General features: G+C 42.0%; 64 protein-coding genes (1 of these 64 running past the window's edge). 40 read left to right on the top strand and 24 right to left on the bottom strand.

All coding sequences use genetic code 11. The annotated features are described in order from the left end of the window. Positions 1–59 carry the start of a TerC family protein gene (locus AC6CIB_RS06095; protein WP_498278792.1) on the bottom strand. It extends 667 nt beyond the left edge of the window, so 59 of the gene's 726 nt are visible here — the first part of the coding sequence; the start codon lies at positions 57–59; its stop codon lies off the left edge, out of view. A gap of 366 nt (positions 60–425) precedes the next feature. Between AC6CIB_RS06095 and AC6CIB_RS06090 the strand changes: the two genes are divergently transcribed. From AC6CIB_RS06090 to AC6CIB_RS06080, 3 genes are read left to right on the top strand one after another with little or no spacing between them, the layout of a single operon-like run. Then, positions 426–1,433, top strand: a complete 1,008-nt coding sequence (locus tag AC6CIB_RS06090; protein WP_498280477.1) for a tripartite tricarboxylate transporter substrate binding protein — start codon at positions 426–428, stop codon at positions 1,431–1,433. A 56-nt stretch (positions 1,434–1,489) separates the two neighbouring features. Next, on the top strand, positions 1,490–1,948 hold the full coding sequence (locus tag AC6CIB_RS06085) for a tripartite tricarboxylate transporter TctB family protein (protein ID WP_498278790.1): 459 nt from the start codon (positions 1,490–1,492) through the stop codon (positions 1,946–1,948). Between the two features lie 12 nt (positions 1,949–1,960). Then, the gene (locus AC6CIB_RS06080; protein WP_498278788.1) at positions 1,961–3,475 is read left to right on the top strand and encodes a tripartite tricarboxylate transporter permease; all 1,515 of its coding nucleotides are present in this window, start codon (positions 1,961–1,963) and stop codon (positions 3,473–3,475) included. Between the two features lie 45 nt (positions 3,476–3,520). Here AC6CIB_RS06080 and AC6CIB_RS06075 read toward each other — a convergent pair whose 3' ends face one another. Next, positions 3,521–4,213 carry a response regulator gene (locus tag AC6CIB_RS06075; protein ID WP_498278786.1) on the bottom strand — a complete coding sequence of 231 codons (693 nt, stop codon included), beginning with the start codon at positions 4,211–4,213 and terminating at the stop codon, positions 3,521–3,523. Between the two features lie 12 nt (positions 4,214–4,225). After that, on the bottom strand, positions 4,226–5,809 hold the full coding sequence (locus AC6CIB_RS06070) for an ATP-binding protein (RefSeq protein WP_498278784.1): 1,584 nt from the start codon (positions 5,807–5,809) through the stop codon (positions 4,226–4,228). A gap of 156 nt (positions 5,810–5,965) precedes the next feature. On the opposite strand from AC6CIB_RS06070, the gene AC6CIB_RS06065 reads away from it, so the two are divergent. Continuing rightward, positions 5,966–6,379: an ion channel gene (locus AC6CIB_RS06065; RefSeq protein ID WP_498278782.1), complete on the top strand. Its 414-nt coding sequence runs from the start codon at positions 5,966–5,968 to the stop codon at positions 6,377–6,379. A gap of 116 nt (positions 6,380–6,495) precedes the next feature. Further along, a complete protein-coding gene (locus tag AC6CIB_RS06060; protein WP_498278780.1) occupies positions 6,496–6,888 on the top strand; it encodes a YbaN family protein in 393 nt (130 codons plus the stop codon). A gap of 347 nt (positions 6,889–7,235) precedes the next feature. Here the strand turns inward: AC6CIB_RS06060 and AC6CIB_RS06055 are convergent, their stop codons facing one another. After that, positions 7,236–7,682 carry a hypothetical protein gene (locus AC6CIB_RS06055; protein ID WP_498278778.1) on the bottom strand — a complete coding sequence of 149 codons (447 nt, stop codon included), beginning with the start codon at positions 7,680–7,682 and terminating at the stop codon, positions 7,236–7,238. Between the two features lie 10 nt (positions 7,683–7,692). After that, complete coding sequence (locus AC6CIB_RS06050) at positions 7,693–8,031, bottom strand: ASCH domain-containing protein (RefSeq protein WP_498278776.1); 339 nt, start codon at positions 8,029–8,031, stop codon at positions 7,693–7,695. A 164-nt stretch (positions 8,032–8,195) separates the two neighbouring features. On the opposite strand from AC6CIB_RS06050, the gene AC6CIB_RS06045 reads away from it, so the two are divergent. The 3 genes from AC6CIB_RS06045 (at position 8,196) to AC6CIB_RS06035 (ending at position 10,863) form a co-directional block, all read left to right on the top strand. Next, complete coding sequence (locus tag AC6CIB_RS06045) at positions 8,196–9,134, top strand: DMT family transporter (RefSeq protein WP_498278774.1); 939 nt, start codon at positions 8,196–8,198, stop codon at positions 9,132–9,134. Positions 9,135–9,283: 149 nt separating this feature from the next. Next, positions 9,284–9,844 (top strand): DUF3189 family protein, encoded by a 561-nt coding sequence (locus AC6CIB_RS06040; protein WP_498278772.1) that lies wholly within the window; start codon positions 9,284–9,286, stop codon positions 9,842–9,844. A gap of 383 nt (positions 9,845–10,227) precedes the next feature. Beyond that, positions 10,228–10,863 (top strand): FMN-dependent NADH-azoreductase, encoded by a 636-nt coding sequence (locus AC6CIB_RS06035; protein ID WP_498278770.1) that lies wholly within the window; start codon positions 10,228–10,230, stop codon positions 10,861–10,863. Between the two features lie 42 nt (positions 10,864–10,905). On the opposite strand, the gene AC6CIB_RS06030 is transcribed toward AC6CIB_RS06035, so the two are convergent. From AC6CIB_RS06030 to AC6CIB_RS06015, 4 genes are all read right to left on the bottom strand, one after another. Continuing rightward, positions 10,906–12,180, bottom strand: a complete 1,275-nt coding sequence (locus AC6CIB_RS06030) for an MFS transporter (RefSeq protein ID WP_498278768.1) — start codon at positions 12,178–12,180, stop codon at positions 10,906–10,908. A 32-nt stretch (positions 12,181–12,212) separates the two neighbouring features. Further along, positions 12,213–13,508, bottom strand: coding sequence for an alkaline phosphatase family protein (locus tag AC6CIB_RS06025; RefSeq protein WP_498278766.1), 1,296 nt, complete (start codon positions 13,506–13,508; stop codon positions 12,213–12,215). 173 nt (positions 13,509–13,681) lie between these two features. After that, complete coding sequence (locus tag AC6CIB_RS06020) at positions 13,682–14,473, bottom strand: polymer-forming cytoskeletal protein (RefSeq protein WP_498278764.1); 792 nt, start codon at positions 14,471–14,473, stop codon at positions 13,682–13,684. 26 nt (positions 14,474–14,499) lie between these two features. Beyond that, on the bottom strand, positions 14,500–15,135 hold the full coding sequence (locus AC6CIB_RS06015; RefSeq protein WP_498278762.1) for a DUF4004 family protein: 636 nt from the start codon (positions 15,133–15,135) through the stop codon (positions 14,500–14,502). Between the two features lie 222 nt (positions 15,136–15,357). On the opposite strand from AC6CIB_RS06015, the gene AC6CIB_RS06010 reads away from it, so the two are divergent. Continuing rightward, positions 15,358–17,409: a catalase gene (locus AC6CIB_RS06010; protein WP_498278760.1), complete on the top strand. Its 2,052-nt coding sequence runs from the start codon at positions 15,358–15,360 to the stop codon at positions 17,407–17,409. A 396-nt stretch (positions 17,410–17,805) separates the two neighbouring features. Then, complete coding sequence (locus AC6CIB_RS06005; RefSeq protein WP_498278758.1) at positions 17,806–19,935, top strand: ATP-dependent Clp protease ATP-binding subunit; 2,130 nt, start codon at positions 17,806–17,808, stop codon at positions 19,933–19,935. Positions 19,936–20,073: 138 nt separating this feature from the next. Here AC6CIB_RS06005 and AC6CIB_RS06000 read toward each other — a convergent pair whose 3' ends face one another. Further along, the gene (locus tag AC6CIB_RS06000) at positions 20,074–20,586 is read right to left on the bottom strand and encodes a CBO0543 family protein (RefSeq protein ID WP_498278756.1); all 513 of its coding nucleotides are present in this window, start codon (positions 20,584–20,586) and stop codon (positions 20,074–20,076) included. Positions 20,587–20,700: 114 nt separating this feature from the next. Continuing rightward, positions 20,701–21,444 (bottom strand): Cof-type HAD-IIB family hydrolase, encoded by a 744-nt coding sequence (locus tag AC6CIB_RS05995; protein WP_498278754.1) that lies wholly within the window; start codon positions 21,442–21,444, stop codon positions 20,701–20,703. Between the two features lie 150 nt (positions 21,445–21,594). Here AC6CIB_RS05995 and AC6CIB_RS05990 point away from each other — a divergent pair, with 150 nt between their 5' ends. Beyond that, on the top strand, positions 21,595–23,364 hold the full coding sequence (locus AC6CIB_RS05990) for an ABC transporter ATP-binding protein (RefSeq protein ID WP_498278752.1): 1,770 nt from the start codon (positions 21,595–21,597) through the stop codon (positions 23,362–23,364). Continuing rightward, a complete protein-coding gene (locus AC6CIB_RS05985; RefSeq protein WP_498278750.1) occupies positions 23,361–23,684 on the top strand; it encodes an MGMT family protein in 324 nt (107 codons plus the stop codon). Before AC6CIB_RS05990 ends, AC6CIB_RS05985 begins: the two co-directional genes overlap by 4 nt. A gap of 237 nt (positions 23,685–23,921) precedes the next feature. Here AC6CIB_RS05985 and AC6CIB_RS05980 read toward each other — a convergent pair whose 3' ends face one another. Together AC6CIB_RS05980 and AC6CIB_RS05975 are read right to left on the bottom strand one after the other, a co-directional pair. Beyond that, positions 23,922–24,104, bottom strand: coding sequence for a hypothetical protein (locus tag AC6CIB_RS05980; protein WP_498278748.1), 183 nt, complete (start codon positions 24,102–24,104; stop codon positions 23,922–23,924). Between the two features lie 66 nt (positions 24,105–24,170). Continuing rightward, on the bottom strand, positions 24,171–25,793 hold the full coding sequence (locus tag AC6CIB_RS05975) for an ABC1 kinase family protein (protein ID WP_498278746.1): 1,623 nt from the start codon (positions 25,791–25,793) through the stop codon (positions 24,171–24,173). 239 nt (positions 25,794–26,032) lie between these two features. Here AC6CIB_RS05975 and AC6CIB_RS05970 point away from each other — a divergent pair, with 239 nt between their 5' ends. From AC6CIB_RS05970 to AC6CIB_RS05960, 3 genes are all read left to right on the top strand, one after another. After that, a complete protein-coding gene (locus AC6CIB_RS05970; RefSeq protein ID WP_498278744.1) occupies positions 26,033–26,821 on the top strand; it encodes a nucleotidyltransferase domain-containing protein in 789 nt (262 codons plus the stop codon). Positions 26,822–26,845: 24 nt separating this feature from the next. Continuing rightward, positions 26,846–27,094: a VOC family protein gene (locus tag AC6CIB_RS05965; RefSeq protein WP_498278742.1), complete on the top strand. Its 249-nt coding sequence runs from the start codon at positions 26,846–26,848 to the stop codon at positions 27,092–27,094. A 463-nt stretch (positions 27,095–27,557) separates the two neighbouring features. Continuing rightward, complete coding sequence (locus tag AC6CIB_RS05960) at positions 27,558–28,058, top strand: DoxX family membrane protein (RefSeq protein WP_498278740.1); 501 nt, start codon at positions 27,558–27,560, stop codon at positions 28,056–28,058. Between the two features lie 95 nt (positions 28,059–28,153). On the opposite strand, the gene AC6CIB_RS05955 is transcribed toward AC6CIB_RS05960, so the two are convergent. The 3 genes from AC6CIB_RS05955 to AC6CIB_RS05945 all read right to left on the bottom strand — a co-directional run bounded on the left by AC6CIB_RS05955 (position 28,154) and on the right by AC6CIB_RS05945 (position 29,547). After that, positions 28,154–28,339, bottom strand: coding sequence for a YfhD family protein (locus tag AC6CIB_RS05955; protein ID WP_149157456.1), 186 nt, complete (start codon positions 28,337–28,339; stop codon positions 28,154–28,156). A gap of 105 nt (positions 28,340–28,444) precedes the next feature. Further along, positions 28,445–28,570, bottom strand: coding sequence for a YfhE family protein (locus AC6CIB_RS05950; protein ID WP_079531092.1), 126 nt, complete (start codon positions 28,568–28,570; stop codon positions 28,445–28,447). Positions 28,571–28,641: 71 nt separating this feature from the next. Continuing rightward, positions 28,642–29,547 (bottom strand): TIGR01777 family oxidoreductase, encoded by a 906-nt coding sequence (locus AC6CIB_RS05945; RefSeq protein WP_498278738.1) that lies wholly within the window; start codon positions 29,545–29,547, stop codon positions 28,642–28,644. A gap of 90 nt (positions 29,548–29,637) precedes the next feature. Between AC6CIB_RS05945 and recX the strand changes: the two genes are divergently transcribed. Both recX and AC6CIB_RS05935 read left to right on the top strand, forming a co-directional pair. After that, positions 29,638–30,444 carry a recombination regulator RecX gene (gene recX / locus AC6CIB_RS05940; protein WP_498278736.1) on the top strand — a complete coding sequence of 269 codons (807 nt, stop codon included), beginning with the start codon at positions 29,638–29,640 and terminating at the stop codon, positions 30,442–30,444. A 49-nt stretch (positions 30,445–30,493) separates the two neighbouring features. After that, positions 30,494–30,907, top strand: coding sequence for a hypothetical protein (locus AC6CIB_RS05935; RefSeq protein WP_498278734.1), 414 nt, complete (start codon positions 30,494–30,496; stop codon positions 30,905–30,907). Between the two features lie 43 nt (positions 30,908–30,950). Here AC6CIB_RS05935 and AC6CIB_RS05930 read toward each other — a convergent pair whose 3' ends face one another. Next, positions 30,951–31,625 carry an SDR family NAD(P)-dependent oxidoreductase gene (locus AC6CIB_RS05930; protein WP_498278732.1) on the bottom strand — a complete coding sequence of 225 codons (675 nt, stop codon included), beginning with the start codon at positions 31,623–31,625 and terminating at the stop codon, positions 30,951–30,953. A 269-nt stretch (positions 31,626–31,894) separates the two neighbouring features. On the opposite strand from AC6CIB_RS05930, the gene AC6CIB_RS05925 reads away from it, so the two are divergent. Continuing rightward, positions 31,895–32,221, top strand: a complete 327-nt coding sequence (locus AC6CIB_RS05925; RefSeq protein WP_498278730.1) for a YfhH family protein — start codon at positions 31,895–31,897, stop codon at positions 32,219–32,221. Between the two features lie 38 nt (positions 32,222–32,259). On the opposite strand, the gene AC6CIB_RS05920 is transcribed toward AC6CIB_RS05925, so the two are convergent. Beyond that, positions 32,260–32,415: a YpzG family protein gene (locus AC6CIB_RS05920; RefSeq protein WP_498278728.1), complete on the bottom strand. Its 156-nt coding sequence runs from the start codon at positions 32,413–32,415 to the stop codon at positions 32,260–32,262. A 32-nt stretch (positions 32,416–32,447) separates the two neighbouring features. Then, positions 32,448–32,612: a small, acid-soluble spore protein K gene (locus AC6CIB_RS05915; protein ID WP_044339716.1), complete on the bottom strand. Its 165-nt coding sequence runs from the start codon at positions 32,610–32,612 to the stop codon at positions 32,448–32,450. Positions 32,613–32,760: 148 nt separating this feature from the next. On the opposite strand from AC6CIB_RS05915, the gene AC6CIB_RS05910 reads away from it, so the two are divergent. Continuing rightward, on the top strand, positions 32,761–33,036 hold the full coding sequence (locus AC6CIB_RS05910; RefSeq protein WP_034762572.1) for a YfhJ family protein: 276 nt from the start codon (positions 32,761–32,763) through the stop codon (positions 33,034–33,036). 43 nt (positions 33,037–33,079) lie between these two features. Here AC6CIB_RS05910 and AC6CIB_RS05905 read toward each other — a convergent pair whose 3' ends face one another. Continuing rightward, positions 33,080–34,066 (bottom strand): metal-dependent hydrolase, encoded by a 987-nt coding sequence (locus AC6CIB_RS05905; protein ID WP_498278726.1) that lies wholly within the window; start codon positions 34,064–34,066, stop codon positions 33,080–33,082. Between the two features lie 90 nt (positions 34,067–34,156). Between AC6CIB_RS05905 and AC6CIB_RS05900 the strand changes: the two genes are divergently transcribed. Together AC6CIB_RS05900 and mutY are read left to right on the top strand one after the other, a co-directional pair. Then, positions 34,157–34,465 (top strand): hypothetical protein, encoded by a 309-nt coding sequence (locus tag AC6CIB_RS05900; protein WP_498278724.1) that lies wholly within the window; start codon positions 34,157–34,159, stop codon positions 34,463–34,465. Positions 34,466–34,514: 49 nt separating this feature from the next. Next, complete coding sequence (gene mutY / locus AC6CIB_RS05895; RefSeq protein WP_498278722.1) at positions 34,515–35,621, top strand: A/G-specific adenine glycosylase; 1,107 nt, start codon at positions 34,515–34,517, stop codon at positions 35,619–35,621. 42 nt (positions 35,622–35,663) lie between these two features. Here mutY and yfhS read toward each other — a convergent pair whose 3' ends face one another. Further along, on the bottom strand, positions 35,664–35,888 hold the full coding sequence (yfhS, locus tag AC6CIB_RS05890) for a mother cell protein YfhS (RefSeq protein WP_498278720.1): 225 nt from the start codon (positions 35,886–35,888) through the stop codon (positions 35,664–35,666). Between the two features lie 104 nt (positions 35,889–35,992). Between yfhS and fabL the strand changes: the two genes are divergently transcribed. The 10 genes from fabL to nikC all read left to right on the top strand — a co-directional run bounded on the left by fabL (position 35,993) and on the right by nikC (position 46,268). Next, on the top strand, positions 35,993–36,736 hold the full coding sequence (fabL, locus tag AC6CIB_RS05885) for an enoyl-[acyl-carrier-protein] reductase FabL (protein WP_498278718.1): 744 nt from the start codon (positions 35,993–35,995) through the stop codon (positions 36,734–36,736). A gap of 76 nt (positions 36,737–36,812) precedes the next feature. Continuing rightward, positions 36,813–37,022 (top strand): gamma-type small acid-soluble spore protein, encoded by a 210-nt coding sequence (locus AC6CIB_RS05880; protein WP_498278716.1) that lies wholly within the window; start codon positions 36,813–36,815, stop codon positions 37,020–37,022. A gap of 226 nt (positions 37,023–37,248) precedes the next feature. Then, positions 37,249–37,509: a YgaB family protein gene (locus tag AC6CIB_RS05875; RefSeq protein WP_498280475.1), complete on the top strand. Its 261-nt coding sequence runs from the start codon at positions 37,249–37,251 to the stop codon at positions 37,507–37,509. A gap of 166 nt (positions 37,510–37,675) precedes the next feature. Further along, positions 37,676–38,206, top strand: a complete 531-nt coding sequence (gene ntdP, locus AC6CIB_RS05870) for a nucleoside tri-diphosphate phosphatase (protein ID WP_113970149.1) — start codon at positions 37,676–37,678, stop codon at positions 38,204–38,206. Positions 38,207–38,369: 163 nt separating this feature from the next. Further along, complete coding sequence (locus AC6CIB_RS05865) at positions 38,370–40,118, top strand: ABC transporter ATP-binding protein (RefSeq protein WP_498278714.1); 1,749 nt, start codon at positions 38,370–38,372, stop codon at positions 40,116–40,118. Between the two features lie 315 nt (positions 40,119–40,433). Next, positions 40,434–41,450 (top strand): ABC transporter ATP-binding protein, encoded by a 1,017-nt coding sequence (locus tag AC6CIB_RS05860; protein WP_148968114.1) that lies wholly within the window; start codon positions 40,434–40,436, stop codon positions 41,448–41,450. Further along, positions 41,425–42,390 carry an ABC transporter ATP-binding protein gene (locus AC6CIB_RS05855; protein ID WP_498278712.1) on the top strand — a complete coding sequence of 322 codons (966 nt, stop codon included), beginning with the start codon at positions 41,425–41,427 and terminating at the stop codon, positions 42,388–42,390. The genes AC6CIB_RS05860 and AC6CIB_RS05855 overlap by 26 nt, the downstream gene beginning before the upstream one ends. A gap of 74 nt (positions 42,391–42,464) precedes the next feature. Beyond that, positions 42,465–44,054: an ABC transporter substrate-binding protein gene (locus tag AC6CIB_RS05850; RefSeq protein ID WP_498280473.1), complete on the top strand. Its 1,590-nt coding sequence runs from the start codon at positions 42,465–42,467 to the stop codon at positions 44,052–44,054. Positions 44,055–44,338: 284 nt separating this feature from the next. Next, complete coding sequence (locus tag AC6CIB_RS05845) at positions 44,339–45,343, top strand: ABC transporter permease (RefSeq protein WP_498278710.1); 1,005 nt, start codon at positions 44,339–44,341, stop codon at positions 45,341–45,343. Positions 45,344–45,371: 28 nt separating this feature from the next. Then, positions 45,372–46,268, top strand: coding sequence for a nickel transporter permease (gene nikC / locus AC6CIB_RS05840; protein WP_498278708.1), 897 nt, complete (start codon positions 45,372–45,374; stop codon positions 46,266–46,268). A 57-nt stretch (positions 46,269–46,325) separates the two neighbouring features. On the opposite strand, the gene AC6CIB_RS05835 is transcribed toward nikC, so the two are convergent. Next, entirely contained in the window at positions 46,326–47,408 is a 1,083-nt protein-coding gene (locus tag AC6CIB_RS05835) for an FUSC family protein (protein WP_498278706.1), read from the bottom strand. A gap of 260 nt (positions 47,409–47,668) precedes the next feature. Next, positions 47,669–48,955 (bottom strand): glutamate-1-semialdehyde 2,1-aminomutase, encoded by a 1,287-nt coding sequence (locus AC6CIB_RS05830; RefSeq protein WP_498278704.1) that lies wholly within the window; start codon positions 48,953–48,955, stop codon positions 47,669–47,671. Positions 48,956–49,153: 198 nt separating this feature from the next. Here AC6CIB_RS05830 and AC6CIB_RS05825 point away from each other — a divergent pair, with 198 nt between their 5' ends. From AC6CIB_RS05825 to perR, 8 genes are all read left to right on the top strand, one after another. Next, entirely contained in the window at positions 49,154–50,164 is a 1,011-nt protein-coding gene (locus AC6CIB_RS05825; protein ID WP_498278702.1) for an ABC transporter ATP-binding protein, read from the top strand. 49 nt (positions 50,165–50,213) lie between these two features. Continuing rightward, positions 50,214–51,005 (top strand): ABC transporter permease, encoded by a 792-nt coding sequence (locus AC6CIB_RS05820; RefSeq protein WP_482631801.1) that lies wholly within the window; start codon positions 50,214–50,216, stop codon positions 51,003–51,005. A 3-nt stretch (positions 51,006–51,008) separates the two neighbouring features. Then, on the top strand, positions 51,009–51,794 hold the full coding sequence (locus AC6CIB_RS05815; protein WP_498278699.1) for an ABC transporter permease: 786 nt from the start codon (positions 51,009–51,011) through the stop codon (positions 51,792–51,794). Positions 51,795–51,855: 61 nt separating this feature from the next. Further along, positions 51,856–52,260, top strand: coding sequence for an ion channel (locus AC6CIB_RS05810; protein ID WP_498278697.1), 405 nt, complete (start codon positions 51,856–51,858; stop codon positions 52,258–52,260). Between the two features lie 71 nt (positions 52,261–52,331). Next, positions 52,332–52,796, top strand: a complete 465-nt coding sequence (gene bcp / locus AC6CIB_RS05805) for a thioredoxin-dependent thiol peroxidase (protein ID WP_498278695.1) — start codon at positions 52,332–52,334, stop codon at positions 52,794–52,796. 225 nt (positions 52,797–53,021) lie between these two features. Then, positions 53,022–53,972 carry a D-2-hydroxyacid dehydrogenase gene (locus AC6CIB_RS05800; RefSeq protein ID WP_498278693.1) on the top strand — a complete coding sequence of 317 codons (951 nt, stop codon included), beginning with the start codon at positions 53,022–53,024 and terminating at the stop codon, positions 53,970–53,972. Position 53,973: 1 nt separating this feature from the next. Next, positions 53,974–54,522 carry a cob(I)yrinic acid a,c-diamide adenosyltransferase gene (locus AC6CIB_RS05795; RefSeq protein ID WP_498278691.1) on the top strand — a complete coding sequence of 183 codons (549 nt, stop codon included), beginning with the start codon at positions 53,974–53,976 and terminating at the stop codon, positions 54,520–54,522. A gap of 93 nt (positions 54,523–54,615) precedes the next feature. Next, positions 54,616–55,056 carry a peroxide-responsive transcriptional repressor PerR gene (gene perR / locus AC6CIB_RS05790; protein ID WP_425383239.1) on the top strand — a complete coding sequence of 147 codons (441 nt, stop codon included), beginning with the start codon at positions 54,616–54,618 and terminating at the stop codon, positions 55,054–55,056. An 84-nt stretch (positions 55,057–55,140) separates the two neighbouring features. On the opposite strand, the gene AC6CIB_RS05785 is transcribed toward perR, so the two are convergent. Further along, entirely contained in the window at positions 55,141–55,488 is a 348-nt protein-coding gene (locus AC6CIB_RS05785) for a YgzB family protein (protein WP_148968126.1), read from the bottom strand. 154 nt (positions 55,489–55,642) lie between these two features. Here AC6CIB_RS05785 and AC6CIB_RS05780 point away from each other — a divergent pair, with 154 nt between their 5' ends. After that, positions 55,643–56,509 carry a nucleotidyltransferase-like protein gene (locus AC6CIB_RS05780; protein ID WP_397552596.1) on the top strand — a complete coding sequence of 289 codons (867 nt, stop codon included), beginning with the start codon at positions 55,643–55,645 and terminating at the stop codon, positions 56,507–56,509. Positions 56,510–56,798 lie beyond the last annotated feature (289 nt).

Genomic DNA, 56,798 nt, shown 5'->3' with positions numbered 1-56,798 from the left:
AATAGTGCAATGATGGCTCCGGATGAGATGGCAAGTCCAAGCGGAAATAAGAAATCCATATACAGTTCCTCCTTGATTCTACTAAACTATGAACGAAACACTAACTAATCTATATTACCACAATGAATAGAATATTGAACTGCTATTATTTCTAAGATAATTTTCCAATTTATATTATATAATCAATGAAGGATAAGTACACCTATAATGAAAGAAAAAGCCCCATCTCTCTTTTACTTGGAGATGGGGCTTTCGTTTTTGATATAGCTGGTAAATAAGACATGAGTCAATTCCGTGAACTTTATAAACAATATACCCACAAAGTTTCTTTTGCCGTTTATTTACGATTTATTTTATTAAGTTTCTGAATTTTCTATAATGAAAGCGTTATCAATAATATTCAGAGGGGGAAATGATTAATGAAAATGAAAACTGGTATCATGGCTATTATTTTATCAAGTGTACTAGTTGTCACCACTGCATGCGGGGGATCGAACTCTGCAAGTAATACTGAAAGTGATGGGGAATGGAGCCCGTCTAAACCAATTGAAGTCGTTGCTCCAGCAGGTGCCGGCGGAGGTTGGGATACGACGGCCAGGACTGTTTCAAAGGTAATGGAAGAACAGAAGATCATTGAAGAGCGTATGGCTGTAGTCAATAAACCAGGTGGCGGGGGCTCTGTCGGCTGGTCATATATTGATAGTAAAAAAGGAGATAACCACACGATGTTCGTCACGTCTCCACCAATGTTCTTTGTTCCCCTTAATGGACAGTCGACATTGTCTCACAAAGACTTCACACCTATAGCCGGGGTGATCGCTGACTATGGAGCCTTTGTTGTAGACGCGGATTCACCTTACGATACGATGAATGATCTTGTCGATGCATTAAAAAAGGATCCGACATCAGTATCCATTGTAGGGGTTTCTTCACCGGGAAGCATGGATCATATGCAGTTCGTAAAAGCGGTTAAGGCAGCAGGGGTAGATGTTAAAAAGCTGAAATATGTATCCGCTCAAGACGGATCTGGAATGAGCATGCTTCTTGGGGGAAAAGTGGATGTGTACTCGACTGGCCTTGCGGAAGCTTCTGAACAAGCCCGTGCAGGCAAGGTGAAGGTTCTGGCGATTACAGCTCCCGAACGATTGGAAGGAGATACGGTTTCAGAGTTCCCGACTTTAAAAGAACAAGGGATTGATGATGAATTTGTTGTGTGGCGTGGATTTTTAGGTCCAAAGGATATGGATCCGGATGCCGTTGCTTATTATGAGAAAGCGTTTAAAGACATGATTGAAACGGATCAGTGGAAGGAAATGCGGGACAAGTTTGGCTGGACCGACAACTATATGTCTTCAGAAGAGTTCAGTACCTTCCTGGATGAAGAGTACAAAGAAATTGAAGTATTAATGGAGGAAATCGGCTTGAAAAAATAATGGGGCCTGGAGCAGAGACATCTGCTCCTTCCTTTTCATGATTAGGAGTGAATCACATGAAAACAAAACCAGATCGGATCATCTCAATACTTTTACTAGTTTTTGCTGGAATCTATTTAGCTCTCAGCTTTCAGCTACCTGCATTTCCATACGCCATTATCGATAGTGACGTCCTTCCGAAGGGGCTTGGATTCCTGCTCATTATTTTAGCGGTTGTTTTGTTCTTCCAGGCGAAGGATGATACGGAAGAAGATAAGAAAAGACGTTATGTAAAAAAAGAAGATGTCATCATTCTATTATCGGTATTAGGAGCACTGCTCGTATATATTTTTTTACTGGAACCGATAGGGTTTTTATTATCTACTATTCTATTTTTGTTAGTTATCCCGTTTGTATTAGGATTCAAAAAGAAACTCACTACGGTATTAGTGGCCTTTCTATTTTCAGGCAGCATGTATTATTCATTTAACTATTTACTCAACATTACTTTACCACAGGGGATTCTACCCTTTTAGGAGGTGACGGGCATGATTGAAAGTATATTATATGGATTTCAAGTAGCTTTTACCCCGGAAAACTTATTTTTCGCATTTATTGGGGTATTGGCTGGTACGATTATTGGGATGCTGCCTGGATTGGGTCCGATCAGCGCCATTGCGATCATGATTCCCCTTAGTTATGGGATGTCTCCTGCTTCCGCCTTGATCCTGATGGCAGGGGTTTATTATGGTGCCGTGTTTGGCGGCTCGACTTCTTCGATTCTATTAAATGCCCCTGGTATTTCAGGGACAGTGGCAACAGCATTTGACGGATATCCCATGGCAAAGCAGGGGAAGGCAGGCAAAGCACTCGCCATAGCCGCCATATCGTCTTTTGCGGGTGGAACAATAAGTGTGGTGGCACTTATGTTAGTCGCTCCTTATATGGCTAAGCTTGCCATTACGTTTGGCCCTACTGAGTATTTCGCTCTAATGCTTATGGGACTGACAGCGATATCTAGTTTATCTGAAGGGTCCACCAATAAAGCACTGATCTCGGCGACGATTGGATTGATAATCGCAACTGTCGGGATTGATCAACAAACAGGTACACAGCGTTTCACATTCGGAAACCCCGGTTTATTAGAGGGGATCGACTTTCTGATCATTGCTTTAGGATTATTTGCACTATCCGAGGTTTGTCAGTTAATTATCTCACGGAATGAAAATACGTTGAAAGGGAAGAAAGCTGTTGGCAGTTTAAAGCTTGAGAAGAAGGAATTAAAGGAGATGGCAGGACCGATTGGCCGTCATTCCGTCCTTGGTTTTATTTTGGGAGTCCTACCTGGAGCAGGGGCAACGATCGCTTCATTCCTCTCCTATATTTCAGAGAAACGTTTATCCAAAGATCCATCTTCTTTTGGAAAAGGGAATATCAAGGGACTTGCCGCTCCTGAAACTTCCAATAATGCTGCGACAAGTGGTGCGTTCGTTCCCTTATTAACTTTAGGTATCCCTGGGTCTGGAACCACTGCTGTATTACTTGGTGCCTTACTTGTTGTAGGGGTGCAGCCGGGGCCATTGATGCTTCAGGATCACCCCGACGTTTTCTGGGGAGTCATCGCAAGTATGTATATCGGGAATCTTTTTCTCTTAATACTTAATTTACCTCTCATCCCAGTACTGGCAAAAATCTTATATATTCCGAAGCAACTGTTGATCGCATTGATTATTGTGTTCTGTTTAATAGGAGTATACGCAGTCAGCTTCAACACGTTCCATCTGTACTTGCTTGTAGGATTTGGAGTGTTAGGCTATTTGTTGAAAATGTTTAAATTCCCTGCGCCGCCATTTATTCTTGCGTTTATATTGGGGGGGATGATGGAGCAATCTTTCAGACAGGCGATGACGATCTCAAACGGATCTTACAGTGTGTTTTTTCAAAGTAATATCACCATCGGATTATTGATCGTTTCATTTCTTTCACTTGTTCTCCCTACCATTTTAGGATTTATGAGAAGAGGGAAGGCCACGGAAATTCAGGATCAGAAAAAAGAAGCATAATCAATAGAAAAGCAGTGAAGCCCTGATTGCCTCACTGCTTTTCTCTTATTCTTGAAAGAAATATTTTCTCTGAGGTCTCCCGACACCTCCATAAGTAAGCTCCACCTTGATTTTCTTTTGTGAAACAAGATACTCTAAATAGCGCCTGGCCGTTGTACGGGTCACGCCGACTTCCCCTGCCATTTCCTCAGCCGTATAGCCCCGTTTGTGATCGGTTCCTATCCTTTTGAGTATGGAATCCAATGTAATCGTATCGATTCCTTTCGGGGGTTGTTGGGCAGTTTGAATGTTACTCGTGCTTTTTTTTCTATTAAACAAGGTGTCCACTTCATGTTGGTTTTCTACTTGAGAATCATTCATTCTCTCTTTATAGTGTTGGTATTTTAGTAAAGTATCCTGAAATCGGTTAAAGATAATGGGTTTCAGGATATAATCGAATGCCCCACCGCGGATGGCATTGGAAATATGTTCGGTTTCCTTTGCTGCTGTGACGAGGATGACATCTGTGCTGCGATAATGCTTTCTGATCTCCCATAGAAATTCACTGCCGGTTCCATCAGGAAAGTAGACGTCAAGTAAGATTAAATCAGGATTAACAACCGGTAAGACTTTTTTGGCTTCTGCAATGGTAGTGGCGATTCCGCCTACCTGAAATCTTTCCATTTGAGCGATGTACTGACTGTTGATTTCAGCTGTTTGAATATCATCTTCTATAATGAATACGTTCCACTTACGCAATACTTTCTCCCCCTAATGTTGCTTTGGAATACTAATCGTAAACCACGCGCCCCCAAGCTCACTATCTTCTACTGTCATGTACCCGTTCAGATGCTCCACACTTCTTTGCACCAGGTGAAGACCGATGCCCCTGTCTTTACCGGCTTTTGTAGAATAGCCCCTTTCAAATATTGAGTCTATATCCTGGATTCCCGCACCGCTGTCTTCTATTTCAAAAATAAAATCATCACCTAAATCAGTCATAAACAATTGAACCCGTCTGTTGTGTAATGGCTGGGATAAGACTTCTTCAAAGGCATTATCAAGAATGTTCCCAATGATGGTAATCAATTTTTCCTGCTGCACATCTATAAGTGGCGTTGTAATTGAGCTATCAGGATGAATCGAGAACGAGACCTTCAACTCTTGAGACCGATTATATTTTCCAATGATCAGGCCTGCCAGGACAGGATCAGGAACCGCTTTCAATAGAAATTGAATTAAGTCTTCATATCCAGAGGATTCCTCCTGTATGAGGGCTAATGCCTCTTCATGATGATGAAGTTGAATGAGACCTGCAATCGTATTCAGTTTGTTTCTGTATTCATGTGTCTGTGAGCGCAATATACCTGCATACTCTTGAACCTGAGACAGTTCTTTAGTAAGCTGATCGATTTCATCCTTCCTTCTGAAACTGGCAACCACTCCTACGATCTTTTCTTCTTCAAAAATAGGGAGCCTGTTGACGATGAGATCATGATGATTTAATGAAATTTCATCATCCAGCTGGCTTTCTCGCGTTTCCAGAACATCCATCATTTTCGTATCGGGAATGACTTCTAGAATATGTCTTCCCCTATTGGAGGACTGATGATCGAGAGCCAGGATACTGTGGGCTTTAGCATTTATTTCCGTAATCGATCCATGTTGATCGATTGCAATGATTCCTTCCCGGACCGATTCGATGATGGCCCGCTTTTCCTTGAACTGCATGGCGATTTCAGAAGGTTCCAAACCGAAAATCGCTTTTTTGATTCCTTTCCCTATAAAAAAGGAGCCGATGATTCCGATTAATAGGATGACAGTGACGAGTATCAGAACCTTAGTACGATAGGGAATGACGATGTCGTGGATACTGTCTTCAAGAAATCCGACTGACACTACCCCAATGATTTCGTTTTGGGAGTTTCTTATGGGAACCTTTCCTCTAACAGATGGTCCTAATGATCCCCTTGCATGAGAAACATAAGATTCACCCCTTATTAAGGCTCTTTCATTGTCTCCACCGACCATCTTTTTCCCGAGCCGTTCAGGCATGGGGTGAGAGTAGCGAACAGAGTCTCTATTGCCGACAACGATGAAGGTGGCCCCTGTTTCTTTTCGAATATCTTCTACCAGAGGCTGGATGATGTCTTCCGGCTGATTTGCATTAAAGGCCTCGATGACAGCCGGCATCTTGGATACAGATTGTGCCACCGCCAGTGCTTGTTTCCCTTTCAAGTCCGTAAATGTATCGGACAACATTCTAAAAAAGATGATGGATAGGGATAAAATCAATAATGAAAGTAGTGCTAATACAATAACGATAATCTTGGATTGAAGTGTGAACTTTTTCATTACAGGTTCCTTCTTTTCGGAAAATTCTATTATTACTAGAATAAAAGAGTTGATGGATTTGTACAAGGGGAGATGAGAATCTACTATAGATGAGTTTTAAACATACAACACGTGGTATATGAAACATAGTACATTAAAGAGGAGGATTCAAACGTTTTGGCAAGCATCGTTACAATCGGAGCCATCATTTTCATCCTGGTAAACTTAATCTATTTCTTTAAGGATAAACATTTCAAATACAGTTATTTTAGTACAACGCTTTTTTATAAGCTGTTTTTCGTACTTCTCAGTATCATGATTGCCTTTGCTGTACTCTATTACGTCCTGTCATTTGAGAATCCGATGCTGCGCGTTAGTTCACAAAGTGGCAAGCCTGTAGAGCATACGTTTCTCAATTATCTCTATTATAGCGGGGTGACGATCCTGTCGGTCGGGTACGGAGATTATATCCCGACAGGCCATATCCGATTTTTTGCACTGCTTGAGGCAGCCATTGGATTGCTGCTTCCGACGGCCTATTTTATGAAGGTTTTGGAGTCGAAGGGAAAAGAAAATAGAGAGAATGAATAGAAGAGAAGGTCTGATTTTGGTGTCCAGTGTGCTGCATCAAGTCAGGTTCTTTTTTTGTTTCTTGCCAGCTTCTTTCATCATGAATAGAATAGAGAGGGAATGAAGGGTTAAAAGGAGTGGCCGTAATAGAGAAAATAAAGAAAGTAATCTATCTTTTATTGGGATTAATATTTATGGGATTAGGAATGGTCGGTATCGTGCTGCCACTAATACCAACGACACCTTTACTATTGTTAGCATCCTTTTTCTTTGTAAGAGGATCCGAACGGTTTGAGGTCTGGTTTAAAGGAACCAGTGTATATAAGAAGCATTTAGAAGGCTTTATTCGTCATCGGTCCATGACACTGCGCCAGAAGGTTACGCTGTTAATTTTTTCAGACATCATGATTCTCATACCGTTGATTTTATCGGATCGTATGATTGTGAAGATGATCCTGAGTTTGATCATTGTCTATAAGTATTACTATTTTATTTTTAAGATAAGGACTGTAGCAGTTCACGGGGATTGATGGTGATATGGTCTTTTTGGGGGAGTGGTCCTCGAGCCTTAATAAGGGTATTTTGGTACCAAAACTGTGGCTTGTTCACAATTTGGCACAAGTTTTGCCAAAAGTGGCACAACAAGTTATGGGAAAGAGATATATTACGAGGTGGGGTAATCAAGTCCTTGACCGTCAGATAAGGTATTCCTGCCCCAACACGATGCCGGATTTATATTTCCGCACAAATTCCATTAAAATAAACACAAGAAGACCAAACTATCATTTCAAACAACATTCAGTTCATCTTCAAAAATAGCGTGTACCAGGTACAAATAACATCCATTGTACCCGGTACACGCTATGAGTCAACCCCGTTACATCCAAAGACTCGGCTTCACGACCATAAACCACAGCATAGCCAGTAGAAGGATTAGATAAATCCAAACGGTCCGATTCAATTTCCCAACCAGCCATTCCCGGTCGGCGTCCTTCTTTGCAAACTTCCGAAGTGTCGGTGAGAACGCTCTTGCGAGAAAGAACAGGGAGCAGAACATTATGACAAGGGTCATGATGATCCACGGTGTACTCCACGTCCAAGGTCCGAGTAGAACCAGGAGAATTCCTGATCCGACGAGCACGTGTCCTGCATGCTTGGAAAGTTGGACCGTGAAGCGGAATGTGTCCAAGTATGAAGGAAGCACGGAATCAGAAGCGGTCCGTAATTTTTTCATCATCGGCAATAGTATGAAAAATGGCCCGATGGAGGCCACGACACTAATCACATGAAGGTAAATCATTGTCCTGTATAGTAAATGTTCCATATGATGTACTCTATTCGGTCACTAAACTAAATTCGTGAACCCATACTCTCATGCTCGGGTGCCAAGGCATGCCGGGGTGATAGGAGAGGATGGCTTCTTTATATTCCTCTACCGATTGAAACCCTTCTTGCTTGGCATGATCATCTGTCAGCTCACCAAGTGATTGGGCGTAGACTCTTTCTACTATGTATTTCTTTCCTTGAAGCTCCATGATTTCTCCAATATCAGCGTATCTTCCGTTTCTTCGGGTTGCCGTTTTCTCACCTTTAATCACTTTTTCAACGTCCTCAGCTTTAGTAACTAGACGGTCGATAGTACACGTTTTTGGTGGTAGTTGTTGATTTGTCATTTGAAAAACCCCTTTCGACCTTTACTATAGCATAGTCTGGAGAGGACAGAGTAAATGTATCGTTATAATTTTGTCTCATCATTGAATCTTTTTTTCTAGCAAGGAACGTCACCTGGTGCTATGATGGGGGAATACTAAATACAGAAAGAAGGCCTCAGGGAGAATTGAAAAAGTGGCAAACGTATCTGATACTTGTGTTCATCATGTTGATTTGGGGCTTTAATGTTCCTGCATTAAAGGTTTTGGTGAGTGAATTTACTCCAGTAACGATTACATCTCTTCGCATCTTTACGGCAGGGATTACGGTATTTATTGTTCTTGGATTTATGAGGAAGATAAGAAAGCCAACTGCTAAGGAATTTTTGTTCATTATCGTCGGTGGCTTACTGAATGTCGTCAGTCATCATTATTTCTTATCAGTTGGGCTGACCGGAACGTCGTCGACAAACGGTGGACTGATCCTGGGAACGGGACCACTGTTGACGGCTTTAATGGCGACGATCATCCTTCGAAACCGACCGACAGTGATTAAAATCATTGGTTTTCTTTCAGGTAGTGTCGGGGTGACCATTATTGTATTGTCAGGGGGAGAAGGGATAGGCGGACTAAAAATGGGCGATCTGTTCATTTTTATCTCCATCTTTTCTCAGGCCTTAAGTTTCATTATCATCAGCCGGGCAGCCAAAACTCTGGACCCCCGTTTACTCACGGGTTATATGATGGTGTTCGGTTCCATTGTCTTATTTGCTATTAGCCTGGTAACCGAGCCGGGAGCAATGAAAGAGTTAGGAAATGCCTCAAGCTCAATTTGGCTTCTATTCTTTGCTTCTGCCATTTTAGCAACGGCAGTTGGGCACATGGTTTACAACCATTCGATTGGAAAAATTGGAGCCGCCGAAACATCGATTTTCCTGAATCTCAATACCTTTTTCTCCCTCGTAGGAGCAGCCATTTTTCTTAATGAAACCGTGGCGTTCTATCACTTGATAGGATTGGTGTTCATCGTTCTTGGAGTAGTATGTGGATCCGGTACGCTTGAAGAGATCGTCATCAGAAGAAAACAAAAGAGATTCCTAAAAGAAAAACAGAGGCATCAGATGTAGATGCCTCTGTTTTTTTATTTTCTACTAACGGGATGATCTTACGGTAGACACAGGGGAATATAAAAAATACCTGCAAATGGCATTGGGGATAGTCCTCTTTCTTTCTGCCCATACTGAAAAAGAAAAGTAATCTCCGATAGGGTGGTTCAATGATTTACATTTACAATGACTTTGGAGGGACTCATACAACGTCTCTTGCAGCAGCATATCACCTGCACATACTCCAGCCAACAATCAGCCCATTATCTAAGAACGACATCCTCAATATTCCTTACTTTAACCAGCTGACGAAAAAAGAGGCCGGACAAATCCTTTTTCGCGGGATAGACGAAGAGAATAACCCCGTGTATACGATAGGAAGGAGATCTTCAAAGTATGTCGTTCCTGCACTAACTGATTTGAGTACCATCCTGCTTAGAAGATATGGAGAAAGGGAGAAAATCATCCTTTCCAACACCTCGCCGACTGTTCCTCCCCTCATGACAGCTGGGGGGTTCTTATCAAGGGAGCTGGGAATCGATTCGATAGGCGTTCCTCTTCTCGTGAAAGGGGCGCAGCAATGCCACGATCTCATCTATCATCTCGTTGAGGAAACGAAACAAGTTTCCAAAGATTCCTATGAGCAGGTAGTTGTGTTGGAAAATAAAAAGTATCAATATAAAATTGGAAAAAAAATATCTTCTGGAAGAAATAAATATTATAACAAGTAAATGCTACTAGGTAAAATGTCTGTCTCGGTGAAGTTCAGAACGAACTGGAAAGAACCATAAATAAAGGTAATACTACAGTAAAAACGGAGGTGTCGACATTGGAAGGTAAACCATTTCACTAAGATGGCAGTCACCCTTTCGCAACAGGGGAAGCACAAGGGAACACTCCATTGAACTAACAGACGAAATAAGAAAGAATATCGGGGGAAACCCTTTTGAAGCTTCCGTAGAGGAAGAGTAAGTAACGGCTAAAACCTATGAACATTCGGATGTTGTCTATCAGACAGCATTCTTTTTTTAAAGATAAACCAAACCTTGGATAATTCCATCTTTTTTCTCACAGAATAATACAGCGGAAAATATGAGTAAAGGATGGATGAAGAATGGCACAAGTACTATACATTACGGCACATCCCCATGATGATACTCAATCGTATAGCATGGCGGTGGCGAAAGCATTTATGGATACGTATAAAGAAGTGAACCCTGACGATGAAGTGGTTCACATTGATTTGTACCGTGAACATATCCCCCATATTGACGCTGATGTTTTTAGTGGATGGGGGAAGCTTCAAACGGGGAAAGGGTTTGAAGAGCTTTCATCAGAAGAAAAGACGAAAGTAAATCGTCTCAATGAGTTATCAGAACAGTTTATTTCTGCTGATAAATATGTGTTCGTTACACCATTGTGGAATTTCTCCTTCCCGCCGGTGATGAAAGCGTATATTGACTCTGTAGCAGTTGCTGGTAAATCGTTTAAGTATACAGAGCAGGGACCAGTCGGTTTACTGACAGACAAGAAAGCTATTCATATCCAGGCAAGAGGCGGGATTTACTCAGAAGGACCTGCAGCCGGCATGGAAATGGGGCATCGGTATCTGAACATCATCATGCAATTTTTCGGTGTGCCTTCCTTCGAGGGTGTATTTGTGGAGGGGCATGCGGCGATGCCTGATAAAGCCTTAGAGATTAAAGAAAATGCCATTGCAAGAGCGAAGGATGCTGCTCATACATTTTAAACAACCAAGAAGAGCCTGAACATATGCGTTCAGGCTCACTTTTTATAGAATGGCAGGCTTCTCAATCTCATTTCCTTTCGGCTCAGGGACGAAGGCAAGAATGACAAGTCCGATAATAAAGAGGACTACGAGACTGAAAACGCCGCTATTGGATTCACCTGTCACTTGGGCGGTGACGGCCACTAACAAAGGTCCGAGGATCGAGGCGAATTTACCGAAAATATTGTAAAATCCGAAGAATTCATTAGCGTTCTTCTTCGGAATTAATTTTGCAAAGTAAGCCCGACTCAATGCCTGGATGCCCCCTTGGGAAGAAGCAACGAGCATAGCAAGAATCCAGAAGTCCATTGTGGTCTCCAGGAAGTAAGCGTAAATGCAAACGATGATATAAACGCAAATTCCTACATACAGCATCTTTTTTCCCGTGAATTTCTCCGCCAATCTTCCGTATAGAATAGCAAATGGTCCAGCCACTACCTGAGTCACAAACAGAATAATCAAGAGGTTAGTGGAGGTGATCCCGAGATCCGATCCGTAAGCCGTGGACATCGTAATGATGGTGCCGACTCCATCAATATAAAAGAAGTAAGCAAGCAGAAACAAAAATAATGCACGGTATTTCCTGATTTCTTTCATCGTTTTACCAAGGCGCTTAAAGCTATTGGCAACGGGGTTTTTCTCACGCTCGATAAAGTAGCGCTGATGGACATTTTTCACTAATGGGATGGCAAAGAGCCCCCACCATAAAGCGGTAATGACGAACGCGATTTTACTTGCGATGGTAACAGAGAAGGGGAGTATCCCGTTTTGGGACAAAATGATGATCGCGATGCTGATAATAAACGGGATTGTACTTCCTATATACCCAAATCCGTATCCCCGTGATGATACTCTGTTCATTCGCTCTTCGGTCGTTACGTCGGTTAAAAAGGCATCGTAGAAAACGTTAGCACCCGCTGAACCGACTGCTGCCACTGTATAAAAAATTAATAAGAGCAGCCACTGATCACTGGGAACGAAAGCGAGGAGGGCAGTGAATGTAACACCGAGGGCAAAGAAGAAAGTAAAGAATTTCTTCTTGTAGCCTTCATAATCGGCAATCGTTCCGAGAATCGGACCAATCATAGCCAGGATAAAGGTGGCAATCGCAATGGTATACCCTAAATAAGCAGTGGAATTAGCGGCACTGACTCCTGCGTTAGTAGCGGCAGCCTTATAAAATAGCGGAAATACTGCGGTCGAAATAATAATGGAATACGCTGAGTTTGCCCAATCATAAAAGATCCAGCTGTTTTCTTCTTTTGAAAAACGCTTCATTGGATTTCCCCCTAAGGAAACAAAATCTTTATTTATAATTCCAGTAGTTCTTCGATTGTTTTTCCATCTGTATCTCCCAGGTTAAGGCCGAGGAGACGCGCAAACGTGGGTCCTTCATCTGCGAGATGCATAGTGGGTATTTCGACATTTGAACGGATCCCTTTTCCTTTTGCCATGAAGAGGGTGGAGTAGTCTTCTTTTTCAGGAGAATATCCGTGAGATCCATACGTATAACGCTTTTCCTTTACATCTTCCGGGGTGATTGTATGGATGAAGGATCCTTTAAGAGTATCTTTAAAATAAAAGCCGATTCGTGCTTCGAGCATAAAGGTACAGTATTCATCGGCACCTTTTCTTCCGGCTTCTTCACCAGTGAGTATCTCTTCAATTCCATTAGACGGATCCATCTGTAATTGCTCCAATAGGGTTTGAACTGGTTGTTTCGTTTCAGAATCCTTCACGTATATATAGGCCGAGCCATCACATCCTTTGCAGTATGCTTTCCAGTCGATGACCTTTCCATGGTCATTCACTGTGATCAATCCATTTTCCTTTAAAAGAACGTTTAGCTGAATAGCCTTTGATTCATCCAATAGACTATGATCCCCAAGAGCGACAATAGTAGACTTTTCGTAGATGCCGTTACCCTTCAAGGCTTTAATGATTCTTCCCAACCGGGCATCATGTCGGCGTATGGCCGCATGTGCTTCTTCTGAAGAGAACCCATGGGAATGGCGCTGTGTATCAAGATCCGTAAAGTGCACAAGCAATAGGTTTGGTTTCTTTTTGATCGTTTCAACGGTGGATTCCAGAACGAAATCATCAAGTTCAGGTTGATCCAGACCTTTCCGTATGTGACCAAAGAGACGATTCATGTGTAATTGGTAGAGAGGACTTCCATTGAAAAGGGAAACAAGGATTTGATTATGCCAAGTCCGATTCGCGAAGATCTCTGGCATGTTGTAATCAATGTCCGCTTTCGCAGTCACAGGCCAGAGTAGAGCGGCTGTGGTCATATTTGCTTTCTTGGCTTCGTCATACAAAGTAGTACTCTTGATATGTCGTCGATGCCAATACCAATCTGGAGAAACCCGGCCAGGCTGAATGAATGTATTATTCACAACACCGTGACGATTAGGAAGCTTACCGGTGACAATGGTGGCGTGACAAGGATATGTCACAGAAGGGTAAATGGTCTCAACATTTTTGCAAAAGGACCCATGGGCGAGTAGTTCTTGAAAGTGAGGAAGACCTTTTAGAATGGGGTAATCCAAAGCAGATAAACAATCGAAAGATATGACAATCAGGTGATCCGTAATTCGAGTCATTATGGCCTCCAGCTTTCGCATAGGATTGTACTATATACCTATTAATATAGCAGAACATTCAGAATAAAAATATGAAATTTCGATTATGCTGACGTTAAGGGACCGTAAAGACGGAAGAGACATATAAAAAAAGAGATGGTAAATACCATCCCTGCCCTTTGTTGAGCTATATATTAAATCTTCACTTTTTCCCCGATTCGACTATCTTGCTTCACATCCAGGCTGCCTGAATATTCAACTGTATCAATGTCACAATTCTCGCCGATCACAACATTTTTACCACGGACCAGTTTCGCCCTCGTGTTCTCAAGGTACACTTCATCACCTTCAATCAGTTCTGAAAATAAGTAGTCTTCCTTTTGGAGAAAGAAGTTGACCACTTGTTTGATCAGTCTGTTCGAGTTGTGGTGTTTTACTGCAATCGTTTCGCCACCGATTTCTTTAATGGAGGATTCATGATTGATTTCAATTTGAATCCGGTCCGCGTTCAGCAGCCCCTCGATATGGACGGAGCCGGAAGATGAGAAGGTTTCGACTTCACAATCCTTTTCTACTTTTAAAGAGCCGCTTGCTTTAATCGATCCCCCTTGAATCTTTCCTCCAACCTTACATGACCCGCTCACCTTGAATGTCTTAAAGATAAGGTCTTTCGAAACAATGCTTGAACCACTTGTGTTCATTTCAGCAGCCATCACAGAGCCTTCATATTTGGAGCTTCCGCTTGTTGCAATCGTTTCTGCTTTTGTATCACCTTTAATGGTTGAAGAACCGCTCGTTTTAATGTATCCCGCTTTTACGTCACCTGAAATCGTACCGGAACCTGAAATTTTAAGCTCGTGGCAGTCGATGTCGCCATCGATTTTTCCGCTTCCACTGATCTTTACTGCATCAAATTTTCCTCCGCCAGACGTTCCGGATCCACTGATCTTCAAGTCATGAAGTTCTTTCTTTTCCACTGTATTCATTCTTCTTCTCCTCCAATTCAGGGAAGTTAGATCCCTTTTGTATTCGTTAACGTGATTTTTAATTCTTCCATCATCTGTTGTAAATCGAATTTCAATACGGTCTGTGCTAAATGGTCAACAAGCAATTCGGAATGAAGAGGAAGGAGCATCCATATATATTCCTCTTCTTTACGAAGACCAACAAGTTCAAGGGAAGAATCTTTCAGTGGAGTGAACTTCTCATGAAGAAATAGAAATAAGTTTTGCAGTTCTTCTCTTGGGACTTGTATCCTTTTCGCCTTCTCAATAATCAACATATTTAATAAATCAGGAAACTCAACTACCTTTCTTACCGGTAGAAGTGATGTACAGAAGGATAAGGTATGTTCCGATAGGATGTTGTGCGAAGGTAATTCATCTGCATGGACTTCAATCTTAGTTGGATTTTGTGAAAAAAAATCGGATAGTTCATCCAGTGAATAATCATCCTTCATCTCTTTAATTGTATCGATACGTGAGAGCACTTTTTCCCTGGGAAAGAACGTTTCCTGACCCGTGAAGCTGGATTTCTTAATAAACCAACTTTCCGGAATAATGTTCTTTCGTTTCCAACGGTAGAGCTGGCCATACGAAATCCCGGTCAGTTCTAATACTTCCTTCTTAGAAATAAGATCTGTTTCCAATGAGGGGGTCACCTCTTATCTGTAACAAAACATTGTTACGTTAATTTAAGGTTAGTTTAACAGAACAATCTTACGTTAGTAAAGTGATTATTGGAAAAATATTTAAAAATAAAAATGGCCCATTCAAACTGTCCAAAAATGTTTAAGGCCGGGGATCAAGGGTACTAAAGAAACAGAATGTTTTACATAGTAACATTAAAAACCGTAGAGAGGGATGAAAGAATGGGAGACGATCGTCGTACGAACGTGAATGAGAATAGCAAGGATGAACAGCTTGAGCAGTATCGCGTGGAGGACGAAGGAAAGTATCTTACAACCAATCAAGGGTTGAAGGTATCAGAAGACGAGTTTTCGTTGAAAGCCGGAGAGCGCGGACCTACCTTAATGGAGGATTTCCACTTCCGTGAGAAGATGACTCACTTTGACCATGAGCGTATACCAGAGAGGATTGTTCATGCTAGAGGTTTTGCGGCACATGGAGAGTTCGAACTCTATGATTCCATGAAAGAATATACCCGGGCTAAATTTCTTCAGGATACATCAACGAAAACCCCTGTCTTTGTACGTTTTTCTACTGTGGCTGGATCCAAGGGTTCTGCTGAGGCCGTGCGTGATGCACGCGGATTTGCTACGAAATTTTATACGGAAGAAGGCAATTATGATCTTGTAGGAAACAATATTCCTGTGTTCTTCATTCAAGATTCGATCAAATTCCCGGATCTTGTTCATGCGCTCAAACCAGAACCACATAATGAAATGCCCCAAGCAGCTTCTGCACACGATACGTTCTGGGATTTTGTAGCGAATAACCAGGAGTCCGCTCATATGGTCATGTGGGCCATGTCCGATCGGGCCATTCCACGCAGTTTCCGTATGATGGAAGGCTTCGGTGTTCATACATTCCGCCTGGTGAATGAAGAAGGGGTGGCCCATTTTGTGAAGTTCCACTGGAAGCCGGTACTGGGAACTCACTCTCTCGTTTGGGATGAGGCCCAGAAGATCAACGGGAAAGACCCGGATTTCCACCGCCGTGATTTGTATGAATCCATCGAAAATGGCGATTATCCAGAGTACGAGCTGGGAGTTCAGCTCATTAAAGAAGAAGATGAGTTTAACTTTGACTTTGATGTTCTTGATCCTACCAAGCTATGGCCTGAAGAAGAAGTTCCTGTGAAAATAGTTGGAAAAATGACCCTGAATCGCAATGTTGACAATGTGTTTGCAGAAACAGAGCAAGCGGCTTTCCATCCTGGATCCGTTGTTCCCGGGATTGATTTCTCAAATGATCCGTTATTACAAGGACGCTTATTCTCCTATACTGATACACAATTGATCCGCCTTGGTGGACCTAACTTTCATGAGCTTCCGATTAACCGACCGGTGTGCCCATTCCACAATAATCAGCGTGATGGATACGGCCGTCAAACGATTAACAAGGGCCAGGTGAGCTACCATAACAACTCACTTGCTAAAAATACACCAGCCCCTGCGAGTCAGGAAGAAGGAGGCTACACTCATTTTCAGGAGAAAATGGAAGGGCGTAAAGTACGTGCAAGAAGTGAAAGCTTCAAAGATCATTTCTCACAAGCGACTCTTTTCTGGAACAGCATGAGTGAGCCTGAGAAAGAACATATCGTTCAAGCCTTCAGTTTCGAGCTTGGAAAAGTGAAGAGCAAATCGGTTCAGAAGCAAGTCGTAGATATGTTTGCAAACGTAAGCATGGAACTGGCAAAAGGATTTGCCGAAGCAATTAATGTAGAAGTCCCTAGTGGTGAAGGATCGAAGGTAACCAAATCATCCCCAGCCTTAAGCCAGGAAAATACGATTAAGAAACCCGCTACTCGTAAAGTAGGGGTCATCGTAGGAAACGGCTTTAAAGGGGAAGAAGTGAAAATGGTTCTATCGGCTCTTAAAGAAGATGGCATCCAGCCGGAAATCATTAGTGACAAGCTGGGGATAAGAAAAGGGGATGACGGTACGGAGCTTGAAGTAGACCATACCTTCTTAACAGGGGAATCTGTATTATTTGATAGCCTTTACGTAGTAGGCGGAGAGAATGTAAATAAAAAGTTCTCTCAAGATACAACCTACTTTGTCAAAGAAGCGTATTCTCACTTCAAACCAATCGGTGCCACTCATGAAGGGACACACTGGCTGGAAGAAGCAGGTGTCAGCGGCTCTGGTGTGGTAACTGGGGAAGACATGAAGTCATTTGCAAATGAATTTACAAAAGCTATCGCAGCACATCGTCACTGGGATCGCGAATTAGAATAAGATTTTAATAGGAAGTCAGGGGAGGAATACTTTCTCTTCTATTTGAGAAGTGCTAGATCTGATCATTCAGGTCTGGCACTTTTTCAATAATTGAATCCCAAGCCGGTGGAACCTCAAGTGAAATTCCACTTTTACATCGTTCAAATCAATCGCTTGATTCACATCGTTGCACCTACTATACTCTTCAATCAACAGGTCAATCAGCCATTGGAAATGAAAAAATTCCCATAAGCAAAAATCTTGAAAGTCAGAAAAGGTCAAATTATACTATGTATATAAGGTCAAATAAAGTCAAAGTCAAACTTAGTTAAACGAATACTAAACAGTCTGACTTTATCCAAAATGCAATCTACAAAAATATTTATATAAAAACTCTGCTACAGGAGGTAATGTTTAATGAAATGCCAAGTATGTCAACACAACCAAGCAACGGTTGAAGTGTATAAGCAAGAGAATGGTCATAAGTCCAGTATAAAGATGTGTTCAGCTTGCTTTCAAAAGCAGCAAATGCCTTCTGGAATACATGGAGGATTTCCATTTGATGAGTTGTTTAAAGGGTTGAGCATGGGAGAAAACCCAAATCATGGCTTCAACAATCAGAATTCATCTCCTCAAACCCAAGGCGGAAATGGAGGAAATGGCGTTCTCGATCAGTTTGGACGCAATGTGACAGGAGCAGCCAAAGCTGGATTGATTGATCCTGTTATTGGAAGGGACAAAGAAGTGAATCGCGTCATTGAAATTTTAAATCGCCGTACTAAGAATAACCCGGTACTCATCGGTGAGCCCGGCGTGGGTAAAACGGCTATCGCTGAAGGGTTGGCCCGTAAAATTATAGCAGGTGATGTTCCATCCAAGTTATTAAATAAAGAAGTGTATGTAATAGATGTTGCTTCACTAACTGCCGGTACAGGAGTTCGCGGTTCTTTTGAAGAACGTTTAAAAGCCATCATCAGCGAACTTCAGAATCGCCAAAACGTGATGTTATTTATTGATGAAATCCATCAATTAGTTGGTGCCGGTTCCGCAGAAGGCTCCATGGACGCAGGAAACATCCTAAAACCTGCTTTAGCCCGGGGTGAACTGCAAGTAATCGGGGCTACCACATTGAAAGAGTACCGCCAAATTGAAAAAGACGCAGCACTTGAGCGTCGTTTCCAGCAGGTTTTGGTCAATGAGCCGACACCTGAAGAAGCCATTGAGAACCTTAAAGGATTAAAAGATAAATATGAAGACTATCACGGAGTCGAGTTTAGCGCCGAGGCCATTGAGGCTTGTGTGAAACTATCCCATCGATATATTCAGGATCGATTCTTACCGGATAAAGCCATTGATTTAATGGATGAAGCAGGTTCTAAAGTCAATCTTCAGTCAGAGGGTAAAGACAAGTCGGCTCTACTTAAAAAGTTGAACGATGTAAGAGAGAAGAAGGATCTGGCAACAAAAAAAGAGAACTATGAACAAGCTGCAATCCTTCGCGATCAAGAAGTAGAATTAGATAGACAAATGGGCGAAGGTAGGTCAGACTCTAAAGCACTTGTAGAAAAAGAACTGATCCAGACGATCGTTGAATCGAAAACGGGTATTCCTGTTGGGAAGCTGCAAAGCGATGATCGTAAACGAATGAAAGCACTGGAAGAAAACCTGGCAGGTAAAGTAATCGGACAGGAAGAAGCAGTGAGAAAAGTAACGAAAGCTATTCGCCGCAGCCGTGCAGGATTGAAGGCGAAGCATCGTCCAATCGGTACATTCCTCTTTGTAGGACCAACAGGTGTAGGCAAGACAGAATTAGCGAAAACACTGGCAGAAGAGTTGTTCGGGTCTAAAGATTCGATGCTTCGATTAGACATGAGTGAGTATATGGAAAAACACTCAGTATCTAAACTGATCGGTTCGCCTCCAGGCTATGTAGGTCATGAGGAATCCGGTCAATTGACTGAAAAGGTAAGAAGGAACCCTTACTCAATCATTCTCTTGGATGAAATTGAGAAAGCCCATCCGGATGTTCAGCACATGTTCCTGCAAATTCTGGAAGATGGACGTCTCACTGATAGTCAGGGAAGAACGGTCAGCTTTAAAGAAACTGTGATCATCATGACAAGTAACGCAGGGGTGACAGACAAGAAGGAAGCAGTGGTCGGTTTTAATACAGGCGGCACAGATGCGATTAAAGAAACGAATATTCTTCAATCACTCGGCGCCTACTTTAAACCAGAGTTCCTGAACCGTTTTGACAGCATCATTGAATTTGAATCTCTTGAAAAAGAAGAGCTTCTTCAAATTCTTGACCTTATGCTGGTCGAATTGCAAGTTGAACTTAAAGAGCAGGGGATTACTGTAACCATCGACGAAGATGCGAAGCGTAAACTCGTTGATCTGGGATATCATCCTGAATTCGGTGCACGCCCATTACGTCGTGTGATCCAGGAAAGAGTGGAAGATAAAATCGCTGATTTACTTCTTGATGAAGATGGCGTAACTGACGTAGTCATTTCACTCAAAAACGACGAAATCATCGTCAAATAAGAAAAGAAGCATCCTTAGAGGGTGCTTCTTTTTTATTCTTTCCTCTTCAAAAAAGTGATATATACTGCCATAGCTAAATAAACTCCTACAACTAAGGCAATAAATACAGAGGTAGAAAAGGAAGTCATAAAAACACCCTCACTTTAGATCTTGTAAAGATGGATGGAAAATGAATAATAGGATCGCAATGATAGGTAAGGAAATAATGATGGCGAGTAATGGCTTTTTGTGATGCAAGCATAAGATTGAGAACATGATGACATTAAACACAGCGGACCAGCCCAAATTCCAGCCATTTTCGTAAAGGAAAAGTCCTTTTTTATGGAACAGGTATTCCAATAACGTAAAATAGGCAATCCAACAGGTAAGATATAGCCATTTCTTTTTTCGATATGGAAAATAACGAAGAAAAATCATGATGACAACCGGAATGATGAAAAAAGTGAAGACGAGGTCAATAAGGGTATGATTGAGCCAGTCTACCGTTACAGCCCTGTACTTCCATAACGTATGGTTATAAAAAATCAAATTATATGTGAGATTACAAATAATATAATATTGAACGGTTGGATAATAATCTTTCCAGCGTTTCCAATCAATAAAAAGCCTGGCGAAAATCAGATAAACAACCACTACCAGTATCAGATACATATGGGTACAATCCTTGTTTTTGTTACTCAGTATGGACGGAATGGAAAAAGAATAGACATTCTATACAGATAAAGTGCCTGATTCTCATTGAATCAGGCACTTTAATTGGAGGATCTATTCCATTTCTGACAGCACTTTATTAATCGCTTGGGCAACCCCATGATCTGTATTGATGCCAGTGACCCAGTCAGCGGCTTCCTTCACGGCTTCCTGGGCGTTCTCCATCGCCACTCCGAAGCCGGCTTCACGAATCATGGCAATATCGTTCATACTGTCTCCGACCGCCATGACTTGTTCCATGGACAGGTCCAGCCATTTGCAAACCTTCACTAAAGCTGCCGCCTTATTGACCCCTGCAGGATTAATTTCAATATTCGTCGGCGAAGAATTTGTGATTTCCAAAGCTTCATTTTTTACCAGTTCGTCCATCATGACTTTGCGAACGTCATCATCCTGAATATCGAAACCAAATTTCAACCAGTTATAGGTACCGATATCTTGATCAAAAGGCTTATTCGTATTGAAGAGTCCTTGGGAAGTAGAAGACCAGAAGTAGACATCATGCTCTTCTTTTAATTTCCAAAGCTGTTTCACAAGGTCAAGATCAAGTGGGATGCTGTCTACTAGATTGTATTCATGATCGTAAATTTCCCCGCCATTCACGGTCACCAGATAAGATGAACGTCCAAGCTCATCTGAAATGTCCCGGCATGTGAAAAGGGAGCGGCCAGTACTTAACACCACATGAATTCCTTTCTCCTTCGCACGCTGTATGGCTTGTGCGTTTTCAGGAGATACATCTCCTTCGTGATTGACTAGTGTTCCATCCATATCCAGGGCAATTAATTTAATATCCATTCTACCTATCACGTCCTTCTATTAATTCATATCCAGTGTAATATAATTGGAGAAAATCTTCTAGGAAGCCGACTTATAAAGGGTATTATTTCCTAAGTACTGAACTTCATATTACAATAGAATGAGTATATATTTGAGAGGAAGAGATCAATGGAGTCTGCATATGAAAAAGGGAAGTGGAAGCAGCTTATTACTTTGATTAAGGAAACCGATCCACCGAAAATCCTGTTTGGCATTTCTTTATTCTTGAGCCTGCTCACAACGATTGCGGGGCTTGCTATACCATTATTAACAAGTAAGTTGATAGATGACTTCAGTTTAGATTCGTTAAGCAAAGAGGTCATCATCGGGATGATCGCTGCCTTTTTTGTACAAGCGATAGCGGGAGGTGTGTCTGTTTACATATTAGCCCGGGTAGGGCAGCATGTGATTGCCTCTTTGAGAGAGAAGCTTTGGAGAAAGTTGCTGGTTCTGCCTGTTCCTTATTATGATACGCATGAAACGGGTGACTCCGTCAGCCGTATGACCAGTGATACTAGTGTGATCAAAAACTTGATTACCGAGCACCTGACAGGCTTTATTACAGGGATCATTTCTGTAATAGGTGCCATCATCGTGCTGTTTTATTTAGATTGGCCCCTTACACTGGTGATGTTTTCAATCATTCCACTGTCACTATTGTTTCTTATCCCGATTGGCAAAAAGATGGCTGACATCTCACGGGGATTGCAAACGGAGACTGCAAGCTTCTCAGCTATTTTAACGAGAGTCCTTTCGGAAATCCGTCTTGTGAAGTCATCCAATGCGGAGGAGATTGAATTTCAAAAAGGACAAACAGGAATCAAGAAGCTATATGCCCTCGGATTAAAGGAAGGGATCATTCAAGCGTTAATGTCGCCGGTCGTTTCTTCTTTAATTATCATCGTTCTTGTGCTAATCATTGGGTTCGGGGGTATTCGAGTGACCTCTGGAGCCATGACGGCCGGGGAACTTGTTGCTTTCTTCATCTACCTGTTTCAGATTATCATGCCGATCACCCAGATTATCGTGTTTGTGACTCAGTTCCAGAAAACGGTGGGAGCAACAGAGAAAGTGTTATCGATTCTCACTTTAGAGGGAGAAAACCTTGAGGATGGAAGGTCCGTCCCTCAAACGGATCGTGCCTTGGTCCTTGATGGGGTGACGTTTGGATATGAAGGGGGGGAGAAGGTGTTAAAGGATGTGGCGATAAGGGCCGAAAAAGGGAAAGTGACGGCCATCGTTGGTCCAAGTGGGAGTGGGAAAACGACACTTTTTTCATTGATAGAGCAGTTCTATAAGCCACAGCAAGGAGACATTCTCTTGGGAGAAGATACGATCAGCTCATACTCTCTAAAATCATGGCGGGAACTTCTTGGCTATGTCTCCCAGGATAGTCCGATATATTCAGGAACGATCGGGGACAATATCTCTTACGGGCTCGATGGGGATATATCAGAAGAAAAGATGATTGCCGCTTCAAGAATGGCCTATGCCCATGAATTTATTAAGGGCCTCCCTAACGGTTATCAAACAGAAGTAGGAGAAAGAGGAATCAAGCTTTCAGGAGGACAGCGACAACGACTTGCCATTGCAAGAGCACTATTGAGGGACCCTGATATCCTCATGCTGGATGAAGCCACTTCAAGCCTCGATAGTCAATCAGAAATTGTCGTTCAGGAAGCGCTAAAGAACTTAATGAAGGGACGGACTACCCTGGTGATTGCCCATCGCTTATCCACCATCGTGGATGCCGATCAGATCGTCTTTTTAGAAAAAGGAAGGGTGACTGGGGCAGGGACGCATGAGGAATTGTTTACATCACATGCTTTATACCGCGACTTTGCGAGACAGCAGTTAAGAATAGGTGAACAGCCTAATGCGGGAAGTGAATTAGCATGAAACCTTTTACTGAACGAGTGGTGAAGATCATACAGAGCATTCCTCCTGGAAAAGTAATGACGTACGGTCAAATCGCTGCACTGGCAGGCAGTCCGAGAGCTGCCAGGCAGGTCGTACGGATTCTTCATTCCATGAGTGAAAAGTATAAACTTCCCTGGCATCGGGTTTTGAATAGCAAAGGAGAAATTGGCTTCGGGGATGAAGAGCAAGCGATGACCCAAATGCTATCTTTGGAAGCTGAAGGGATTCATTTTATAGGGAAGAATCGGATCAAGTTAGAGGAGTATCGGTATTTACCCGAATCGAAGTGGGGCATCTAATGATAAGGGAGTGTAATTCCAATAATATCAAAATGACGCATAACCATAGTGATACGACGCATAAATCTTGAAAATGACGCAAAAAAGAAAAAAACGACGCATAAATTACTCCTCACCTCAATTTTAAATAGCTAAAAGTTGATTTTAATTGGTTCAGGCCAACGGTACCAGCGAATATTTCATTGAGGGCTCTCTTAGTCAAAGAATCTTGCAAAAATCTTATCTTTTCACCAGGTTTCAATCAAGAAAGCCCAAAATAATGACACATAAAGACGTAATGGCTGTGAATCCAATGATCACGTACCCGATGATCCGGATTCCCAATGGCAGACTGCCCATTTCGGGTTTAGTCATGGGTGCCCCTTCGATTTTTGACATATGGTCAGTAACATCATTAAACGGTTTTTCAGGATTTGTCACGGTATCCCTCCTTTCTATATTTTACCATAAAAAAGGTAACCCTTATCCAAGGTTACCTTTTTTCATTTAATTCAGTTGCCCATTCTTTAGTCTCTTCAGCCATCTTCTTTGCCTAGTGGCAGTAACCAAATATCCCACTAATCCGAATCCAGCAAGTCCACAACTACCTTGCCAAATGAAATCCACGTCGAATCCTAATCCTGTGAAGGCGCCGACGACACTGAAGAGTAGAAGGGTGAAAGCCTGCTTCTTTTGGTTTTCAAATACCACAAACTGAAATTCATTTTGCTGATGATGATCCTTTTGCTCGAGTGCTTTTTCCGGTATATCCAGGAGCTGACGGACTTTTTGCACTGTTTGAAACAGGGGCTGAGCGCTTATCCATTTCAAAAGAAGCTCCCACTTGTTTGTGTTACTATCCTTTACCCAATCCATGAAGGCTGGTTTGACGACATCGAGGGTTTCCTCATCGGGACTCAATGTATGAACAAGGCCTTCTATGGTTGCAAAAGACCGACCTAAAAAGATGAAGCGTGTAGGCACTTGTACAGGCAATGATTTCACCATGTCATTTATTTCTTTCTTCACTGATATCAGATCCATCTGTTTGAACTGCTCCATATCGAGTGTGACAAATTCCTTCAGCACGGGTTCTATCGTTTTCGGACTTGCATCAGGAAGCAAGAACCCTAATTGAGCCAGAGCTTCTGCTGCTTTCCGGAAGTTTTTTAAGAGGATTCCTTCCAGAAGGTCTTGAAAGTAAGTGGAATCTCTCTTTGAAATTTCCCCGATCATACCGTAATCCAAGAGAACAAAGGTACCATCCGGCTGAAGCAGTATATTCCCTGCATGTGGGTCGGCATGGAAGATTCCCGGCTCGAGCCATTGGGGAAGGAAGAGGCAAAACAAATCCTGAGCTAACTTCTGCCCGTCCAACCCATAAGACTCAAACGCTTTTCGGTCATTCAATCGAACGCCATCTACCCACTCCATTACCAATACTTTATCTGTACAAAGTTCAGGGTACATAGCAGGAATTTTCACATTAGGATGGTCCTTGAAACGTTGTTTGAATGAAATAGCGGTGTTCATTTCTTTTGAAAAGTCGAGCTCTTGTTCAATGACTTGCTTTAATTCCTTATAAAGCATCTTGAAATCAATAAACCCTGTTGGAACAGGTGCAAAATTTCTGGCGAACCAAATAATGATGGCAAGGGAGCGGAAATCCGTCTTCACAAGGTCAGGGATCTCAGGGCGCTGGACCTTGATAGCCGCTTGCGTACCATCTAACAGCGTCGCTTTGTATACTTCTCCTATAGAAGCTGAAGCTACAGCTTCCTGGTCGATAGCCTGTACCTTTGTAGTCAGCGAGCTGTCCCATTCACGTTCCAGAACCTTTTCAATTTCCTCCCATGGTGAAGGAGGAACGTGATCGACCAGATCCTGTATTTGATTAATAAATCCTTTCGGCAGCAAATCCTCACGTATACTGAGGAGCTGGCCAACCTTGATCAAAACACCATTTAATTCAAATAAGGTTTCTTTAAACTCTTTTCCTATGCGCTCCCAAAGCTTATCTTTCTCCCATTGGGACTTACTGCGGAGACGGTACCAATAGACTCTTACCACGATGGAAAGAGCCAGTGATAGTACCTTCCACATTCTCCAAAACTTCTTCTCTGATTTCATCGTTTCATCCCCCGTAACTGGACTATCTATATCTATTATGTAGTACGGATAAAAAAGAAGAAAGTTTCTCTACCTTATTATCAAAATATTTCATTATGAATTGTATTTTTATAGTAATATATACACCATTCACTAATTTGAATAAATTAGTGAAAGAAATATAACGAAACCAAAGGATGTGGAGCATAGAATGAGCGGGATATAAAAAAATTCATCGTGAAAGAGATAACCGGTTAGTAGTGGAGCGACAAAAGTTAAGAGATTCTATTAAACAGGATTTACTAAAAGATGAGAATGTCGTGGCTTACTTTTACGGAGGTTCCATGGCAAAGGGGAATCATGATCGTTATTCGGACCTGGATCTTCGAATTGTAGTGAAGGATAGCATTTTTGGAGAATATCGAAAGAGGAAAAAAGAGCGTGCAGGTAATTGGGGAAACGTCCTGTTCTATGAAGACTTTCCATGGGCAGTGCATACAGTCGCTCACTATTCTTGCTTCGTTAAGGTGGATGCATTTTATTACAAAAGAAGGGACTTGAAGCCTTCACTGTATATGAAGGAAGCAGATATCATTTTCGACCCTCATCGGATCGTACAGGAAACGGTCAATGCTTCCCAAGCATTGAATTACCATGTGACTTTGGAAGAATTCAAGCTTTGGAGAAGTAAATTCTTCGCCCACACTCATGAAGTGTACCGAAGAACTAACCGGGGAGAACTGTACTATGCTCTTCATTCACTTGATATGATGAGATGGTCGGTTGCTGCCGGGTGGGACATGGAGAATGGCAGAGTTCCGAATGCACCCGGGGACTGGTCGAGATATGAAGGGGAACGCTCACCTTTTACAGAGGAGCAAAAAGAATTACTGGAGAGTTGGGGATGCAGTCGGAATCCTGATGAGATATATTCTGTGATGAAGGCGATTGTTCCGGAATTTAAGCTTTTACATCGTTCACTGTGTAGAAACCTTGGTGTGGAAGAGAATGGTGCGTGGGTGGATGAGATTTTGGGAATGGTTCTATAAAAATATGAAACTGAGATGGAGTATATGAAACTGGCTTTTCAATGTCATCCGGTTAAAGATTTAACGGAATCTCTCAATTATTATCGTGATACTTTAGGGTTTGAAGAAGCCTGTCGCGAGGGAGGTCACACGATTGCTCTCAAGTTACCAGGCACCGACGTACAATTAATGATCGAAAATGACGAGCCTGATTTAGCACCCGGTGGAATTTTCATCGTAGATAGTGTAGATGGATATTATGAACCAACATCAAGATCAACTTCATTTCATTAAAACTCCATGTGATATTCCTCCAGGCAGATATGCCATATATCAAGATGATAGTGATAACTTTATCCGGATTATTGATTTGAGTCGTGAGCATTGAGGAATTTGGTTTGGAAATGAACAGCTAAAAATCGGTGGATATTCAACAGTTGATTATTCGCTGATTTTTAACTGTTGAATTTTACCTGAAAATCAGTAGCTGAATCTCCGAAAATTCATCTCCAAAAACGAAATCACAAAGAAGTAAATGACATAATAAATCTATTTTTTTCCGATTTTGACACCTTTGTGAACTGCTCAAAAGCCTATTGTATTACTCTTAAAGAAGAGATATAGTATAAGTGTGAAGGGCATGTGAAATATTTCACAAATTAAACAGCAGACATATCAAATATCAGCTAAGTCCACTGTTTTTTTGATTGTAATTGTGAAATATTTCACAATAAACATCTAAAAGGAGATGACCATCATGAAATGGTGGGAAAACCAAAAGGTGAGCATGGTTTGGACAGTGATTAGAATTTGGTTGGGCGTTCAATGGCTGGAAGCGGGTTGGCATAAGGTGAATGATGGTTTTGATGCGAGTGGCTTCTTGCAAGGAGCATTGGCTAATGCGACGGGAGATCATCCAGCCGTTCAAGGGTGGTATGCAGAATTTCTAAAAGGGTTCGCAATACCGAATGTCGATTTATTCAATATTTTGATCCTTTGGGGGGAAGTGCTGGTGGGAGTTGGCTTGATTGTCGGATTCATGACAATACCTGCGTTAGTCGCAGGAGCTTTCATGAACTTAAACTTCTTATTAGCGGGAACGGTGAGCACGAATCCAGTTCTCTACACAGTGGCCATCATCCTTCTTTTTGCAGGCAGAGGGGCTTTCTATTGGGGAGCTGACCGCTGGGTGATACCTTACTTGAAACATATCGTCCTTCCTAAAGGCAGACAGCAAAAAAAGCCGATCGTGGTGTGATAGAACGTTTAATTAAAACCACCCATGCTGTCATTGCATGGGTGGTTTCTTAGTGAATTCCTCAGGACCTATCTTTTTTACCTACCGGGATTGCTCTATTGGTTTTTCTTCACTCGTACACGCTGGTTGGCAGCATTGGCGCGAGCTTGTGCTTCCATATCAGCCTGGTCGGCAAGTTCACGTGAGAACTCTTCGTCAACACCGTCAGATTTGAGCTGAGCGGGTGTTTGAGGCAAGCTATTTTTGTTTCCTCGTTTACTATTTCCGCGTGATCTGCCCAATATGAACATCCCCTTTTCAGTTGGTTAAAAAAATAAAAGTACAGACTCGAAGTCTGTACCTTTATTCTTCTTCAAAGTAGGGGTTTTTAGTTAGGTAATAATTGTCTATCTATGGGCTTTGGAGCTGAAGCCGCCTGCGCGATCAGCTGCTTTGAATTCTCGTGAATACGTTACTTCCTGTGCACTGGATAGAACTGATTTGTTTTTGTCTTTCTTTTTCTTATTATCCATTCGTATGTACATCCCTTCTTTTCAAGATTAATTCTATTTTTGCCTTGAAAAGAAGGGGGCATACCTGTGATTTAATGATAAATGTCAATGAGTGCACTTTTTAATTCAGGGTATTCGAACTGGAATCCATGCTCTGAAAGGACGCTTGGCAATACTTTTTGACCTTCCAACACGAGAGCGCTCATTTCACCCATCGCTGCTTTTAACGCGAGCGATGGGACAGGGATCCAATGTGGCCTGCCAAGAACGGCACCAAGTGTTCTTCCGAATTCTTTCATGGAGACTGGAGAGGGTGCAGTCACATTGACTGGTCCTGAAATGGCTTCTGTCTCAGCGATAAAATGGACAGCCCTTGCGCTATCTTTTATATGAACCCATGACATCCACTGATCCCCCGTGCCAACTGTCCCCCCCACAAACATTTTATAAGGAAGAGCGATTCGAGGGAGAGCGCCTTCGTCTTTCCCCAGAATAATTCCGAAACGTGCATATGCAACCCGGATGCCCAGCGTGTTCGCCTTGCTCGATTCTTTTTCCCATATTTGAACGGTTTCTCCTAAAAAGTTGTCTGCCGTTTCCGTTGATGCTTCCGTATACGTATTTGTTTTTGAAGAAGGATAGTAGCCGATTGCACTTGCATTAATAAGACACGCTGGTTTCTCTTTCAGTGCCTTTATAATGTTCATTACCTCTTGAGTTGAGTTGATCCGGCTATTGATGATTTGTTTCTTACGCTCATCCGTCCAGCGTCCACTGTTGATGGATTCTCCTGCAAGGTTAATGAAGGCGTGAATACCTTCGAGCTCCTTTTCGGGCTTTGCGCCGTCTGATAGCCATTTTACGTAGGTAACACCTGAACGATTGTCGTATTTATCTGGATTTCGGCTAAGTATCATGACTTCGTGATGGTGTTTGAGAAGTTCCTCTGTCATAGCCTGACCGACAAAACCAGTACCACCTGTTATAGCGATCTTCATCATCATCCCTCCAATATACTTATTATTTTACCTATCTACAGAATAAAAAACATATGCTGAATGTGTTAGGATTACTATGAGGTGGAAAAAATGGGTAAGATTACGAAAATAACGAAGCAAGTGAAGAACGATGAGCGTTACAATTTATTTATAGATGGAAAATATGCTTTCAGTGTCGATGAAGCAGTATTGGCAAAGTTCCAGCTCCGAAAAGGTCTGGAAGTGGATGAGCTTGAGATTTCAGAACTTCAGTATGAAGACGATGTAAAAAAAGCATTCAATAAAGCCATTCAATATTTAGCCTTTCGAATGCGCACGGAAAAAGAAATCCGGGACCATTTACAAGAAGGAGATCCGGAAGAAGGAGTCATCCAGGAAGTGATTCATAAATTAAATGATATTAAATACATCAATGATTTAGAATTCGCACACGCTTTTGTCGGGACACACATGAATACCTCTGATAAGGGGCCAACCTGGATTAGGGGGGAATTAAGAAGAAAAGGGGTGGATGACCCTTATATCGAAGAGGCTCTTGCTACATTTACCGAAGAGAAGCAGGTTGATAAAGCGGTCGGTCTGACCGAAAAACTTCTTCAAAAATACCGGAAAGATTCAAAGATGATCGCGAGGCAAAAAATTGAACAGAATCTGATGCGAAAAGGGTATCCGGGTTCTGTCATGAAAATTGTTTGGGAGACAGTAGAATCTGATCGGGATGATGATGAAAAATGGGATGCCGTCTATCACCAAGGGTTAAAGGCTCATAGAAAGCTGAGTTCAAAATATGATGGATACGAGTATGTCCAGAAAATGAAACAGACCTTGTATCGAAAAGGTTTCTCTATGGAGGACATCGAAAGACTTTTAGAAGAGATAAAAGAAAATGAAGAATGATTTGTTGTTTTCAAGATAGATTGAAGGGGTATGACAAGGGGGAGTTCATTTGGAGATTTTCACGCTTCTGTTTGCTGGTTTAACACTTCTGCTGCTCATCGGTACGACTAAAAAATTCAAGCTATACACAGGTGGAGTAGTGGTGGGGGCAGCCGCACTATTTATCATTGGTGAAATTATCATAAAAGTCCAAACCGGATTCTATTCACTAGGGAAGCAAGAATGGTATAACCAAGGGTATGCCGAAACCATGGGGAAATGGGTGATGCCATTTTTCCTCTTAGGGGTGGCGATTTTCCTCATCCTCGTGAACATCCGGATGATCCAGCAATTTCTAAAAAGAAAAGACGGTGTCCGCTGGGTTTGGATGGCTTTTGTCGTGGTTATTGATGCCTTCGCTGTATTTTTAGTGCCTGTGTTATTATTTATTGTGGCCTTTATATTCTTCCCTTTTGCTCCATAAATGAGAAAGCAGTCTTCGTTTAAGGAAGGCTGCCTATTGAGGTTTATTTTTTTGATTCAATGACGATTTCGTCTTTTTCTTTGTATTCATTCACAATCACTTCCGCAACTTCTTTAGGAGAGCGAAGCCTTGATGGATCACTTATATGATCACTTTTCTCCCAGAATGGAGTACTCATACCACCCATATACGCATTCACAATGCGAAGATTCGAATCCTCGTACTCCTTCTGTAAACTTTCACCAAATCCTCTGAGGGCAAACTTGCTTGCTACATACAATGCTTCATTTTTCTTGCCTCTAAGGCCAGCTGTGGAAATGATGTTAATGATTGTGCTGCTCCCTGGATCAAGTTGATTCAGAAGTGCCTTAGTCAATCGAATGGGACCGAGTGCATTCGTTTCAAACATGCTTACTAATTCATCATCGTCCGTATCCTTGAAGGGGCCGAAATAGCCTATCCCTGCGTTATGTATGAGTAATTTAATATTACGATCCTTAAGATGATTCTTACCTAATTGATGAATGTCATGAGTTGAACGAATATCCAACGTGGCAAATGAAACCTGTCCGCCTATGCTTTCAATTTCTGCTGCAGCTTCTTTTAAGCGGTCTTCCGTTCGACTAAGAAGGAAGATATGATATCCTTGCTGGCTAAGAAGTTTTCCTAATTCTTTTCCAAGGCCGGAGCCTCCGCCTGTGATGATGGCTGTTTTCATGATGTTGTCATCCTTTCTGGTGTATGTGGTTAGATAATTATCTTGGAATAAGGACCCGTCTTATGCTTGTCGGGGCTGACCAGCCGCTTCCGCTTTTTATTGTCCAGCTACAGCGGCTAGCCCCTCGAGGTCATAAGCCGTGATTGCCAAAAAGGCAAAGAACGCCTTTTAAGCAATCCCGTCTTATGCTTGTCGGGGCTGACCAAGCCGCTTCCGCTTTTCTTATTGTATCATTTTCTCTATACTACTATTAGTAGAGGTGATGAAGAATGGAACAAGAGAGAAGATATAGTGAGATGACGGAGCATGAGTTGAAGCAGGAGATCGCTTCGTTGAAGGAGAAGGCAAGAAAAGCTGAACAGCTGGGGATTGTGAACGAGTATGCCGTTTTGGAGCGCAAGGCACTTATGGCACAGGCTTATTTAATGAATCCTGACGCCTACAAGCCTGGCGGGATATACGCGATCGAAGGAGATCCGGGTACATATTTCAAAGTCGACTATTTAAATGGGGTATTTGCCTGGGGATATCGCCTGGGTGGAGACGGAAAAGAAGAAGCACTGCCGATTTCGCTTTTAGCAGGAGAAAAGAAGTAATGAAGAGGTCCGTCATAGGGACGGACCTCGGAAGTAGTCTAGGAACGCTTGCGTGTCTGGTTCTCTAGAATGATTAAGTCTTGAGTTTGTGTGGTTTGTCCATTAGCTTGGGAATGGGCATGCTTCGGATTGTAGAATGCCTTGTTAAATGGACTGCTGTACTTATTTCGGTAGAAGTTGTTTTTGTTTGCCATCGTAACTACCCCCTAAACAAATTTTCACTTCTTTAAAGTGAGTCGTGATCTCTTTCTCCAGAAGCTTTCATACGTTCTTGAGGATGGGTATTGATGGTGCCGTTAGCCCTTTTAGATGCAAATTCCGCTTTAGCTCTCGGTTCGCCTTCGAATTTATTGTTGTTCATGTTGGGGAACCCTGTCGTTTTATTTCGCATAAAGTGCCTCCTAAAAGGTGAATTTTCTGACTCATACCGTGAAGAAGCAAAGGCACAACTAAGCTTAACCACGTACTAATAGTATGGGTGAAATGGTGTACATTATCATAAAAGCTGGAACTAAATATATGGAAAAGGAGGAGACAAAATGGAGTCAACATTCCACGAATTAACACAATTGTTAATTGAAAAAAATAATAAGCTTTCGTATGAAAAAGCGAGAACTTGGATCGAACTTGTTTGGGAAGATTTCGAAGCCACATACGCAAAAGCTGGTTACGATTATAAAGGGAAGGCAGTAACGGAAAAAGTCGTTCGCCAATGGGTCAATACGTACGGAGAACAAATCCACGAATTTGCTGCACAAAACCCTAAATACAAACACCTGATCGACGATAAAGAAGATGATGATTTAGTGCATTAAAGTGATGAGGGACGGACCTTGAAAAGGTCCGTCCCTCACTGCTTTAATCGATTAAAATGTCGATGTCGACTTTTGAGCGGAGTTTTTCTTCGCTGAAGACCCATCCTGTGTAGGAGCTGACGATGTTCAGGTCTTTGTCGAGCTGTACCAGGGCGACAAAGGGATAGTGTCCATTATTTCTGTAGCGAAGATCGATGAAGCGTACTTCAAAGTGATCATCGTATTCGTCCAATTCCCAGCGGAAAACCGGGGAAAAAGAAAGAAAGGCTGCGAGATTTTTATCTTTCTTAGCAGTGTGGATTACTGGATTTTCAGGTATCGGTACACGTTCAAATTTATCAAAAATCGTAATCGAGCGTCTGAATGCCCGTGCGACATAATAATGTTCCTTAGTCACGATCGCAAGGCGCCATTGGAAAAACCGAATCGTCGGTGAAACGATGATTTTTTCCGCTTTCGGGATTCTTCTCTTCACCGCATTTTTTACGGCTTTTTGAACCTGGAACCTCAATACATAATAAGCAAAGATCACAATGTACATGACCAAAAAGGTTTTCCCAGGTGGTAATCCTATGCCCCACAGAATCAATCCGCCGATATGAATACCAAAGATAATCGGATCAAACGTGTTAATAACCCCTAATGCGACCCATCTAGACGAAATCGGCCTGATCGCCTGGGTCCCATAGGCGTTGAAAATGTCGACAAATACATGGAGGAATACGGCCACAAATGTCCAAATCCATAAGTGAAGCAAATCTGCCCCCGGGAAAAATGGAAAAAGACAAGCGACAATTAAAAGTGGCCAGAGAGCAACGGCCGGAATGCTATGGGTGATGCCTCGGTGATGACGTATATAAACGGCATTATTGCGTAATTTCAAAACGGTATCAATGTCGGGTATTTGAGAGCCGATGACTGCTGCAACTAACACACTTTGAGAAGTGGCTGTACTTTCAGCAACAACGGGATCTAGGGTAGCTAAGCCACCAATAGCAAAGCCCATGACAATATGAGTGCCTGTATCCAAAAAAAGTCCTCCCTTGGCTCATTTTCATCTGTATTTTTTATGACTTGTATTCATTTTTGAACATGATATGGTTAAAAGGAGTTTATTGCAATGAAAAACACTTTACACTTTTACTTAGAATATGAAATAAAACAAAATTTCCAACCTCAATACGATCAGATTATGAACAATATCGTAGCGACATTACCACAATACGACGCCTTTAATATCCAGTGGGAAAAGTCTGAAGTCGACTCTAATCGATACATCGAACGGTTTGTTGTGCCCACGGAATCCCATTTCCATGTTTTGAAACGTTTACGTACTTCCCGTCGTCATTTATTATTTGGATTATTGGACGAATGTATTTGTGGAGGGTTAAAAGAAATAAACCTTGTTGGCTTAAAAACACAGCTTTAATTATTTATTCCCTATTCAACGTAACATTTAACATCCTGGAGGTACAAAATTGATAGAAGAACCATTGAAACATTTACAGACCATTAACCGTGAGGAATTTCAGAATGATTTAATTTCATGGTTTTCAAGAGAACAGCGCGATCTTCCATGGAGGAAAGATCAAGATCCATACAAGGTGTGGGTATCTGAAATCATGCTTCAGCAAACAAGGGTGGATACGGTCATACCCTATTTTAACCGATTCATTGAGAAATTTCCTAGCATAGATGCTCTTGCAACAGCCGACGAAGAGGATGTCCTGAAAGCATGGGAAGGACTCGGCTATTACTCGAGAGTCAGGAATCTTCAATCTGCTGTAAAAGAAGTGGGGGAAAAGTATGAAGGAATCGTTCCAGATACACCGAGAGAAATATCATCATTAAAAGGTGTGGGACCATACACTGCGGGGGCGATTTTGAGTATTGCTTACAGCAAACCGGAGCCTGCTGTCGACGGAAATGTCATGAGGGTATTTTCACGGATCCTCTCCATCTGGCTCGATATTGCCAAACCTTCATCCAGAAAAGTATTTGAAGAAGCAGTGAGAGCCCTGATTTCTGAAGAGAATCCATCCTATTTCAATCAAGCACTGATGGAGCTTGGGGCACTGATTTGCAAACCGACATCTCCATCCTGCTTACTGTGCCCTGTTCGAGAACACTGTCAGGCATTTGAAGAAGGAGTGCAAACAGAACTTCCAATAAAATCGAAAAAGAAATCTGCACGTAAAATGAATATGGCGGCAGCTGTTCTGTTTACGGAAGATGATCGAGTCGTTATCCACAAACGCCCGAGTAAAGGACTGCTCGCTAATTTATGGGAATTCCCTAATTTTGAAGTGGGAAGTTCAAGCAGTGGCAGGAGGCAATTGCTTGATCGAATGGACGAAGAATATAAGGTAGGTTGCTCTTTGAAAGCAGGGGTTGTCACGAAAATCCAGCATATATTTTCTCACATAGTTTGGGATATTGAAGTATATGTTGGTTCTATCGACAGCACTACTCTTGATGCCAGCGTCCTGATTGCCGTAACGACTGAAGAATTGGAGAAATATGCCTTTCCCGTTTCCCATCAGAAAATCTGGAGGGAAACAGGAGCAGGAATCCTACAGAAATAAAAAAAGAGCAGCCGTGCTGGTTGCTCTTTGTATATGATCATCTCAATCGTAACTAACCTTCGTGCCGTGAGTATAATCGGCTTCGCCACGCTTCAATCCACCGCGTTTTTCAATTTCTTCGACAATTTCTCTGTGAATCGATTGTCCTTCTGCGTTCAAATAGGGTACTATTTGTTGTAGTGAATGATGAAAGAAAGCGAGCTCGCTTTTTTGCCATTCATCTTTTGGAATCATTGAAAGCTCTGTCATATCTCTGCCTACATACATAACTCATTCCTCCATTTAACTGACATGCTCTTTGTTAGTGTGCATATTCAAGGCTTGATTATGCTTTAAACCAAATGGAAAATGAAATTGAAAGGATGATCAACATGAGTCAAAAAGTAGCATTAGTCACAGGAAGCAGCCGCGGACTTGGACGAGAAATCGCGATTCAACTAGCAGAAAAAGGATACGATATCGTCGTCAATTATGCACGGAGTAAAAAAGGTGCACTTGAAACGGCTGAACAGGTCGAAAAGTTGGGACGAAAAGCATTTGTCGTACGGGCAAATGTAGGAGACGTCGATAAAATTAAATCAATGTTCGAACAGATTAAAGAAGAGTTCGGCCATTTGGATGTATTGGTAAGTAACGCAGCATCCGGGGTTCTGCGTCCAGTCATGGAACTTGAAGAATCTCATTGGGATTGGACGATGAACATTAACAGTAAGGCATTACTATTCTGTGCCCAGGAAGCCGCAAAATTAATGGATAAGGGCGGACGCATCGTAAGCATAAGCTCATTGGGATCCATCCGTTATTTAGACAATTATACAACTGTGGGAGTTTCAAAAGCTGCAGTTGAAGCATTAACGCGTTATCTTGCAGTTGAGCTTGCACCGCGTGACATAATCGTAAATGCAGTTTCCGGTGGTGCGATCGATACAGATGCACTCAAGCATTTCCCTAATCGTGAAGAACTTCTGGAAGATGCCCGCAGTAAAACACCTGCAGGACGAATGGTGGAAATTGATGATCTTGTGAAGTCAGTGATGTTCCTCGTTTCAGATGATTCTTCCATGATCAGAGGTCAAACCATCATTGTGGATGGCGGTCGCTCACTACTCGTTTAGTGGAATTTTTTTCCTGAAAAATATCGAATAGTGAAATCCATGCTTGGTTATCTTAATAAGCGTGGAGGTGATTACAATGGCAAAACAACCAAACAAAACTCAAGCTGGTACAAACGTTCAACATGTTAAGCAACAAAACGCTCAAGCTGGTGCAACTCAGCAACAACAATTCGGTACTGAGTTCGCTTCAGAAACAACAGCAGCACAACAGGTGAAGCAACAAAACCAACAAGCAGAAGCTAACAAAGCGAAAGCTTCTGGTAAATACGGTCAACAACAACAATAATTGAAATGTTCTTGACGGAAAAGCACCCATTAGGTTGGGTGCTTTTTTGTTTTCTAGTGGATTTTCAATTTATGTGCATTTTAACATATAATGGAAGTGTGAGAACCCGCCACACACTCAGATCTACATCGACAAAACTGGTGGGATTGTGACAGAAGTTGTCAAAGGGTTTGGGGGTGGAAAGGAGAATGTTTAGGAGAGCTTGTTTAGAGGAGTGGTGGAAGTGATGCAACAACGGTTTAATGAGTTGGTAACAGAGCAGTTAGAGACGATGGATAAGTTGTTATATCTTCAGTCTGAGATCGAACGTTGTCAAGAGCTTGAAGAGGAGCTGCTTCAGCTTCAAGAGATGACGAAGGTTGAATCTATAAAGAGAGAGATTGCTTCAAAAAAGAGGGAACTTAAAGTGATTCAAACAATGTTTCAAAAACAAACCGATGAAGTGATTCGCTCCTATCAAAAGGAACAAAACAGCGTTACAACATAAAAAGGTTTTAATGATAAATCCCATTTTCGAACAGAAACCGGGCGATTCTTAAAGGAATTTTTCTTTAAGGATAGCCCTTTTGTTTTAAATTTTCTGAGGAAACGTTATAATGATAGAATAGATAAGTATATATAAGGGTAATTTTGAAATGAAAGAAGGGGATACGATGGCGGTTCCCACTGAAGGAAAATCAGTACAAATACATAGCTTTAAGCATGATGGCAACATTCACCGGATATGGAATGAGACGACGGTTCTGAAAGGAACAAGCAATCAGATAATCGGTGGAAATGATCGAACGATGGTGACGGAATCAGACGGAAGAACGTGGATGACCCGTGAACCGGCAATATGCTATTTTCATTCAGAGCTATGGTTTAACATTATTTGTATGATTCGTGAGGACGGTATTTATTATTATTGTAATTTAAGTTCACCATTTGTATATGATCATGAAGCGATCAAGTATATTGATTACGACTTGGATATTAAAGTGTTTCCTGATATGACATATACATTGCTGGATGAGGATGAGTACGAAGCTCATCGTAAATTGTACGGTTACCCGGACGTGATTGATCACATCCTGAAGCGAAATGTAGACAAGCTTGTTCGCTGGATCCGACAAAGAAAAGGGCCTTTTGCTCCTGACTTTATTGATATTTGGTACGAGCGTTATTTGACTCACAGGGGGTAACACAGCTGGAAAACTGTATAGGCATTAAAGGGCTGACCCAGTAAGGAGCAACCCTTTTCATTTCCTGAAAGGACTTGAAGAGGAACAGTGCTGCGTTCCATACAGGGTCATCCCTTTTTATTGGGGCAAAATAAATACTCACATCTTAGAAAGGAGTAATCACTTGGATAGTATCAAACGCTACCTTCAATTTGTAAAACCTTATCGGTGGCAAATTATTGGTACATTAATCATAGGTATTATTAAATTTACCATCCCCTTATTAATTCCAATTTTAATTAAATATGTCATTGATGATATAGTAGGCGCTTCGGGCTTATCCTCGGAAGAAAAGACCAATCAATTACTCATGATCATGGGGATCATGCTTGGCCTTTTCTTACTGGTAAGACCGCCTGTAGAGTATTATCGACAGTACTTTGCTCAGTGGACGGGAAACAAGATCTTGTATGATTTAAGGGATCATTTGTTTTCACATATTCAGCGACTCAGCTTTAAGTATTATTCGAATACAAGAGCAGGGGAAGTCATTTCCAGGGTCATCAATGACGTTGAGCAAACGAAGAATTTCGTGATCACCGGTCTGATGAACCTATGGCTGGATGCAGCTACCATTGTCATTGCTCTGTCCATCATGTTTACGATGGATGTTTCGTTAACACTTGTTTCTCTTATAGCATTTCCTTTCTATGCTTTCTCTGTCCGTTATTTCTTTGGAAGACTTAGAGGGTTGACGAGAGACCGGTCTCAGGCACTGGCAGAGGTTCAAAGTCATTTACACGAGCGGGTCCAGGGAATGGCTGTCATCAAGAGTTTTGCTGTTGAAGACTATGAACAAAAACAGTTTCAGGATCAGAATAGCAATTTCTTAACGAAGGCCTTAAAGCAAACAAGCTGGAATGCGAAAGCGTTCGCGGTTGTGAATACCATTACGGATATTTCTCCGTTAATCATCATTGGATATGCGGGGCTGCAAGTTATTAATGGAGATTTGACCATTGGTACAATGGCTGCCTTTATCGCATATATCGATCGTCTCTATGGTCCGCTTAGACGCCTGGTGAATTCTTCTACAACCTTGACTCAATCGATCGCCTCCATGGACCGTGTATTTGAGTTCATGGATGAGAAGTATGATATTGATGATGAACCAGGGGCGACTCCTTGTAAAAATGTACGCGGCGATATTCATTTTAAGAATGTTTCCTTCCGCTATGAATCTGAAGAGGAAGAGGTACTGCGTAATCTCAACCTTGATATTAAAACAGGTGAAACCGTCGCTCTGGTCGGCATGAGCGGCGGAGGAAAATCATCCCTCGTCAGTCTTATTCCCCGTTTTTATGATGTCACAGATGGTGAAATTCTTTTAGATGGAACAGACATCAGAAGATTTCAGGTGAGGTCATTGCGGGACAATATTGGAATGGTGCTTCAGGACAATATTCTCTTTAGTGAATCGGTCAAGATGAATATTAAATTCGGTAATCCTGATGCGACGGATGAAGAGGCAATAGAAGCTGCCAAGGCGGCAAATGCACATGATTTCATCATGAAATTACCTCAAGGCTATGACACGAAAGTAGGGGAACGAGGTGTGAAACTATCTGGGGGACAGAGGCAACGTGTCGCGATTGCCAGGGTATTCCTTAAAAATCCACCGATTCTCATACTTGATGAAGCAACGTCAGCCCTTGATCTGGAAAGCGAACACCTTATACAGGAATCTCTTGAAATCCTGGCAAAAGATCGAACAACCTTCATAGTCGCTCATCGATTATCAACAATCACCCATGCTGACAGAATCATTCATATGGAGCACGGTGAAGTTGTCGAAATGGGAACCCATGAAGAGTTGATGGCAAAACAGGGCCATTACTATAAACTCTTCCAAGTACAACAGCTCGATCAGTAAAATGGAAAGTCATGACTTATCACGATTCGCGTGATAAAAGTCATGACTTTTTTTGTTTTTTTTTTTAAAATATCAAACTTATTTCAGGTGTACCGTGAAGGAAATAGGTCTAAATAACTTCATCTGGAAGGAATGAAAAGAATAATTGGACATATATTGAATTGAATTAGGAATGAAAGAGTATGTGGATTTTGTGTAGAAAAATTCTGAAAATAGATTGCAACATTTGTAACATCTTGTATAATAAGAAACATATAAAATTTAGAAAATAAGCACTATTAAGAAAAGAGAGATAGTTTCAAGAGGAGGATTTGAATGAGCGAAGCGCGTCCTTTACTAAAAGTGGAAGATTTGAGGACCTCCTTTTTTACTGATGACGGAGAAGTTCCTGCAGTCGATGGAGTTAGCTTTCATGTGAATGAAGGGGAGGTGCTCGGGATCGTTGGGGAAAGTGGATGTGGTAAAAGTGTTACATCCCTATCCATCATGGGCCTGGTACCGAAACCACCGGGGAAAATAGTAGGTGGAAAGATTCTGTATAAAGATGAAGATCTGACACAAGCATCTGAAAAGAGAATGAGAGATATTCGGGGCAATGATATAGCGATGATCTTCCAAGAGCCAATGACATCTTTAAACCCTGTTTTTACTATAGGTGACCAATTAACGGAAGCCATACGCATACATACGAAGGTTGGAAAGAAACAAGCAAGAGATAAAGCAATTGAAATTATGAAGATGGTTGGTTTACCGAGATCTGAAGAGCTTATCAAGGAATACCCACATCAGCTATCAGGCGGTATGAGACAAAGGGTCATGATTGCCATGGCAATGGTTTGTGATCCACGTGTGTTGATAGCAGACGAGCCGACAACCGCTCTTGACGTGACGATTCAGGCCCAAATTTTAAAATTGATGAAACGATTGAATAAAGAACTGAATACAGCGGTCCTCTTGATTACTCATGATTTAGGTGTTGTAGCTGAAACATGTGAACGAGTGGTCGTTATGTACTCAGGGAAAGTGGTGGAAGAGGGGAAAGTAGAAGAAATTTTTAAAAACCCTCAGCATCCTTACACAAAAGGCCTGATTCAATCCGTACCGGATATGAGAATCAAGCAGCAGCGACTGCACTCGATTCAGGGGAATGTTCCGAAACCGGGATCCATTAAGACCGGATGCCGGTTTGCAGCACGCTGTGAATATGCCTTCGATCGCTGTTTAGTCGAAACACCGGAATTATATGAAACATCACAAGGACATTGCACACGATGCTTCCTGTTCGATGAAGTGGAGGAGGGAGTTTATGACGGAACCGTTGCTAAAGGTTGAGAATCTTAAGAAACATTTTCCGATTACAGGAGGAATTCTCGGACGACCTGTCAGTTCGGTAAAAGCAGTAGACGGGGTATCTTTTATCGTGAATAAAGGAGAGACTCTTGGAATCGTAGGAGAAAGTGGTTGTGGAAAGTCGACGACGGGCAGGATGCTTATGAGACTCATCGATCCATCCGAAGGGAAAGTGACATTCGAAGATCGAGAGCTTACCAGTCTATCAAACTCAGAAATGAGAAAGATTCGCCGGGAAATGCAAATGGTCTTTCAGGACCCTTTTGCTTCCTTGAATCCAAGACATACAGTTGAAAAAATTCTCGAAGAACCATTAAAGGTCCATGGAATGGGTTCAGCGAAAGAAAGAAAAAAGAGGGTTCATGAACTACTCAATATTGTCGGGTTAAGCAGTTATCATGCGAAACGTTATCCACATCAATTCAGCGGTGGACAAAGACAGCGAATTGGTATAGCGAGGGCTCTAATGACGAAACCCAAGCTCATTATTGCTGATGAACCTGTGTCAGCTCTTGACGTGTCCATTCAGTCACAGGTCCTGAACCTGATGCAGGATTTGCAAAAAGAGTTCGGGCTCACTTATATCTTCATTGCGCATGATTTAGGTGTAGTGAGACATATAAGTGACCGGGTAGGCGTGATGTACCTTGGAAAAATGGTAGAGCTGAGTAATAGTGAAACACTCTATGAAAACCCGCTTCACCCATACACTCAGGCACTACTATCAGCGGTACCGGTTCCAGATCCGGATTTCAAAAGAGAAACGATTCTCTTACAGGGGGATATTCCGAGCCCGTCCAATCCACCGAGTGGGTGTACATTCCACACCCGGTGTCCACATGCAACGGAGATCTGCAAACAGAAAGTACCAGAATTCAAGGAACACCAACCAGGGCATTATGTAGCTTGTCATCTTTACTAGAAGACAAGTCTCATAAGTATATAAACATTATTCAGGAGGGGATTTAGTTGAGAAAAAAAAGCTGGTCAATTTTAATGCTGCTCATCCTACTCGTATCATCTGTTCTTTACGGATGTGGAGGAAATGAAAGCTCTTCAGGCGAAGGCAGCGATAGTAAAGATAGTGGCGACCCTAAAGTATTGATCTTTGGTCGCGGGGGGGACTCAGTAGCACTTGATCCTGCTGCGGTTACAGATGGAGAATCATTTAAAGTAACAAAGAATATCTTCGAAACTTTAGTTGAATTTGGTGAGCAGGATACAGAACCAAATCCGGGATTAGCGGAAGAGTGGAAGGTATCTGATGATGGTTTGACGTATACGTTCACACTCCGCGAAGGGGTTAAATTCCAAGACGGTACAGATTTCAATGCGGACGCAGTCGTGAAAAACTTCGAGCGTTGGATGAATGGTAATGAAGAAGCATTCTACTACTATAAATCTATGTTTGGTGGATTTAAAGGTGATGAAGGTCACGTTATCAATGAAGTAAAAGCGGTTGATGAAAAAACTGTTGAATTTGTTCTAAAACGTCCTCAGGCTCCGTTCTTAAAGAACATTGCGATGAGCCCGTTTGCGATTGTAAGTCCTAAAGCTCTTGATGAGTTAGGGAACAAGTTAGGCGAAGCACCAACGGATGCCGGAACAGGTCCTTTCAAGTTCAAAGAGTGGAAGCGTAATGACAAAATCGTCCTAGTGAAAAATGAGAATTATTGGAAAGAAGGTCTGCCTAAGCTGGACCAGGTTGTCTTTAAATCAATTCCGGAAAACTCTGCACGTCTAAACGCGCTTGTTTCTGGAGAAATCGATCTAGCCGATGGTGTCAACCCAAGTGATGCTGCTCAAGTTGAAGGTAACGACCAATTACAATTATTTGAACGTCCTTCTATGAACGTTGGATATTTAGGGTTAACAACGACTCGTAAACCTTTTGATAATCCAAAAGTACGTCAAGCAATTAACTATGCAATCAACAAGCAGGAAATCATTGACGCATTCTTCGAAGGAAGAGCAGAGGTAGCGAAAAACCCAATGCCTCCAGTTATTGGCGGATACAATGACGCACTTGAAGGATATGAATACAATCCTGAAAAAGCAAAAGAACTTCTTGCTGAAGCAGGACTCGAAAATGGATTTGAAATGGAATTATGGGCTATGCCTGTCCCACGTCCATACATGCCGGATGGCCAAAAAGTAGCTGAAGCGATTCAGGCTGATCTTGAAGAAGTAGGAGTGAAAGCGAAAATCGTTTCTTATGAGTGGGCGACATACTTAGAAAAAGCCCGTAACGGAGAAGCGGATGCGTTCTTACTTGGATGGACTGGTGACAACGGCGATGCAGATAACTTCCTATATGTATTACTTGATAAAGACAATATCGGAAGCAATAACTACACTTACTACAGCAATGATGAGCTTCATGAATTATTGATTGCTGCTCAATCTGAAACGGATCAAGCAAAACGTGAAGAGATGTACAAACAGGCTCAGGAAATCATCCATGAAGATGCGCCTTGGGTACCTCTAGCTCACTCTACACCATTATTAGCTGGTAGTGCGGCTGTGAAGAATTTCCAACCGCATCCAACTGGATCTGACTACTTAGGTGCAGTAGACATGGAATAGTCCTAATAAGATTCAACCTAGGGGAGATGACGTTGAGTCTCCCCTTTGTACATAGAAAAGCGGAGGCGGCTTGGTCAGAGGCGACAAGCATTTCTGGTCGATCAGAAGAAGACGTACTTTGCCTTCAGCTGATCGACTGGAAATGACCTCGAGCCTCTAGCCGCCGGAGCTGGACAAGAAGAAAAGCGGAGGCGGCTTGGTCAGCCCCGACAAGCATGTAATATGAAAACGATTTAAGCAAGCTTCCAAGAATACTAGAATCTCCTTTCAGAGAGGTGAACAAAATGTTTCAATACACCATACGAAGATTATTTCAATTAATACCCGTATTATTAGGGATGACCTTTATTGTATTCTTTATCATTCGGGCGATTCCTGGAGACCCTGCCCAAGTGATCCTGGGTCAACAAGCTTCAAAAGAAGCCATTGAACAGCTAAGAACACAGTTAGGTCTTGATAATGCCTGGTACGTTCAATATTTTGAGTATCTAAAAGGCCTTCTAACAGGTGATTTAGGTAGCTCTATTCGAACAAAAACAGAAGTTTCAAGTGAAATATGGCCATACTTGGCTGCAACAGCGGAATTGGCGATTGTAGCGATCATCATTGCCGTGGTCATTGGGGTGAATGCGGGTATCATCAGTGCCTGGTTCCAGAACTCATGGTTTGATTATACAGCTATGATCCTGGCTTTGGTCGGGGTGTCTATGCCGATCTTCTGGCTTGGTTTGATGGAACAGTGGATCTTTGGTATTCAACTTGACTGGCTTCCAACCACAGGAAGGGAAAACATTCGTAATCCGATCGATGCCATTACGAATCTCTATATTATAGACACCATCATACAAGGACGTTTCGATCAATTAGGTGATGTGCTGAGGCATCTAATCCTTCCGGGTATTGCACTTGCCACGATTCCTATGGCGATCATTGCCCGTATGACCCGTTCAAGTATGCTGGAGGTTATGCGTTCAGATTACATACGAACAGCTCGTGCCAAGGGTCTGAAAATGTTCTGGGTGGTGTACAAGCATTCTCTTAAAAATGCAATCATTCCAGTACTGACGGTAATCGGTCTGCAAATGGGGCTCCTGTTAGGTGGAGCGATATTGACTGAGACGATCTTTGGGTGGCCTGGAATTGGTCGCTATATTTATGAAGCGATCGGCTTCCGTGATTATCCTGTTGTACAGTCCGGCATTCTCGTAGTGGCCACGATCTTTGTCACAATCAACTTAATTGTCGATTTACTATATGCTGCTGTCGATCCGCGCATTAAATACAACTAACATCAATAGAAGAAAGAGGTGAACTCTCATGGCAGAATTAGCAGAACCGCAAAAGGAGCTTCATCCTTCCCTGCAGGAGGAAACGGTTTCTCCCTGGAAGGAAGCGTGGAAAAGCTTTCGAAAAAACAAAATCGCTTTAGTCGGATTTTTTATCGTGCTTTTCTTTGTCGTCTTAGCCATTGCTGCACCAGTCATTGCCCCACAAGGCATCAATGAACAAGATTTATCGAAAAGACTGCAGGCTCCATCTTCAGAACACTGGCTCGGAACCGATGACTTTGGACGGGATATATTGTCCAGAATTATTTTTGGGGCACGAATTTCATTATGGGTAGGTTTCTTTGCAGTAATCGGTTCCGCAGTAGTAGGAAGCCTACTGGGAATCGTGGCAGGTTATTATGGAAGATGGGTGGATACGATTATCTCACGAATCTTTGATATTATGCTTGCATTTCCGAGTATCCTGTTAGCGATAGCTGTTGTAGCTGCTCTTGGGCCTTCCCTGAGAAATGCTTTAATTGCCATTGCGATTATCAATATCCCTAACTTTGGGCGACTCATTCGGTCACGGGTGTTGAGTGTAAAGCAGGAAGAGTATGTAATGGCTGCGAAAGCCATTGGGATGAAAGATAGCCGTATTCTATTGAGTCATATCCTTCCTAACAGTATGGCGCCAATCATTGTACAGGGGACCCTTGCCATTGCAACTGCTATCATCGAAGCCGCAGCACTTGGCTTCCTTGGTCTAGGAGCACAAGCCCCGCAACCCGAATGGGGGAAAATGCTGGCTGATGCACGTACGTTCATGCTGCAAGCTCCATGGACAATGATCTTCCCGGGACTTGCCATCATGCTGACGGTATTGGGATTCAACTTGATGGGGGACGGACTTCGGGATGCCCTTGATCCTAAAATGAAAAACTAAATAGAACAAAAAAACGGAGCCAAGGTTATCACATCCTTTGCTCCGTTTTTTATCCATTTATTCTTCTTCTTCCCCGATCATCACTTCATTTTCTTCTTTATGATACGATTGGAAGCTTGTGATGAGTTTTTCCAGGTGCTCTAAATGCTCATCGTATTCAAAGATAGCCGAGAAAATATGAAGCAGATGGAAGTTATGAATATTTTCATCTTTACTATGCTGTTTTACTTCCTGGATCATGATATTCATCAGTTCTTTTCGATGCATGCACACATCCTGCTGGGCTTCTGACTCAGCATGCGGATGCATTTTCCCAAGGAACTTTAAAAGAAGCTGTTCATGGTAGGTGAGGAGACAATCAAGCTGTCCCTTGATCACTCCACGTAATTCATCCGGCAACTGAAAAATTTCATTTTCATACCGGTTCAATCGCTTCAAGATGTCAAAGCTTCGATTCGTTGATGAAATCATCTGACGGAAAATGACAAGCTTACGACTTTTGACAATCGAATTTTTCTTAAAATAATCCCGTTCTTCTTTATAGAGAAGATACAATTGATCGACCTTTATAAGCTTTTCTTTAATGCGCTCCAAGTCTTTTTTCAAGAGGTGGAACTCTGTTGCGTGTCTTGAACTTAATCGAATCCACTTTAAGATTTCCTCTGTAGAATCAGATATTTTATGGTAAAGCTTCGTTTCGTATTTTGGCGGCAGGAAGATTAAGTTAATAATGAACGATGAAAATACCCCGATCATGATGGTTGAGAAACGGATAAATGCAAATTGAATAAAATCCTGATCCGTCACTTCCATAATCGCGATCAACGTTACCAGGGCCAGGCCGATCGTGTTTTGCAGCTTTAATTTAAGAATGATGGCAATGGCTATGACAGCAGCGAGACCTACAATAAGAGGATTGCTGCCGAATAAGAGAACAAAAATAACGGCAATCCCAGCACCGATCAGGTTCGCTTGAATCTGTTCGATAATCGATAGATAAGAGCGATAAATGGTGGGCTGGACGGCAAACACTGCCGCGATTCCAGCAAACACTGGAGACGGTATATTCAATAGCTGAGATACAAGTAAAGCTAATACAATCGCAATTCCCGTTTTAAGGATGCGAGCACCAAGTTTCATGGAATTAGGATCCTTTCTTGTGTAACTTTTTAATAAACAATACTGTACTATACATGTACTTACAAGCAATATCAATAGGAAAATTTAAATAAGTTTCCACAAAATACGTACCCTTTTTGAGGAAGGGAATAAACAAAACAAATCACAGCAACGGAATTCTTCTACCGAATGAATAGATATGCCAGGAAGGGAAGAGTTATTCTACAAAATCAATAATAAAGACTGCCCCACGCATGTGGAGCAGTCTTTAGGTTCTTCTATTATAATTGTGCGAATGCACGATCGACGGCTTCGATCGTTTCCATGATATCTTCTTTTGTGTGAGCGGTCGTAATGAACCATGCTTCATATTTTGAAGGAGCCAGATTGATTCCCTGATTAAGCATAAGTTTAAAGAACTTCGCAAACATTTCCCCATCTGTTGCTTCAGCTTGCTCATAGTTCTCCACTTTTTCAGTAGTAAAGTAAAGTGTGAGAGCTCCTTTCAATCTGTTAATGGAGATTGGTGTGTTATGTTTTTCAGCTGCAGTAAGGATTCCATTTTCAAGCAGTTCTCCAAGCTGATCTAATTTCTCATATACGCCTTCTTCTTTTAACACTTCAAGGCAGGCAATTCCTGAAAGGATGGATGCGGGGTTACCAGCCATTGTACCTGCTTGATAGGCAGGTCCTAACGGGGCGACCTGTTCCATGATTTCTTTTTTTCCGCCGTAAGCCCCGATTGGAAGACCACCGCCGATGATTTTCCCCAGCGCCGTTAAGTCAGGCTTCACCTTTAACATATCCTGAGCTCCGCCGTACATGAAGCGGAATGCCGTGATCACTTCATCATAAATGACAAGGGAACTGGCATTATGAGCAATGTCATTCACTTGCTCAAGGAAGCCTTCTTTCGGTTCTACAATTCCGAAGTTCCCTACGATGGGTTCCACAAGGACTGCTGCAATTTGATCTCCCCATTTTTCCATTGCTGCTTTAAATGGTTCGATGTCGTTGAATGGAACTGTGATGACTTCCTGAGCGATACTCTTAGGAACACCGGCTGAATCAGGAGTTCCCAAAGTGGATGGTCCAGATCCAGCTGCAACTAGTACTAGATCTGAGTGACCGTGATAGCAGCCTGCGAATTTAATGACTTTGTCTTTCCCCGTGTATGCTCTTGCAACACGAATCGTTGTCATAACCGCTTCAGTCCCGGAGTTCACAAATCGAACCTTGTCCATATAAGGCATTGCTTCTTTGATCATTTTGGCAAACTTCACTTCATGACGGGTGGGGGTTCCGTAAAGGACTCCGTTTTCCGCCGCTGTTTTGATCGCTTCTGTAATATGTGGGTGAGCGTGACCGGTAATGATAGGTCCGTATGCTGCCAGATAATCGATGTATTTATTTCCGTCTACATCCCAGAAATATGCGCCTTGACCTCTTTCCATTGCAACCGGGGAGCCTCCGCCAACTGCTTTATATGAGCGTGACGGGCTATTCACTCCTCCTACGATATGTTCCAATGCTTCTGTATGTAAAGTTTCTGATTCAGTATATTTCATGTTTTCCTCCTAAATTTGAGTATTTAGCTATCTATTACTCTTCTATTGTAGTACGGTCTTTTCCACTTTAGCAAATAGGGAATCCGGGCACACTAATTTTCAAGCAGACTGTTCTAAGGGAAACAGTTCTCTGTGGTACACTATTCTTTGTTTGTAAAAGAGGGACCGATACTTTTTTTGAAATTAGGAGGACGCAATATGAATGCAATCGAAGTATATCACTTGCGTAAGGAATTCAAGGCTTTTTCCAGTCGTTCCGGACTTAAAGGAGCCTTTCGGGATTTATTTACGCGTAATTATAAGATCGTTAATGCGGTGAACGATATCTCATTCAATGTGAAGCAGGGTGAGATGGTCGGATACATCGGGGAAAATGGAGCTGGAAAATCCACTACCATCAAGATGCTGACGGGGATCTTGACACCGACCGGGGGAGATTTGAACGTCAATGGAATGAATCCTCATCGTGATCGGGAAAAATTCGTTCAGACGATCGGGGTCGTGTTTGGGCAGCGTTCCCAGCTCTGGTGGGATATTGCGGTTCAGGAATCCTTCCAGCTCTTAAAGAAAGTGTACAAAGTCCCTGATCAACAATATAAAGCACATATGGATCATGTGATTGAAACGCTGGATATCGCGCCGCTACTGGACAAGCCGGTCCGTAAATTATCACTGGGGCAGCGAATGAGATGTGAATTGGCAGCGGCTCTTGTCCATAATCCACCTTTACTTTTCTTGGATGAACCTACAATTGGATTGGATGTTCTGGTGAAACTGAAAATCCGCCAATTCTTGAAAGAAATCAACGAGAAGTACAATACTACGATTCTTTTAACCACCCATGATTTAACCGACATCGAAGCTCTTTGTGAACGGGTCGTGATGTTGGATGAAGGGAAAATCATTTATGACGGGGCTCTGGGTCAGCTCAAAGAAAATTGGGGAGACCAAAAGGAAGTCGTGTTTCAATTTCTGGACGATACATCTCTGTCCGCTTTATCCGGTCTTACAAAGAATCAAAACATCTCCTGGTCTTTTGATGAGAAAAAACAGAGCTATTCAGCATTAATTGAAGCGGATGATGAAGTCATTTCACAACTGATCACGAAAATCGTTGCGAGTTTCAAAGTGAAAGACATGAAGATAGAAGAAACGACAACGGAGGAGATTATACGGAACATCTATGAAAAAGGGGCTGTGACGAGATGAGTTTGGAATTAGAAGCTATCGGTTCAGCTCCAGTGTCTGGGAGGGTATCATGGCTAAGTATATCGAAATGATTCGCATCCGCTTTCTCATGATGCTGGCGTACCGAACTAATTATTATAGTGGAATATTAATATACAGTATCAATATTGGAGCTTACTATTTCTTATGGCAGGCCATCTACGGAGGAAAAAGTGATATTGAAGGATTATCGATCATTCAAATGACGACCTATGTGGCCGTTTCATGGATGGCGAGGGCCTTTTATTTTAATAATATTGACCGTGAAATCGCTCAGGAAATTAAGGAGGGGAAAGTGGCGGTTGAATTTATCAGACCCTATAACTATCTGGGGATGAAGACGATGCAGGGACTCGGAGAGGGAGTCTTTAGACTGTTGTTTTTCTCGTTCCCGGGAATGATTATTGTCAGCCTCATCTTCCCGCTACAATTCGGTACAGGGTTTGATACATTGGGGTTATTTGCGATTTCAATCCTGTTTAGCTTCATTATCAATACACAAATCAATTTACTGACGGGTATCACGACCTTTTTCTTATTTAATAATGATGGTCTTATCCGGGCGAAACGAGTGGTCATTGATTTGTTTTCCGGCTTATTGCTGCCGATTCATTTTTTCCCCCTTTGGGCGCAAAATGTGATGGGATACTTACCGTTCCAGAGTATAAGTTATGTTCCCAGCATGATTTTCACCAATGGCTTTACGACTTCTGAATCATTCAATGCGATTCTTATGCAGGGCGTATGGTCGTTGATTCTTCTCATACCAATCAAGATACTCTGGGTCATGGCAAAAAAACAAATGATTATTCAAGGAGGGTGACCGATGTTTTATGTAAGGATGTTTTTTCAATATGTCGCCCAATATATGAAGATCAGGCTGCAATACAGGGCCGACCTGGTTGTCGAGATTCTTTCTGATTTACTGTTTCAGGCAGTTAACCTCGTATTTATCTTGGTCGTGTTTGGCCATACTCAGCTTCTGAGTGGATGGACAAGAGACGAAATTATTTTCATATATGGTTTCTTCCTGGTCCCGTTTGCACTATTCAGTTCGTTCTTCAACATTTGGGACTTTAACGACCGGTATGTGGTGAAGGGAGAGTTCGACCGGATCCTGACCCGTCCCATCCACAGCTTATTTCAAATCATCTTAGAGCGGATGGAACTGGAGTCGCTTTTCGGAGTGATAACAGGACTGGCGGTTATGTTCTACGCCGGGGGAAGACTAGATATTACCTTTGAATGGTACGAACCCGTTTTATTTATCCTCTTTGTAATGGGGGGAGCTCTTGTGTATGCAGGAATCTTCATTGCCCTTGCAAGCATCGGGTTCTGGTCGGATGCGAAAACGTCGATTATGCCGATGATGTACAATATCGGTAACTATGGAAGATACCCCGTTGATATCTATAATAAAGTGATTCGTTTCGTGTTAACGTGGATTCTTCCATTCGCGTTTGTTGGAGTCTATCCATCTGCCTTTTTCCTGGAAAAGACAGAATGGTATCCATATTCGTTTCTGACTCCATTTGTGGGCATCGGATTTTTCATCTTCTCGATCGTGTTATGGAATGAAGGAGTGAAACGATACAGAGGTGCAGGTAACTAGAATGAATCTGAAGTTTTAAGCGTACATATAGGAAGACAAGCAGAAAAAAGAGGGTATGTACATGCTTTATATCATTGGGTTTTTCATTCTGTTCTGCATGGTGATGAGTTTACGGGCCTTATTTTATCCTTCAAGGTGGAAAGAGCATCACGTTTCACTTCATCATTTTCTCTTTTTAGGAATGAGTTATATTACGATTATGGTTGGATTCGGTCTTCTGTTTGCTCTCCTGGAGCTTGAAGGGGTTCCGATTCTCGTTGAAGAAGGAAAACCATTAACGGGAGACTTCCTCGATCATTTTTTTACCACGATGTATTTCAGTGGCATCACCCTTTTCTCAGTAGGATACGGGGATGTAACCCCTGTTGGTATCGGGAGAGGAATTGCCCTCATTGAGTCATGGCTCGGTTACACCATACCTGCCGCCTTTGTCGTGAAATCATTTTTAAACTACGAAAACAAGTAGCATATGGTTTGAGTTTTTCCCTCCTATTGGGTACGCTAAAGTTAGAAATTATTCAATGGAGGCGAAGATACATGACAGTGGGTCAAAAAGCACCGGAATTTGAATTACTTGCAAGTAATGGAGAAAAGGTGAAGCTTTCTGATTACCAGGGAAAAAACGTGGTTCTTTATTTCTATCCAAAGGACATGACCCCAGGTTGTACGACAGAAGCATGTGATTTCAGGGATCAGCATGAAAACTTTGAGAATCTGGATGCTGTTATCTTAGGAGTGAGCCCGGATCCTGTTGAGAAGCATGAAAAGTTTGTAGACAAGCATGGACTCCCGTTCCTTCTGCTTGTGGATGAAGATCATAAGGTGGCAGAAGAATACGGCGTGTGGAAGCTGAAGAAGAACTTTGGAAAAGAATATATGGGCATTGAACGTTCTACCTTTATTATCGATAAAGAAGGAAACCTTTCAAAGGAATGGAGAAAGGTGAAAGTGAAGGGACATGTGGAGGAAGCTCTTCATTACATTCAAGAGAACCTTTCCTGAACCTATTTTTCAGCCTATTTTAAGAAGTTTGAGGCTTTTGTCCATTCACAAGAGAGGTAAAGACATATAGTAAGAGTAGGGCAACCTCCTCAAATAAGTCAGTCTCATCCGTGTAAGGATCGACCAGGTCGATCCTCTTTTTTTATGCTTTTAAGGATGCTGGAAATAGGGTGATACGGTACAAATATGGTAAAATAATGGGCAATAGGGATGGGAGGCAGCTACATGAAAATTATCTTTACATTTCAACCTAAGGAAGAGTTTGTCTCAGACTTAAAGAATAGCTTCCATGAGGTTGAGTTTCTTTTTTATAAAAAAATCAAAGAAGCGGAGAATGAACTTCCAGAAGCAGAAGTGATTGTCACCATGGGGGAAGATTTGACCGACTTTCACATTGAAAAGAGTGAGAAATGCAAATGGATCATGGTCACCTCAGCAGGCCTTGAGAAGATGCCATTTAAAGCCATCAAAAAAAGAGACATCCTAGTGACCAATGCAAGGGGAATTCATAGAATTCCTATGGCTGAGTTTACAATCGGATTGATACTTCAGCATGCAAAACAGCTTCAAACAGTTTGGAAGCAGGAAAAGGATAGCGTGTGGAGTAGAAGACTTCCAACCTCAGAACTTCATGAAGCCTCTCTCCTTATTCTGGGAGCAGGAGCAATTGGAGGAGAAATCGCACGGTTGGCAAAAGCGTTTCACATGAAAGTGAGGGGTGTGAATTCTTCAGGCTCACCTGTAGAACACTTTGACAGTATGTTCACGCTTAAGACATATCAGAAGGAGCTGGTAAATGCCGATTACGTTCTATCCGTTCTGCCAAGTACTGAGAAAACGAAGCATCTCCTGCAGATTGAGCACTTTGAACAAATGAAGGACACGGCTGTTTTTATCAATATAGGTCGTGGTGACCTAGTGGAGGAATCCGTTCTCCTTGAAGTAAGTGAAAAGAAGTTAATACATCATATGTACCTTGATGTATTTGACAAGGAACCATTACCCAAGGATCACCCGTTCTGGCAGAATGAGGGCATAACGGTGACACCTCATCTTTCCAGCACCACAAAGAAATACATGCCAAGGGCACTTGAAATATTTAAAAAGAATTTAACTACATATCGTAAGAATGGTGAAAACTATATTAACGTGATCGATGTAGAGAGGGGATATTAGGATGAAAATTTATACGAAAACCGGAGATAAGGGAACGACGTCATTGGTATATGGAACCAGAGTGTCAAAAAAAGATCAGCGGGTTGAGGCATACGGGACATGCGATGAAGCGAATTCCATGATTGGTTTAGGTCTAAGCTACCTTAAAGCTGAATACTTTGATGGAAAAGAAAAGTTTGAGGAGTTCTTTCATAAGGTACAAACCATTCTCTTTCATGTTGGAGCGGAACTGGCTACTCCTGCAGGAAAAGATGTGAAATGGAAGCTTGAAGAATCACATATTAAAGAACTGGAAGAGCAAATCGACTTTCTTGATGGTGCCCTTACGCCCCTAAGCAATTTCATCCTTCCAGGAGGTCAGCCTGCTGGAGCTGCATTTCATACAGCTAGAACAATTGTGAGAAGAGCCGAAAGAGAAGCGGTTGGAATTGATGAAGATATTAATCCGTTGGTCCTTTCTTATCTGAACAGACTTTCAGACTATCTATTCGTTGCAGGTCGCTACATAAACCAGCAGCTCGGGGAACAAGAGAAAAACTTACATGAGTAACTAGGGAGAAAGATTGACAAAAGGGACCGATGATTAGTACACTATTTATAAAGATTATAAAATAATAATTCTTATGAAAAGAGGTGCATGACGATGTCTGAAGAAGGACAATTAAAAGAAGCGATTTCGACATTGAAGGAAACGGGAGTCCGTATCACTCCTCAACGTCATGCGATATTAGAGTATCTCATTGATTCAATGGCTCATCCAACTGCTGATGACATATATAAAGCACTCGAAGGCAAGTTTCCGAACATGAGTGTCGCTACTGTTTACAATAACTTACGCGTTTTCCGTGAAGTAGGCTTAGTGAAAGAGTTGACCTATGGGGATGCTTCCAGCCGCTTCGATTTTGTGACAACCGATCATTATCATGTCATCTGTGATGGTTGCGGGAAAATCGTTGACTTCCATTATCCTGGACTGGATGAAGTTGAACAATTGGCTTCCCATGTGACAGGTTTCAAGGTGAATAACCACCGAATGGAAATCTACGGAACATGTTCTGACTGCTCTACAAAGGAAACCCACTAGGTAAGAATGGCCCTGATATCAGGGCCATTCTTTTTTTGGATACTAAAAAAAGACCTTCAGTAGAAGGTCTTTTCTCATTCGGGTTTATCTTTTCTTTTTATTATAGTCCTCATCAAACTCTTCGCCTTCCAAGTTTGGATCAAGAGTTAACGGTTCATTACAATACATACACATGTCTACTCGCCCAAGGACCTTTGTGACCTTCCCGCAATTAGGACATGTGACTTGAACAGCCTTAGTGGATAGCATCCCGATCCAGAAATAGACAACCGTGCTTCCGATGATTGCCAGAAAACCCAGCAGCATGAATGTTGTCATAACCCATGGATGTTCTCTAAAATATATACCTACGTACATAATGATAAATCCGATGAAAACCAAACTTAAGGCAAACGTACGGATTTTATTAATTTTACTCGAATACTTAGCCATTTGTTTGTCCCTCCTAAAAAAATACTATACCATAATTGTTGTAAGAAGAGGGATACGAAACCGTTTTGTCGAAAAATGACTATATTCAGAGAAGGAAATCGCCTTTGAATGTCGAAATAGTAACCAACCAATGAGTGATGTGGAGGAGTATGAAATGGAAGACATTTTACGACCGTTATACCAAGAGCGTACAAGTCACCCCAATACTTTAGGAGCGCTTTTAATAGAACAAAGCAAGAAATCAAGTCCGTTGACGGATACTTTTGATATTGTCCTTTTTCTAGTGGTGAAAGAAGCTGAAGAGCCAGTATTCATTAAACACTATTCTTACAAAGAACAAAAGGCAGCTTTACATATCGTAACGGAAGCTAAGCTGAATGAGTGGATTTTACTCGGGTCCAACCGCAAAGTGATCGATTGGCTATTTAATGGTAAGATACTGTTCGATCGCAACGAATATATTCATAATCTTAAAACAGAGTTAAGAGATTTCCCCTTTTATGGTAGAAAGATAAAGATGGGTATGGAATTTGCCAAGTTGATTCGTCGTTATATGGACGGCAAAGAATTCTTTGAAAGTAAGCATTATTTAGATGCCTATAATCACATCGTCCATTCCTTACACCATCTAGCCAGGCTCGCAGTTATCGAGAACGGGTTTCATCCGGAGGTAACAGTCTGGAACCAGGTAAAACAAATAGAGCCTGAAATCTACAAGTTGTATGAAGAACTCGTAACAAGCGATGAAGAGATCGATAAACGACTTGAACTACTGTTTCTGGCAAGCGAGTTTCTCATTCACTCAAGAACGAAGGTTTCAACGGAACATCTATTAAGCATCCTGGACCAAAAAGAACATTGGACGTTTCAGGACCTTCTCAATCATTCTGAGGCCAAACATTATTCAGTAGATTTAAGCATGCTCATTGAATATTTGACAGATAAAGGATTCGTTGAAATTGTTAATGTAGAGACAAAGGGACAGGGTATTTATCACCGCTATTATCGAGCAGTAAAATAATTATAGTAAAATATTGATTTTTCGTTGACTTCAATATGAAACCTTGTTATATTAGTAAATGTCGCTGCTGAACGACGACAACGAGCGGTCAGTGGCGACTTAAAAATCTTAAAAAGTTGTTGACATCAACTCCACAACTTGGTAAGATAAAAAAGTCGCTTAAACGAAGTGAATGCACATTGAACCTTGAAAACTGAACAAAACAAGACAATACGTCAACGTTAATTCAAGATTTATTTTTAAAGAGCTATTCAAACTTTTATCGGAGAGTTTGATCCTGGCTCAGGAC

The sequence above is a fragment of the Rossellomorea sp. GQ25 genome (assembly GCF_059758515.1).
Note: the sequence above shows the minus strand (reverse complement) of the source record. Positions and strands in the feature narration are given on the sequence as shown.

Coding starts and splice junctions, on each gene's coding strand:
- AC6CIB_RS06090 (WP_498280477.1), top strand. CDS start 426: ATGAAAACTGGTATCATGGCTATTATTTTATCAAGTGTACTAGTTGTC.
- AC6CIB_RS06085 (WP_498278790.1), top strand. CDS start 1,490: ATGAAAACAAAACCAGATCGGATCATCTCAATACTTTTACTAGTTTTT.
- AC6CIB_RS06080 (WP_498278788.1), top strand. CDS start 1,961: ATGATTGAAAGTATATTATATGGATTTCAAGTAGCTTTTACCCCGGAA.
- AC6CIB_RS06070 (WP_498278784.1), bottom strand. CDS start 5,809: ATGAAAAAGTTCACACTTCAATCCAAGATTATCGTTATTGTATTAGCA.
- AC6CIB_RS06055 (WP_498278778.1), bottom strand. CDS start 7,682: ATGGAACATTTACTATACAGGACAATGATTTACCTTCATGTGATTAGT.
- AC6CIB_RS06050 (WP_498278776.1), bottom strand. CDS start 8,031: ATGACAAATCAACAACTACCACCAAAAACGTGTACTATCGACCGTCTA.
- AC6CIB_RS06040 (WP_498278772.1), top strand. CDS start 9,284: ATGATTTACATTTACAATGACTTTGGAGGGACTCATACAACGTCTCTT.
- AC6CIB_RS06035 (WP_498278770.1), top strand. CDS start 10,228: ATGGCACAAGTACTATACATTACGGCACATCCCCATGATGATACTCAA.
- AC6CIB_RS06030 (WP_498278768.1), bottom strand. CDS start 12,180: ATGAAGCGTTTTTCAAAAGAAGAAAACAGCTGGATCTTTTATGATTGG.
- AC6CIB_RS06025 (WP_498278766.1), bottom strand. CDS start 13,508: ATGACTCGAATTACGGATCACCTGATTGTCATATCTTTCGATTGTTTA.
- AC6CIB_RS06020 (WP_498278764.1), bottom strand. CDS start 14,473: ATGAATACAGTGGAAAAGAAAGAACTTCATGACTTGAAGATCAGTGGA.
- AC6CIB_RS06010 (WP_498278760.1), top strand. CDS start 15,358: ATGGGAGACGATCGTCGTACGAACGTGAATGAGAATAGCAAGGATGAA.
- AC6CIB_RS06005 (WP_498278758.1), top strand. CDS start 17,806: ATGAAATGCCAAGTATGTCAACACAACCAAGCAACGGTTGAAGTGTAT.
- AC6CIB_RS06000 (WP_498278756.1), bottom strand. CDS start 20,586: ATGTATCTGATACTGGTAGTGGTTGTTTATCTGATTTTCGCCAGGCTT.
- AC6CIB_RS05995 (WP_498278754.1), bottom strand. CDS start 21,444: ATGGATATTAAATTAATTGCCCTGGATATGGATGGAACACTAGTCAAT.
- AC6CIB_RS05990 (WP_498278752.1), top strand. CDS start 21,595: ATGGAGTCTGCATATGAAAAAGGGAAGTGGAAGCAGCTTATTACTTTG.
- AC6CIB_RS05985 (WP_498278750.1), top strand. CDS start 23,361: ATGAAACCTTTTACTGAACGAGTGGTGAAGATCATACAGAGCATTCCT.
- AC6CIB_RS05975 (WP_498278746.1), bottom strand. CDS start 25,793: ATGAAATCAGAGAAGAAGTTTTGGAGAATGTGGAAGGTACTATCACTG.
- AC6CIB_RS05965 (WP_498278742.1), top strand. CDS start 26,846: ATGAAACTGGCTTTTCAATGTCATCCGGTTAAAGATTTAACGGAATCT.
- AC6CIB_RS05960 (WP_498278740.1), top strand. CDS start 27,558: ATGAAATGGTGGGAAAACCAAAAGGTGAGCATGGTTTGGACAGTGATT.
- AC6CIB_RS05950 (WP_079531092.1), bottom strand. CDS start 28,570: ATGGATAATAAGAAAAAGAAAGACAAAAACAAATCAGTTCTATCCAGT.
- AC6CIB_RS05945 (WP_498278738.1), bottom strand. CDS start 29,547: ATGAAGATCGCTATAACAGGTGGTACTGGTTTTGTCGGTCAGGCTATG.
- recX (WP_498278736.1), top strand. CDS start 29,638: ATGGGTAAGATTACGAAAATAACGAAGCAAGTGAAGAACGATGAGCGT.
- AC6CIB_RS05930 (WP_498278732.1), bottom strand. CDS start 31,625: ATGAAAACAGCCATCATCACAGGCGGAGGCTCCGGCCTTGGAAAAGAA.
- AC6CIB_RS05925 (WP_498278730.1), top strand. CDS start 31,895: ATGGAACAAGAGAGAAGATATAGTGAGATGACGGAGCATGAGTTGAAG.
- AC6CIB_RS05920 (WP_498278728.1), bottom strand. CDS start 32,415: ATGGCAAACAAAAACAACTTCTACCGAAATAAGTACAGCAGTCCATTT.
- AC6CIB_RS05915 (WP_044339716.1), bottom strand. CDS start 32,612: ATGCGAAATAAAACGACAGGGTTCCCCAACATGAACAACAATAAATTC.
- AC6CIB_RS05910 (WP_034762572.1), top strand. CDS start 32,761: ATGGAGTCAACATTCCACGAATTAACACAATTGTTAATTGAAAAAAAT.
- AC6CIB_RS05900 (WP_498278724.1), top strand. CDS start 34,157: ATGAAAAACACTTTACACTTTTACTTAGAATATGAAATAAAACAAAAT.
- yfhS (WP_498278720.1), bottom strand. CDS start 35,888: ATGTATGTAGGCAGAGATATGACAGAGCTTTCAATGATTCCAAAAGAT.
- fabL (WP_498278718.1), top strand. CDS start 35,993: ATGAGTCAAAAAGTAGCATTAGTCACAGGAAGCAGCCGCGGACTTGGA.
- AC6CIB_RS05880 (WP_498278716.1), top strand. CDS start 36,813: ATGGCAAAACAACCAAACAAAACTCAAGCTGGTACAAACGTTCAACAT.
- AC6CIB_RS05875 (WP_498280475.1), top strand. CDS start 37,249: ATGCAACAACGGTTTAATGAGTTGGTAACAGAGCAGTTAGAGACGATG.
- ntdP (WP_113970149.1), top strand. CDS start 37,676: ATGGCGGTTCCCACTGAAGGAAAATCAGTACAAATACATAGCTTTAAG.
- AC6CIB_RS05860 (WP_148968114.1), top strand. CDS start 40,434: ATGAGCGAAGCGCGTCCTTTACTAAAAGTGGAAGATTTGAGGACCTCC.
- AC6CIB_RS05855 (WP_498278712.1), top strand. CDS start 41,425: ATGACGGAACCGTTGCTAAAGGTTGAGAATCTTAAGAAACATTTTCCG.
- AC6CIB_RS05850 (WP_498280473.1), top strand. CDS start 42,465: ATGCTGCTCATCCTACTCGTATCATCTGTTCTTTACGGATGTGGAGGA.
- AC6CIB_RS05845 (WP_498278710.1), top strand. CDS start 44,339: ATGTTTCAATACACCATACGAAGATTATTTCAATTAATACCCGTATTA.
- nikC (WP_498278708.1), top strand. CDS start 45,372: ATGGCAGAATTAGCAGAACCGCAAAAGGAGCTTCATCCTTCCCTGCAG.
- AC6CIB_RS05835 (WP_498278706.1), bottom strand. CDS start 47,408: ATGAAACTTGGTGCTCGCATCCTTAAAACGGGAATTGCGATTGTATTA.
- AC6CIB_RS05830 (WP_498278704.1), bottom strand. CDS start 48,955: ATGAAATATACTGAATCAGAAACTTTACATACAGAAGCATTGGAACAT.
- AC6CIB_RS05825 (WP_498278702.1), top strand. CDS start 49,154: ATGAATGCAATCGAAGTATATCACTTGCGTAAGGAATTCAAGGCTTTT.
- AC6CIB_RS05820 (WP_482631801.1), top strand. CDS start 50,214: ATGGCTAAGTATATCGAAATGATTCGCATCCGCTTTCTCATGATGCTG.
- AC6CIB_RS05815 (WP_498278699.1), top strand. CDS start 51,009: ATGTTTTATGTAAGGATGTTTTTTCAATATGTCGCCCAATATATGAAG.
- AC6CIB_RS05810 (WP_498278697.1), top strand. CDS start 51,856: ATGCTTTATATCATTGGGTTTTTCATTCTGTTCTGCATGGTGATGAGT.
- bcp (WP_498278695.1), top strand. CDS start 52,332: ATGACAGTGGGTCAAAAAGCACCGGAATTTGAATTACTTGCAAGTAAT.
- AC6CIB_RS05800 (WP_498278693.1), top strand. CDS start 53,022: ATGAAAATTATCTTTACATTTCAACCTAAGGAAGAGTTTGTCTCAGAC.
- AC6CIB_RS05795 (WP_498278691.1), top strand. CDS start 53,974: ATGAAAATTTATACGAAAACCGGAGATAAGGGAACGACGTCATTGGTA.
- perR (WP_425383239.1), top strand. CDS start 54,616: ATGTCTGAAGAAGGACAATTAAAAGAAGCGATTTCGACATTGAAGGAA.
- AC6CIB_RS05785 (WP_148968126.1), bottom strand. CDS start 55,488: ATGGCTAAGTATTCGAGTAAAATTAATAAAATCCGTACGTTTGCCTTA.
- AC6CIB_RS05780 (WP_397552596.1), top strand. CDS start 55,643: ATGGAAGACATTTTACGACCGTTATACCAAGAGCGTACAAGTCACCCC.